This window comes from Brevundimonas vesicularis (assembly GCF_014204545.1).
In the GTDB taxonomy this organism is placed as follows: domain Bacteria; phylum Pseudomonadota; class Alphaproteobacteria; order Caulobacterales; family Caulobacteraceae; genus Brevundimonas; species Brevundimonas vesicularis_B.
Genome location: NZ_JACHLJ010000002.1, coordinates 171997 through 227322, shown reverse-complemented (window position 1 = coordinate 227322; position 55326 = coordinate 171997). Strand labels below are relative to the sequence as shown.

At 66.5% G+C, this 55326-nt stretch carries 56 protein-coding genes, 1 other RNA gene and 1 pseudogene (2 of these 58 cut by a window edge); 22 read left to right on the top strand and 36 right to left on the bottom strand.

Annotated elements, in window-relative coordinates; genetic code table 11:
• Positions 1-957, top strand: partial view of an L-aspartate oxidase gene (locus tag HNP47_RS09205; RefSeq protein ID WP_184279319.1) — the 3' portion only. Its footprint begins 558 nt before the window's first position; 957 of the gene's 1515 nt are visible here — the last part of the coding sequence; its start codon lies off the left edge, out of view; the stop codon is at positions 955-957.
• The gene (gene nadC, locus HNP47_RS09200; RefSeq protein ID WP_184279318.1) at positions 954-1814 is read left to right on the top strand and encodes a carboxylating nicotinate-nucleotide diphosphorylase; all 861 of its coding nucleotides are present in this window, start codon (positions 954-956) and stop codon (positions 1812-1814) included. The genes HNP47_RS09205 and nadC overlap by 4 nt, the downstream gene beginning before the upstream one ends.
• A 21-nt stretch (positions 1815-1835) precedes the next feature.
• Here nadC and HNP47_RS09195 read toward each other — a convergent pair whose 3' ends face one another.
• Positions 1836-2960 carry a cell wall hydrolase gene (locus HNP47_RS09195; protein ID WP_260394763.1) on the bottom strand — a complete coding sequence of 375 codons (1125 nt, stop codon included), beginning with the start codon at positions 2958-2960 and terminating at the stop codon, positions 1836-1838.
• 448 nt (positions 2961-3408) lie between these two features.
• On the opposite strand from HNP47_RS09195, the gene HNP47_RS09190 reads away from it, so the two are divergent.
• Positions 3409-3594, top strand: a complete 186-nt coding sequence (locus tag HNP47_RS09190; RefSeq protein WP_184279317.1) for a hypothetical protein — start codon at positions 3409-3411, stop codon at positions 3592-3594.
• A gap of 246 nt (positions 3595-3840) precedes the next feature.
• Positions 3841-4197, top strand: a complete 357-nt coding sequence (locus tag HNP47_RS09185) for a DUF6481 family protein (RefSeq protein WP_055752926.1) — start codon at positions 3841-3843, stop codon at positions 4195-4197.
• Positions 4198-4276: 79 nt separating this feature from the next.
• On the opposite strand, the gene HNP47_RS09180 is transcribed toward HNP47_RS09185, so the two are convergent.
• Positions 4277-7552 (bottom strand): PAS domain S-box protein, encoded by a 3276-nt coding sequence (locus HNP47_RS09180; protein ID WP_184279316.1) that lies wholly within the window; start codon positions 7550-7552, stop codon positions 4277-4279.
• 200 nt (positions 7553-7752) lie between these two features.
• Between HNP47_RS09180 and HNP47_RS09175 the strand changes: the two genes are divergently transcribed.
• The 4 genes and pseudogenes from HNP47_RS09175 to HNP47_RS09160 all read left to right on the top strand — a co-directional run bounded on the left by HNP47_RS09175 (position 7753) and on the right by HNP47_RS09160 (position 12452).
• On the top strand, positions 7753-8934 hold the full coding sequence (locus HNP47_RS09175; protein WP_184279315.1) for a cell wall hydrolase: 1182 nt from the start codon (positions 7753-7755) through the stop codon (positions 8932-8934).
• Between the two features lie 79 nt (positions 8935-9013).
• Positions 9014-10951, top strand: coding sequence for a PAS domain-containing protein (locus HNP47_RS09170; RefSeq protein WP_260394762.1), 1938 nt, complete (start codon positions 9014-9016; stop codon positions 10949-10951).
• A 48-nt stretch (positions 10952-10999) separates the two neighbouring features.
• Positions 11000-11422: pseudogene (locus HNP47_RS09165) on the top strand (response regulator); the annotation flags it as partial.
• A gap of 70 nt (positions 11423-11492) precedes the next feature.
• The gene (locus HNP47_RS09160) at positions 11493-12452 is read left to right on the top strand and encodes an aldo/keto reductase (RefSeq protein WP_184279313.1); all 960 of its coding nucleotides are present in this window, start codon (positions 11493-11495) and stop codon (positions 12450-12452) included.
• Positions 12453-12468: 16 nt separating this feature from the next.
• Here the strand turns inward: HNP47_RS09160 and trxB are convergent, their stop codons facing one another.
• Positions 12469-13476, bottom strand: coding sequence for a thioredoxin-disulfide reductase (gene trxB, locus HNP47_RS09155; RefSeq protein ID WP_184279312.1), 1008 nt, complete (start codon positions 13474-13476; stop codon positions 12469-12471).
• A gap of 69 nt (positions 13477-13545) precedes the next feature.
• Here trxB and HNP47_RS09150 point away from each other — a divergent pair, with 69 nt between their 5' ends.
• Positions 13546-13836 (top strand): hypothetical protein, encoded by a 291-nt coding sequence (locus HNP47_RS09150; RefSeq protein WP_221415062.1) that lies wholly within the window; start codon positions 13546-13548, stop codon positions 13834-13836.
• 54 nt (positions 13837-13890) lie between these two features.
• Here the strand turns inward: HNP47_RS09150 and HNP47_RS09145 are convergent, their stop codons facing one another.
• The 5 genes from HNP47_RS09145 to HNP47_RS09125 form a co-directional block, all read right to left on the bottom strand.
• The gene (locus tag HNP47_RS09145; protein WP_184279310.1) at positions 13891-14886 is read right to left on the bottom strand and encodes a mitochondrial fission ELM1 family protein; all 996 of its coding nucleotides are present in this window, start codon (positions 14884-14886) and stop codon (positions 13891-13893) included.
• Positions 14887-14891: 5 nt separating this feature from the next.
• Positions 14892-15365, bottom strand: a complete 474-nt coding sequence (gene greA / locus HNP47_RS09140) for a transcription elongation factor GreA (RefSeq protein WP_184279309.1) — start codon at positions 15363-15365, stop codon at positions 14892-14894.
• Positions 15366-15512: 147 nt separating this feature from the next.
• Positions 15513-15713: a hypothetical protein gene (locus HNP47_RS09135; protein ID WP_055806048.1), complete on the bottom strand. Its 201-nt coding sequence runs from the start codon at positions 15711-15713 to the stop codon at positions 15513-15515.
• A 54-nt stretch (positions 15714-15767) separates the two neighbouring features.
• On the bottom strand, positions 15768-16433 hold the full coding sequence (locus HNP47_RS09130) for a glutathione S-transferase family protein (protein ID WP_184279308.1): 666 nt from the start codon (positions 16431-16433) through the stop codon (positions 15768-15770).
• A gap of 70 nt (positions 16434-16503) precedes the next feature.
• A complete protein-coding gene (locus tag HNP47_RS09125) occupies positions 16504-16704 on the bottom strand; it encodes a hypothetical protein (RefSeq protein WP_055752936.1) in 201 nt (66 codons plus the stop codon).
• 128 nt (positions 16705-16832) lie between these two features.
• Here HNP47_RS09125 and HNP47_RS09120 point away from each other — a divergent pair, with 128 nt between their 5' ends.
• Positions 16833-18131: a dicarboxylate/amino acid:cation symporter gene (locus HNP47_RS09120; protein ID WP_184279307.1), complete on the top strand. Its 1299-nt coding sequence runs from the start codon at positions 16833-16835 to the stop codon at positions 18129-18131.
• Here the strand turns inward: HNP47_RS09120 and HNP47_RS09115 are convergent.
• The 5 genes from HNP47_RS09115 to HNP47_RS09095 form a co-directional block, all read right to left on the bottom strand.
• On the bottom strand, positions 18121-18399 hold the full coding sequence (locus tag HNP47_RS09115) for a DUF1294 domain-containing protein (RefSeq protein WP_184279306.1): 279 nt from the start codon (positions 18397-18399) through the stop codon (positions 18121-18123). The two genes, HNP47_RS09120 and HNP47_RS09115, sit on opposite strands and share 11 nt — an antisense overlap.
• A gap of 70 nt (positions 18400-18469) precedes the next feature.
• Positions 18470-21769 carry a carbamoyl-phosphate synthase large subunit gene (gene carB, locus HNP47_RS09110; protein ID WP_184279305.1) on the bottom strand — a complete coding sequence of 1100 codons (3300 nt, stop codon included), beginning with the start codon at positions 21767-21769 and terminating at the stop codon, positions 18470-18472.
• A gap of 25 nt (positions 21770-21794) precedes the next feature.
• Positions 21795-22109: a ribonuclease E inhibitor RraB gene (locus HNP47_RS09105; RefSeq protein ID WP_038293704.1), complete on the bottom strand. Its 315-nt coding sequence runs from the start codon at positions 22107-22109 to the stop codon at positions 21795-21797.
• 240 nt (positions 22110-22349) lie between these two features.
• Positions 22350-25670 (bottom strand): TonB-dependent receptor domain-containing protein, encoded by a 3321-nt coding sequence (locus HNP47_RS09100; RefSeq protein ID WP_184279304.1) that lies wholly within the window; start codon positions 25668-25670, stop codon positions 22350-22352.
• 275 nt (positions 25671-25945) lie between these two features.
• Positions 25946-26644 carry an HAD family hydrolase gene (locus tag HNP47_RS09095; RefSeq protein WP_184279303.1) on the bottom strand — a complete coding sequence of 233 codons (699 nt, stop codon included), beginning with the start codon at positions 26642-26644 and terminating at the stop codon, positions 25946-25948.
• A 41-nt stretch (positions 26645-26685) separates the two neighbouring features.
• Here HNP47_RS09095 and HNP47_RS09090 point away from each other — a divergent pair, with 41 nt between their 5' ends.
• Entirely contained in the window at positions 26686-27396 is a 711-nt protein-coding gene (locus tag HNP47_RS09090; protein WP_184279302.1) for an SDR family NAD(P)-dependent oxidoreductase, read from the top strand.
• Positions 27397-27454: 58 nt separating this feature from the next.
• Positions 27455-28708: a S41 family peptidase gene (locus tag HNP47_RS09085; protein WP_409360151.1), complete on the top strand. Its 1254-nt coding sequence runs from the start codon at positions 27455-27457 to the stop codon at positions 28706-28708.
• A gap of 1 nt (position 28709) precedes the next feature.
• Here HNP47_RS09085 and HNP47_RS09080 read toward each other — a convergent pair whose 3' ends face one another.
• The 5 genes from HNP47_RS09080 to tkt all read right to left on the bottom strand — a co-directional run bounded on the left by HNP47_RS09080 (position 28710) and on the right by tkt (position 34889).
• Positions 28710-28952, bottom strand: coding sequence for a YbdD/YjiX family protein (locus tag HNP47_RS09080; protein WP_260394759.1), 243 nt, complete (start codon positions 28950-28952; stop codon positions 28710-28712).
• A complete protein-coding gene (locus tag HNP47_RS09075) occupies positions 28936-31023 on the bottom strand; it encodes a carbon starvation CstA family protein (protein WP_184279300.1) in 2088 nt (695 codons plus the stop codon). The genes HNP47_RS09080 and HNP47_RS09075 overlap by 17 nt, the downstream gene beginning before the upstream one ends.
• Positions 31024-31243: 220 nt before the next feature.
• Entirely contained in the window at positions 31244-32440 is a 1197-nt protein-coding gene (purT, locus tag HNP47_RS09070; protein ID WP_184279299.1) for a formate-dependent phosphoribosylglycinamide formyltransferase, read from the bottom strand.
• 5 nt (positions 32441-32445) lie between these two features.
• Positions 32446-32838, bottom strand: coding sequence for a VOC family protein (locus tag HNP47_RS09065; RefSeq protein WP_184279298.1), 393 nt, complete (start codon positions 32836-32838; stop codon positions 32446-32448).
• 59 nt (positions 32839-32897) lie between these two features.
• On the bottom strand, positions 32898-34889 hold the full coding sequence (gene tkt, locus HNP47_RS09060; RefSeq protein WP_184279297.1) for a transketolase: 1992 nt from the start codon (positions 34887-34889) through the stop codon (positions 32898-32900).
• A gap of 94 nt (positions 34890-34983) precedes the next feature.
• Between tkt and HNP47_RS09055 the strand changes: the two genes are divergently transcribed.
• The 5 genes from HNP47_RS09055 (at position 34984) to HNP47_RS09035 (ending at position 37242) form a co-directional block, all read left to right on the top strand.
• Positions 34984-35232 (top strand): hypothetical protein, encoded by a 249-nt coding sequence (locus HNP47_RS09055; protein ID WP_184279296.1) that lies wholly within the window; start codon positions 34984-34986, stop codon positions 35230-35232.
• Positions 35232-35561, top strand: coding sequence for a cell division protein ZapA (locus HNP47_RS09050; RefSeq protein WP_184279295.1), 330 nt, complete (start codon positions 35232-35234; stop codon positions 35559-35561). Before HNP47_RS09055 ends, HNP47_RS09050 begins: the two co-directional genes overlap by 1 nt.
• A 63-nt stretch (positions 35562-35624) precedes the next feature.
• A non-coding RNA gene (gene ssrS / locus HNP47_RS09045) (6S RNA) lies at positions 35625-35785 on the top strand.
• Positions 35786-35837: 52 nt separating this feature from the next.
• Positions 35838-36410, top strand: a complete 573-nt coding sequence (locus HNP47_RS09040; RefSeq protein ID WP_260394758.1) for a 5-formyltetrahydrofolate cyclo-ligase — start codon at positions 35838-35840, stop codon at positions 36408-36410.
• A 10-nt stretch (positions 36411-36420) separates the two neighbouring features.
• The gene (locus HNP47_RS09035) at positions 36421-37242 is read left to right on the top strand and encodes a TIGR00282 family metallophosphoesterase (RefSeq protein ID WP_184279294.1); all 822 of its coding nucleotides are present in this window, start codon (positions 36421-36423) and stop codon (positions 37240-37242) included.
• A 4-nt stretch (positions 37243-37246) separates the two neighbouring features.
• On the opposite strand, the gene HNP47_RS09030 is transcribed toward HNP47_RS09035, so the two are convergent.
• The 6 genes from HNP47_RS09030 to purL form a co-directional block, all read right to left on the bottom strand.
• A complete protein-coding gene (locus tag HNP47_RS09030; RefSeq protein ID WP_184279293.1) occupies positions 37247-38812 on the bottom strand; it encodes an alkaline phosphatase in 1566 nt (521 codons plus the stop codon).
• Between the two features lie 102 nt (positions 38813-38914).
• Entirely contained in the window at positions 38915-39994 is a 1080-nt protein-coding gene (locus HNP47_RS09025) for a glycosyltransferase family 4 protein (RefSeq protein WP_260394757.1), read from the bottom strand.
• 72 nt (positions 39995-40066) lie between these two features.
• Positions 40067-41470 carry a cytochrome P450 gene (locus HNP47_RS09020; RefSeq protein WP_184279292.1) on the bottom strand — a complete coding sequence of 468 codons (1404 nt, stop codon included), beginning with the start codon at positions 41468-41470 and terminating at the stop codon, positions 40067-40069.
• A 94-nt stretch (positions 41471-41564) separates the two neighbouring features.
• A complete protein-coding gene (locus HNP47_RS09015; RefSeq protein WP_184279291.1) occupies positions 41565-42026 on the bottom strand; it encodes a hypothetical protein in 462 nt (153 codons plus the stop codon).
• A gap of 2 nt (positions 42027-42028) precedes the next feature.
• Complete coding sequence (locus tag HNP47_RS09010) at positions 42029-42466, bottom strand: DUF305 domain-containing protein (protein ID WP_184279290.1); 438 nt, start codon at positions 42464-42466, stop codon at positions 42029-42031.
• The gene (gene purL / locus HNP47_RS09005; RefSeq protein WP_184279289.1) at positions 42463-44679 is read right to left on the bottom strand and encodes a phosphoribosylformylglycinamidine synthase subunit PurL; all 2217 of its coding nucleotides are present in this window, start codon (positions 44677-44679) and stop codon (positions 42463-42465) included. The genes HNP47_RS09010 and purL overlap by 4 nt, the downstream gene beginning before the upstream one ends.
• A gap of 110 nt (positions 44680-44789) precedes the next feature.
• On the opposite strand from purL, the gene HNP47_RS09000 reads away from it, so the two are divergent.
• A complete protein-coding gene (locus HNP47_RS09000; protein WP_153922446.1) occupies positions 44790-44930 on the top strand; it encodes a hypothetical protein in 141 nt (46 codons plus the stop codon).
• Complete coding sequence (locus tag HNP47_RS08995) at positions 44927-45172, top strand: Tat pathway signal protein (RefSeq protein WP_184279288.1); 246 nt, start codon at positions 44927-44929, stop codon at positions 45170-45172. Before HNP47_RS09000 ends, HNP47_RS08995 begins: the two co-directional genes overlap by 4 nt.
• A 3-nt stretch (positions 45173-45175) precedes the next feature.
• On the opposite strand, the gene HNP47_RS08990 is transcribed toward HNP47_RS08995, so the two are convergent.
• Positions 45176-45973: a hypothetical protein gene (locus HNP47_RS08990; RefSeq protein ID WP_184279287.1), complete on the bottom strand. Its 798-nt coding sequence runs from the start codon at positions 45971-45973 to the stop codon at positions 45176-45178.
• Positions 45974-46048: 75 nt separating this feature from the next.
• On the opposite strand from HNP47_RS08990, the gene HNP47_RS08985 reads away from it, so the two are divergent.
• Both HNP47_RS08985 and HNP47_RS08980 read left to right on the top strand, forming a co-directional pair.
• On the top strand, positions 46049-46468 hold the full coding sequence (locus tag HNP47_RS08985; RefSeq protein ID WP_311770062.1) for a hypothetical protein: 420 nt from the start codon (positions 46049-46051) through the stop codon (positions 46466-46468).
• Positions 46469-46524: 56 nt separating this feature from the next.
• Positions 46525-46692, top strand: a complete 168-nt coding sequence (locus tag HNP47_RS08980; protein WP_184279286.1) for a hypothetical protein — start codon at positions 46525-46527, stop codon at positions 46690-46692.
• Between the two features lie 3 nt (positions 46693-46695).
• On the opposite strand, the gene HNP47_RS08975 is transcribed toward HNP47_RS08980, so the two are convergent.
• The 7 genes from HNP47_RS08975 to purC form a co-directional block, all read right to left on the bottom strand.
• Positions 46696-47349 carry a MalM family protein gene (locus tag HNP47_RS08975; RefSeq protein ID WP_184279285.1) on the bottom strand — a complete coding sequence of 218 codons (654 nt, stop codon included), beginning with the start codon at positions 47347-47349 and terminating at the stop codon, positions 46696-46698.
• 7 nt (positions 47350-47356) lie between these two features.
• Entirely contained in the window at positions 47357-48067 is a 711-nt protein-coding gene (locus tag HNP47_RS08970) for a hypothetical protein (RefSeq protein WP_184279284.1), read from the bottom strand.
• Positions 48068-48170: 103 nt separating this feature from the next.
• Entirely contained in the window at positions 48171-48833 is a 663-nt protein-coding gene (gene purQ / locus HNP47_RS08965; RefSeq protein WP_184279283.1) for a phosphoribosylformylglycinamidine synthase subunit PurQ, read from the bottom strand.
• A gap of 33 nt (positions 48834-48866) precedes the next feature.
• Positions 48867-50069 carry an MFS transporter gene (locus HNP47_RS08960; RefSeq protein ID WP_184279282.1) on the bottom strand — a complete coding sequence of 401 codons (1203 nt, stop codon included), beginning with the start codon at positions 50067-50069 and terminating at the stop codon, positions 48867-48869.
• A 60-nt stretch (positions 50070-50129) separates the two neighbouring features.
• Positions 50130-50609 carry a YbhB/YbcL family Raf kinase inhibitor-like protein gene (locus HNP47_RS08955; protein ID WP_184279281.1) on the bottom strand — a complete coding sequence of 160 codons (480 nt, stop codon included), beginning with the start codon at positions 50607-50609 and terminating at the stop codon, positions 50130-50132.
• A 96-nt stretch (positions 50610-50705) separates the two neighbouring features.
• On the bottom strand, positions 50706-50957 hold the full coding sequence (gene purS / locus HNP47_RS08950; RefSeq protein WP_184279280.1) for a phosphoribosylformylglycinamidine synthase subunit PurS: 252 nt from the start codon (positions 50955-50957) through the stop codon (positions 50706-50708).
• Positions 50957-51715 carry a phosphoribosylaminoimidazolesuccinocarboxamide synthase gene (gene purC, locus HNP47_RS08945; protein WP_055752965.1) on the bottom strand — a complete coding sequence of 253 codons (759 nt, stop codon included), beginning with the start codon at positions 51713-51715 and terminating at the stop codon, positions 50957-50959. Before purC ends, purS begins: the two co-directional genes overlap by 1 nt.
• A gap of 289 nt (positions 51716-52004) precedes the next feature.
• Here purC and HNP47_RS08940 point away from each other — a divergent pair, with 289 nt between their 5' ends.
• Positions 52005-52328: a DUF1476 domain-containing protein gene (locus tag HNP47_RS08940; RefSeq protein ID WP_039244540.1), complete on the top strand. Its 324-nt coding sequence runs from the start codon at positions 52005-52007 to the stop codon at positions 52326-52328.
• Between the two features lie 184 nt (positions 52329-52512).
• Here the strand turns inward: HNP47_RS08940 and HNP47_RS08935 are convergent, their stop codons facing one another.
• From HNP47_RS08935 to purB, 4 genes are all read right to left on the bottom strand, one after another.
• Positions 52513-53145, bottom strand: a complete 633-nt coding sequence (locus tag HNP47_RS08935) for a fasciclin domain-containing protein (protein WP_055752966.1) — start codon at positions 53143-53145, stop codon at positions 52513-52515.
• A gap of 148 nt (positions 53146-53293) precedes the next feature.
• Positions 53294-53803 carry a DNA-deoxyinosine glycosylase gene (locus tag HNP47_RS08930; protein WP_184279279.1) on the bottom strand — a complete coding sequence of 170 codons (510 nt, stop codon included), beginning with the start codon at positions 53801-53803 and terminating at the stop codon, positions 53294-53296.
• Positions 53800-54531 carry a 2OG-Fe(II) oxygenase family protein gene (locus tag HNP47_RS08925; protein ID WP_184279278.1) on the bottom strand — a complete coding sequence of 244 codons (732 nt, stop codon included), beginning with the start codon at positions 54529-54531 and terminating at the stop codon, positions 53800-53802. The genes HNP47_RS08930 and HNP47_RS08925 overlap by 4 nt, the downstream gene beginning before the upstream one ends.
• 3 nt (positions 54532-54534) lie before the next feature.
• Positions 54535-55326 carry the 3' portion of an adenylosuccinate lyase gene (gene purB, locus HNP47_RS08920; RefSeq protein WP_184279277.1) on the bottom strand. 507 nt of this gene lie beyond the right edge of the window, so only the last 792 of its 1299 coding nucleotides appear in the window; the start codon falls outside the window, past its right edge; the stop codon is at positions 54535-54537.

Genomic DNA, 55326 nt, shown 5'->3' with positions numbered 1-55326 from the left:
ACGGCGTTGGTGCTGGCCACTGGCGGGGCGGGCGGTCTGTTCGCGGCGACCACGACCCCGGCGGCGCTGAAGGGCGAGGGGATGGCCCTGGCCGCGCGAGCCGGCGCGGAAATGCTCGATCCGGAGTTCGTGCAATTCCACCCCACCACCATCGACGTGGGACTGGACCCCGCGCCGCTGGCGACCGAGGCTTTGCGGGGCGAGGGCGCGCGACTGATCGATGGTGAAGGGCGCTTTCTGTTGGGCGAGGCGGACGACGCCGATCTGAAGCCGCGCGACGTGGTGGCGCGAGCGGTCCATGCGGCGCGCACCGGCGGGCGAGGGGCCTTTCTGGATGCGCGGGCAGCAATCGGGATCGAGTTTCCCCACGCATTTCCCGCCGTCTTCGCCGCCTGCATGCGCGCCGGGCTGGACCCACGTATAAGCCCGATCCCGGTGATGGCGGCCTGTCACTATCACATGGGCGGGATCGCCGCTGATGCCGACGGCCGCACGACGGTTGCGGGCCTTTATGCGGTCGGCGAATGCGCAGCGACCGGCGTGCACGGCGCCAATCGGCTGGCGTCAAACTCTTTGCTGGAAGCGGCGGCCTTCGGTCGGCGCGCGGGCCGGTCGGCTGCCCAGGACGTCGGCGGCGGCCGCCCCTTGACGGCTGATATCTTGCCCGACCTGCCGGATGCGGCGATGGCCGAACTGCGGACCGCCATGACGGCTCATGCGGGTGTGGTGCGTGATGCGGAGGGACTACAGACTCTCATCTCCCTGATCGACCGGCTGCAGAGCCAGCACGGGTCGGCGGCTGTTCTTCTGGCGGCCCGGCTGATCGCCCAGGCGGCTCTGAACCGGCGCGAGAGCCGGGGCGGGCACTACCGGTCGGACTATTCGCAAACGGATGGGGCGGCGGTGCATACGCGGGTTCGGATTCCCCATCCGGCGGCGCTGGAGGCGGCGGAATGAGCCGATCTCTGCCCAATGTCCTGATCGACCCCGTCGTGCGATTGGCTCTGGCCGAAGATCTGGGTCGGGCCGGCGATGTGACCGCCATGGCCTGCATCCCAGAGGATGCGCGGATGAAGGCGGCCTTTGCAGCCAGGAAGCCTGGCGTGCTGGCGGGTATCGACTGCGTGCGGCTGGCCGTGCTGGCCATGGACGCGAAGGCCTCGGTCGATTTGAGGTTAAGAGACGGCGACGCCTTTGGCGCGGGCGCCGTGCTGGCGGTGGTCGAGGCCGACGCGCGCGCCTTCCTCTCGGCCGAGCGGACGGCGCTCAATCTGATCGGACAGCTCAGCGGCGTGGCGACTCTAACGCGCACCTATGTCGAAGCCGTCGCCGGGACCAAGGCGCGGATCGCGGATACGCGCAAGACCACGCCGGGGCTGCGCGCGCTTGAGAAGCACGCCGTGGCCTGCGGCGGCGGGATCAACCATCGCTTCGGTCTGGATGACGCCATCCTGATCAAGGACAACCACGTCGCCGTCTGCGGCGGAGTCGCCGAGGCGGTACGGCGGGCCAAAGCCTTCGCCCCGCATTTGATGAAGGTCGAGGTCGAGGTCGACGGGCTGGATCAGCTGGACGCCGTATTGGCCCTGATCGACGAGGGCGCGGCGCCCGACGTCATCATGCTGGACAACTTCAGCCTGGACGACCTGCGCGCCGCCATGGCGCGCGTCGCTGGGCGGATCGTGCTTGAGGCCTCCGGTGGGGTCGATCTGACGACGGTGCGCGGCATCGCAGAGACCGGCGTGGACGTCATCTCGGTCGGCGCGCTGACCCATTCGGCGCCGGTTCTCGATATCGGCCTGGACGCGCTCTGACGGCTTGTAGTCCTCCGCCGATCAGGCGGGGCTGGTGGCCGTTTCGGCGACTTCGGTCTTGGCCGAGGTCTCGTTCGCCCGCGCAGGGCGGGAAGCCGGTTGGACCGCGGCGGCGCGCGTGGCGGCAGGCGAAGACGTCGTCGACTGAGCCGCCGGCGCGGGCAGGGCGCGACCCTCCTGCGCCAGCACCATCGAATAGGCGACCGCCTGTCCGGCCTGACGTGCGGTCTCGACCGGGTTGAGGCCGGCCTGTATCAGTCGCGGCTGGTCCGCCGGCGCCGCGCGGCGTGCGGCGTAGGTGAAGGTCCCGCCGGTGCTCGAACGGCCGCCGAAGCGATAGAACAGATGGCTGCCGACCTGGCTGACCTGCACCAGCGACGAACGCCAGCCCGGCGTCACGGCGGTGGTGTGGAAATGGGTCGCATTGCCGACACGAGAGAAGACCGACCCCGACATGGCGTTCGAGGCCACGGTCCTGGCGCGGTTCCAGGCGGCCTGGTTGACGCGGCCGCGCATCGCGCCCGAGCAGGTGAAGGAGAACTGGCAACCGGTGCTGCGCGCCGCCCCTTGGAAGACGACGCCGCACACGGTCTTGGGGAAGGCGGGGTGGCGCACGCGGTTCAGGACGACCTGGGCCACGGCCTTCATGCCGTCGGCGCCTTCGCCACGGGCTTCATAATAGACGGCCTGGGTCAGGCAATCGAGGTCGCGGCTGGCGTCCAGGGCGTTGGCCACGCGGAAGGCGGGCGCGGCGGTCGGTGCGGTCAGGCTGGCGCGGCGAAGGTTGGGATCTCCGGGCGCACGGAGTTGTTCGAGACGGGCGGCCAGCAGTTCGGCCTGGCGATCGCGCTGGGCCGAGCCCGCGCTGGTGTAGGGATCATGACGTCGCGCAATGGTCAGGGCGCTGGCGTCGAGGCCGCCGGCGGCGGCGGCGAGGGCTTCTTCAGTGAAACCGGCGGCGGTGGCGCCTTGAATCCGTTCGGCCTGGGCGCGCAGCGTCGTCGCGCGCGCCGTTGTGCCGCCCAGATAGGCGCATCCGATCGCCAGTCCCAACAGACCGCCAAAGGCTGCAGCAGCCGTCATGGGCTTGATCTTGGCCACACGATCGGCGCGCAAAATGGCGCGCGTCTGCGAGGAATGCGACAACGAGGTAGTCCTGTTCAGCAGGGCGAGAAACGCGGCCCCCGGGGTAGTCTTGCCGGCGAGGCGACCCATTGCGGTCGCGGTCCAGCCTGCAGATTCCGGCGCTCGGCTCAGTGGCCCGGGCGTCGAGGACGGGCCTTTAGCCAGCCTTTTATGGCCCTAATGTGTTCGATTTGCAATCCGATGGTTAACGTATCGGATTCGGTAGGTATTTTTCAGTAGCGGCGGCCCGTGTGGCTGCAAAACGGCAAGCCTGGATAAATCTATTGGCCGAATACTGTATCCAGCTACAGTTGTACCTGTTATTTTTAGATATGCTGCGACGCAACAAACTAACCGGAATGGTCAAAGCTGTTTAGAATTGTGGCGAGGGCCGTCGGCGCAACTAGAGCCCGAGCCAGGAACCGCTGTGCCGCGTTCGCGTTCAAGCGTGGCCCTTGGAGAGACGCCCATGACGAAAAACATCACCCTGATCGCGGCCGCTGCGGCGGCGGTCTCCCTGTCCGCCTGCGGCGCGACCATCGAGCAGAAGGCCGCCAGCGGCGCCATCGCCGGCGCGGTCGTCGGCGGGCCGGTCGGCGCTGCCGTCGGCGGCGCAGCTGGAACGGCTGTCGGTCAGGCGCAAAGGCCGAACTAGGACCGCCTCGGTCGACGCACGTTCTTATCGCCGCGCTTGCGGTCAGGGCCGCGTCGCCTATCTGATTGAAGTGTTGCGGTCACGCCGCCGCGACGCTCCAAATGACGCATCAGTCCGATTTGCGGGCTGCGAACCTTGATTTTCGCGCGCTTATCGGCTTTGTGCGCCCCGCTTCGGGCCGTGCGTGGCGCAGCCTGACCCCCGACGACCGCCCTGGTCGCTCACAAGGAACCCTGACGCTTTCGCATGAAAGATCTGAAGACCGGATTCTCCGACCGCATTACCGCCCAGCAAGAGGCCAAGAAGGCCCTGCTCGCCAAATTCAAGCCCAAGGCCGCCGCACCCGATCCCGAGTTCGAGCGTCTGGCTGAAAAGCGCGCCGCCGAAAAGGAAGCCCTGCGTCAGCAGCATGAGCTGGCCAAGGCCGAGCAGCGCCGTGAAAAGGCTGAAAAGGAGGCCGCGCGTCTGGCCGCCGAACTCGCCGCCCAGGAAGAGATCGACGCCGAAAAGCGCGCCGACCGCAAGGCGCGCAAGCAGCTAACCAAGGAAGAGCAGAAGGCCAAGCGCGACGCGCGTTACGCCGCCCGCAAGGCCCGCCGCTAGGTCCAACTGCGGCTCCAAACAGATCGACGCGTCGCATCGCTGCGGCGCGTTTTTCTTTGGCCGTCGGGTCCCCGGTTCGCTAGTTCGTCGGCGCGGCGCTGAGGCGTTCCAGCAGGGCGCGCAACTGGTCCGACGAATAGGGTTTGCGCAGCAGAGGCCAGACCGTGTCGGCCAGCACCGCGTCTACGTCCTCGCCGACGTAGCCCGAGGTCAGGGCGATCCGCAGATCCGGCCAACGCCCCGCCGCCTCGCGCGCTAAATCGATGCCGCTCATGCCGCCGGGCATCACCACGTCGGTCAGCATCAGATCGAAGTCGTCGGCCTGAAGGAACTTCAGCGCATCGTCGCCCGTCTCGGCCCAGTCGACCTCCAGCCCGAAGCCTTCCAAAATTTCGAGCGCGATGGCGGCGACGCCGGCGTCGTCCTCCACCAGCAACATCCGCCCACCCTCAACCAAGGGGGCGCCGTCGGCGGCGACCAGACTCGAGGTCATCGCGGCGTCTTCCGCCGACAGGGGCGGCAGGAAGATGCAGATCTCGGCCCCACGGCCCGGCTCGGAGATGATCTGGACACCGCCGCCTGACTGGCGCGCGAACCCATAGACCTGGCTCAGCCCCAGGCCCGTCCCCTTGCCGACGCCCTTGGTGGTGAAGAAGGGTTCGAACACCCGGTCGCGGATGTCCGGCGACATGCCTTCGCCGTTGTCGGCGACGCTGACGCAGACATAGTCGCCGGCCGCCAACTCGGCGATCTGTCCCGCCTCGACTGTGCAGGCCCGCGTCTGAACGGTGATGCGGGCCTGGCGGCCCTTGGCTCCGGTCACATCGCCCAGGGCGTCGCGCGCATTGACGATCAGGTTCAGCAGCGCGGCTTCGAACTGGGCCGGATCGACATTGGCGGGCGCGCCGCCACGCTTCAGCTTGACCTTGAAGTCCACCGCCTCGCCGACGGCCCGACGCAGCAGCGGTTCGCTCTCGCGGATCAGGGCGTTTAGATCGATCGGCTCGGGCCGCAGAGCCTGACGACGCGAGAAGGCCAGCAACTGATGCGTCAGGCTCTCGCCCCGTCGCGCCGCCGCCAGCGCCGCCTCGCCCAGCTTCTTGCGCTTGGCGGCATCCTCGCTGCGCAGGATGATGTCCAACGCCCCGATCACGACGGTCAGCAGATTGTTGAAGTCATGCGCGACCCCGCCGGTCAGCCGCCCGACCGCCTCCATCCGCTGGGCATGGACCAGTTGCGCCTCGGCCTGAGCCTTTTCAATCAGGGCCTCGTCGACCCGCTCCTCAAGCAATTCGTTGATGCGTTTCAGATCGTCTTCGGCCCGCTTGGCGTCGGTCACATCTAAACAGGCGCCGACATAGCCTTGGAAAAGGCCCGAGGCGTCAAAGCGCGGCACGCCTTCGGTTCGCAGCCAGCGCGGGCCGAGCGTCGGATGGTTGATCCGCGTCAGCGCCTCGAACCGATCCCGGGCCTCGAAAGCGCGCATGAAGGCGGCGGCGAACACCCCTTCGTCATCCGGGTGGATCAGGCGCCTCCAACTGTCGGGCAGATGCGCGTCCGCTTCCACGCCGAAGAAGGTTCGATAGCGCCTGTTGGCGAACACCATCTGGGCGGCGTCGTCACTCATCCAGATCAGGGCGGGCGCGCTGTCGGCGACGGTGCGGAAGCGGTTCTCGGATTCCTCAAGTCGCGCCTGGGCCGTACGCATGTCCGTCACGTCGAACGCCACGCCCACGAAACCGACAACCTCCTGACCGGCCAGACGGGGGCGGGAGAAGGACTTTAGCCAGCGCCATTCGCCGTCGTGGCGGCGATAGCGCGCCTCCATCGAAAACGGCTCGCGCGTCGCTTCGCCGCTCAGCGATTCCGCCAGGATGCGCACCTGATCCTCGGGATGCAGCGCGGTGCTCCAATCCAGGTTCAGGACAGTCTGATAGTCCGAGCCGTGGAAATCGACATAGGCACGGTTCACGAAGGCGCGCGTGCGATCCTGTTTGGTGACCCAGATCAGCACCGGCGCAGTGTCGGCGATGGTGCGGAACCGCTGCTCGCTCTCGCGGGTCTCGTTTTCCGCGCGGGCGCGTTCGACCTCAGCCCAGGTACGCGCAGCGACTTCCTCGACCAGGCTGACCTCGGCCTCGGTCCAGTCGCGCGGCGTCGCCGAATGGACATACAGAAACGCGCGGAAACGTCCGGTGCGGATCAGCGGCGCGCGCACCAGGGCGCGGGTCTGGATGGCGTCGAAGGCGTCGGCGACCGCCGCCGTGCGAGCGTCATCGCGCACATCTGAAATCTGGATGGTGCGGCCTTCATTCAGGTCCGAGATCAGACCTGCGCCAAAGGCGTTCAGGCTGAACTGACCCTGAGCACTTTCGACGCCGGCGGTCCAGTCGCGGCTCATGGAAACGACGCCCGCCGCCTGATCCACCTCGCCATAGCCCACTCGCTCGACATCCAGCAGTGCCCCGAGCGTGCTCTCCACGTCGGCCATGATGTCTTCGGGATCGGTCAGGTCGCGGAGCCGGTCGCTGAGGTCCAGCAGGAACGCCTGACGTCGCGCGGCGCGCGCCGCCGCATCCAGCGCCTCACGGGTTTCGGTCACGTCGAAAGAAATGCCGGCATATCCCACGAAGACGCCTTGGCCGTCGAAGCGCGGACGCACGACGGCCCGCATCCAGCGCCAGGCGCCGTCCTGTCCTTGAACGCGCGCCTCCACCTGGAACGGCTTGCGATCAGCGGCGCCGGCCTTCTCGGCCGCCTCTACGGTTTCCAGATCGTCGGGGTGCACGGCCGTCTTCCAGCCGCCCTCGCGCAACGCCTCGATGTCCAGCCCGTGCAGGGTGAAGACGGCGGCGTTGACGAACTCGAACTCGCCCTTGGCGTCCAGCAGCCAGATCGGCGAGGGGGCGGTATCGGCCAGTTCGCGAAATCGGGTCTCGCTTTCACTCAGCCGCGACAGGGCCTTGCGCAGCGACGCCCCCACCGCCGCGATGAACAGGCCGACGAGAACGAAATTCCAGGTCGCCGCACCGCCGATGGCGTCAAGCACGCCATCCCGACCGGTGGCCGTCAGCGCGACGATCACCCAGCCGCCGGCGGTGCACACCGCCAGCGCCGTCACGGCTCCGGTCCAGCCGGCCGCCAAAGCCGCCAGGGTTACCGCCGGCAACAGGATGGTGAAGCCGGTCACCTCGCCGTACAGCGGCGCCGCCGCCGCCCGGATCGCTAGGCCCGCGACGGCGATGCCGATACCGATTAAAAGGCGATGCGTCGGCGAGGCCGTCGACAGGCGCGCTAGGCCGATCAGCCAGTGATCCATGACCGCGATCCACCGTTTCGATCCGCCTGCGCTCATATCGTCGGTTCGCCCCACCAGCGACGCGTTTGCCCCGCTGGAACATAGTTTTACACCTTGCGTTTGGGGCGACCACCCCTGACGCGCGGAGGGGTTTGATAACGGCGGTCGTCGTGACGCCGGAAAATGGCCTATAAGTCGGACTAGACGCGCGATCTCAGCGAAAGGCCATTGCGCCGATCGCGGCTGTTGGACCCTGAATGACTCGGTTGCCCTGGAAGACGATGTGGAAGGCGCTGCGGCGTTCGGCCGCGGCCTTGCCTGCAGCCGGCGCGGTGCTGGGCGTCGCCATGGCGGCGGGGTCCAGCGTGCGGCCCGACATGGATCGGACGGCCGAGGCGGTCTCGCGCATCACCGGCGGCGACCTGGGCGCGGGCGGGTTGGCTGCGATCAAGGGGCGACTGACGCCCTCACAGCTGGCCGTCGCCATGCGGCATGATCCCAACCTTCTGCAGCCCGCTCTCTATGGGCTGACGCCGGGCTGGGAGAGCTTGACGCTGGCCGGAAAGCCGGGTCTGGAACCCGGCAAGAGCGGCCTTGAGGCCCAGCGTCTGAACGCGGCCATGGCGCCCGCGTCCGGCGCCCTGCGTCCCGCCTTGCCGTTCGTGTTCAAGGGCAGCGCCGAGGATCGCAGGCGGGCTTTGCGCTGCCTGACCCAGGCGGTCTATTACGAAGCGGCGCTGGAGCCGGACAACGGCCAGGCGGGCGTGGCTCAGGTGGTCCTGAACCGCGTGCGCGATCCGAACTACGCCAACACCGTCTGCGGCGTGGTGTTCGAGGGCGCCGAGCGCGTCACGGGCTGTCAGTTCAGCTTCACCTGCGACGGCTCGCTGGGCCAGGCGCCGGTCGCCTGGGCGTGGGAGCGGGCGCGCAAGGCGGCGGAGCGCGCGCTGAACGGCGCCGTAGCTCAGGAAGTCGGGACGGCCACCCACTATCACGCCGACTATGTGCATCCCTGGTGGGCGCCGACGGTGGCCAAGGTGACGCAGATCGGCGCGCACATCTTCTATCGTTGGAAGGGCGTCTATGGCGAAACAGCCGCCTTCCGCAAAACCTACAATGGGCGCGAGCCGGCGATCGACGAGGCGCGCTTCTCGCGTCCGCGCATGACGATTGCCGCCGGCTCTGCAACCGGCGGCTCCGATCCCGATGCGCCGGTCAATGACGCGCCTCTGAAGACGGTCGAGATCGATGGCCAACAGCGGGTCGTCGGCGTGGTCAGCCTGGGCGGTCGTCGCCTGCCCACGCGTGACGAAGTCGCCGCCATCAACGCGCGCCTGAACGCTTTGGAGCGGCCAACATCGTCGACCAAACCCACCGCCCCGGCGCCCACAGGCGTCACGACGATGGATGTGGAGGAAGTCGGTCGCCCCGCGAACTGACATCCTGCATTGCAACGCTTCGCCACTCCGAGCATTGATGTCGATGGCCGGACCTGACCGGCCCAGCGAGGACGCCTGCTTGACCCACCCCGAAGTCGATTGTCCGAGGTGGGACGAAGCCGACCGTCTGAAGGCCCTGACGAGCTACGGCGTGCTGGACACAACGCCTGAAGGATCGTTTGACGATCTGGCGTCGCTCGCCGCGCGCATCTGTGAAGCGCCGATGGCCGCCGTCAGTCTGGTCGATGCCCAGCGTCAGTGGTTCAAGTCCGAGGTCGGGCTGGGCGTGCGTGAGACGCCGCGGCCCCTGTCGTTCTGCGCCCACGCCATGCTGGGCGACGACGTTATGGTCATCCCCGACGCGATGCAGGATGACCGCTTCATCGACAATCATCTGGTGACGGGCGCGCCGCACATCCGCTTCTATGCCGGTTATCCGCTGAGGACGCCCGACGGCGTTCCGCTGGGCGCCCTGTGCGTGCTGGACGACACGCCGCGCCCGCAAGGTCTGACCGAGCTTCAGCTGATGGCGCTCAAGACCCTGGCGCAACAGGTGATGACGCAACTGGAGCTGCGTCGCGCCATGTTGGACCGGGACCTCAGCGACCGCACGGCGCGGTTGGCGATGGAGGCCTCGGCCTATGTCGGGGCTTGGGACTGGGACATTACTGAGAACCGCGTGATCGCCGACGAACGCTTTGCGCGGATGTACGGGGTGGAGCCCGAAGCGGCGCGCGAGGGCGCGGCCATCGAGGTTTTCACCTCCAGCGTTCATCCCGACGACGCCCAACGCGTCACCGACGAGATCGGTGGTGCCATGACGGGCGACGGCGCTTTCGTCAGCGAGTATCGTTTGGGCCAAGGCGATGACGTGCGTTGGGTTCTGGCGCGCGGTCAGGTCTATTTCGACGCAGAGGGCAAGCCGATCCGCTTCCCCGGCGTCGCGGTGGACATCACCGAACGCAAGACCATCGAGACGGACCTTGCCGAAACCGCCGTGGCCCTGAGCGAAAGCGAGAGCCGGTTTCGTGTGTTGGCTGACGCCATGCCGCAGATGGTGTGGTCCACCCTGCCGGACGGTTTTCACGACTACTACAATGCGCGCTGGTATGAGTTCACGGGCGTGCCCCTGGGCTCGACGGATGGCGAGGGCTGGAACGACATGTTCCATGCCGACGACCGCGAACGAGCGTGGACCGTATGGCGCAACTCGCTGGAAACCGGCGAGCCCTATGAAATCGAATACCGGTTGAAGCATCACAGCGGCGTCTATCGCTGGACCCTGGGCCGTGCAGTGGCGATCCGCGATGAGGCCGGTGAGATCACCCGCTGGTTCGGCACCCTGACCGATATCGATGAGTTGAAGCGATTGGAGCAAGGCCGAGAGCTGGTCAGCCAGGAGCTGAGCCACCGGATCAAGAACATCTTCGCCGTGGTCACCGCCCTGGTCGCCCTGTCGGCGCGCCAATATCCGGAAGCCAAGGCCTTTTCGGCCTCGCTGCGTACGCGTATCGCCGCATTGGCCCGGGCGCATGAGTTCGTTAGGCCGCACACCGAAACGTCCAAGCCCACAATCGGCGCAACGACCCTGCATTCTTTCCTGTCTGACCTGTTCCAGGCCTATGTGGACGAAACCGGCAGAGCACGCGTAGTCATTCGGGGCGAGGACGCAGTCTTTGATGATCAGGCGGCGACCTCCGTGGCGCTTCTGTTCCATGAGCTGGCGACCAACGCCGCCAAATACGGCGCGCTATCCGAGCGCGGCGGCGTGGTGACCCTGACAACGGAACGGCAAGAAGATCGCTTCGTCCTGGCTTGGTCGGAAACGGGGGGGCCGGTTATCCAGGGACTGCCGCAACGCACAGGGTTCGGCTCATCCTTGGCCAGTCTGTCGGTCGAGGGGCAGTTGGGCGGGCGGCTTTCGCGCGAATGGCGGCCAGAGGGGCTTGAGGTCATTGTGGATCTGCCGGCGACGGCCTTATCGAGGCGACGCGCGGCGGGCGGATACTCAAATTAGTCCTCTATTGAAACCTATCCCGCACACTGACGTTACGTACGTTCCCGAACCCCCGATCGAGTCATGACTGCGCGTATCCTCATCATCGAAGACGAAGCTCTCGTTGCGATGGAGCTTCGGTTCGTCCTGGAGGACCTCGGTCACGAGGTCCTGGGCGTCGCCGCGACCGCGCAGGCCGCGCGCGATCTGGTGCGCGAGAACGACGTCGATCTGGCGCTGGTCGATATCCACCTTTCCGATGGCCCGACAGGGATAAACCTGGGTCGCGAACTGGGCCAGGACATGGGCGTCTCCGTCCTATTCATGACGGCCAATCCAGGCATGGTGCGCGAGGGCGTGGCTGGCACCATCGGCGTCCTGTCCAAGCCGACAGACGAGCATGCCGTCCAGACCGCCGTGGACTACGCCCTGCGTCGTCGCCAGGGGCAGCCGGTCGATTACGCGCCGCCAGGTCTTCAACTGTTCGCCTGACCGCCGCTGAGGCGGTTGCGGTCGCAGCGATGCGGCATATGTCGAGGGCTCCCCAAAAGGAGATCCCCGCATGACGACCCTTTCCAAATGCAAGCTCGGCTCCAGCGGCCTGGACATCGCCCCTCTGGTGTTCGGCGGCAACGTCTTTGGCTGGACCGCGGATGAGGCGACGTCATTCGCCTTGCTGGACGCCTTCGTCGAGGCCGGGTTCGACGCCATCGACACCGCCGACGCCTATTCGCGCTGGGTCCCAGGCCATTCCGGCGGCGAAAGCGAGACGATCATCGGCAAGTGGCTGAAGGCGCGCGGCCGGCGGGACGACGTCAAGATCCTGACCAAGGTCGGATCGGATATGGGGCAGGGCCACAACGACCTGTCGCCGGCCTGGATCGAGGCGGCGGTCGAGGCGTCGCTGCGCCGGCTCCAGACTGACTATATCGACCTGTATCAGACCCACTGGCCCGATCCGAAGACACCGCAGGAGGAGACGCTGCGCGCGCTGGACAAGCTGGTTCAGGCCGGCAAGGTGCGCGCCATAGGCACCTCCAATCATTCGGCCGAACAGGTGTCCGAAGCTCTGGATATTTCGCAGCGCGAGGGCCTGGCCGCCTATGCGACGATCCAGCCGCACTACAACCTCTACAGCCGCGACACCTTCGAGGGCGGGTTGCAGGACCTGGCCGTCGAGAAGGACCTCGGCGTCATCACCTATTTCAGCCTGGAGAGCGGCTTCCTGACCGGCAAATACAAGACCGTCGATCAGATCGCCGGGACCAAGCGCGAGGGAATGCTGAAGGACAAGTTCGACGAGCGTGGCGTGCGCATTCTGGCGGCCCTGGAGGCCGTGGCGCAGAAGAACGAGGCCACGTCCGCCCAGGCCGCTTTGGCCTGGCTGCTGGCCCAGCCGGGCGTCACGGCCCCGATCGTCAGCGCCACCTCGACCGAACAACTGGCCGACACGCTGAAGGCGGCGACGCTTAAGCTATCCGATGAGGATCTGGCGGAACTGACAGAGGCCTCTGCCTACTGATCGCGCAGGATCGGGGTCACCAGACCCCGATCTTCTCCGCCTCGGCGTGGCTGATGGGGTGGTGGGCCTTGGCGTGGTCCTCTTCGGCGAGGAAGCGGCTGACTTCCAAGGCGGCCATGCAGCCCATGCCGGCGGCGGTGACGGCCTGGCGATAGACGTCGTCGGTCACGTCGCCGGCGGCCCAGACGCCCTCGATCTCGGTCGAGGCCGTGCCGGGCTTGACCCGCAGATACCCGCCGGCGTTCGTCTCCAGCTGACCCTTGAACAGTTCCGACGACGGGGCGTGTCCGATAGCGATGAAGACGCCATCGGCGGGGATTTCGCGGGTCGAGCCGTCCTGGACGTTCTTGAGCCGAACGCCGGTGACGTTCTTGGCCATGCCGTCCACGACGCCGACGATTTCCTCGATCGCCGAGTTCCAGACCACCTCCACCTTGGGGTGGGCGAACAGCCGGTCCTGCAGGATCTTCTCGGCGCGGAACTCGTCGCGTCGGTGAATGACCGTGACCTTGGAGGCGAAGTTGGTCAGGAAAAGCGCCTCTTCGACGGCGGTGTTGCCGCCGCCGACGACCACGACCTCCTTGCCGCGATAGAAGAAACCGTCGCAGGTCGCGCAGGCCGAGACGCCAAAGCCCTGATAGGCGGCCTCGCTCTCAAGCCCCAGCCATTTGGCCTGGGCGCCGGTGGAGATGATGATGGTCTCGGCCAGGATCTCGTCGCCGCCGTCCAGCTTCAGCCGGAAAGGGCGCTGCGACAGGTCGGCGGAGACGACGATGTCGTGGATGACTTCCGTGCCGACGTGCAGGGCCTGGGCCTGCATCTGTTCCATCAGCCAGGGGCCCTGGATAGTGTCGGCGAAGCCGGGATAGTTCTCGACATCGGTGGTTATGGTCAGCTGACCGCCGGGCTGGACGCCGGCGATGACGACGGGGTTCAGCGAGGCGCGGGCGGCATAGATGGAGGCGGTCCAGCCGGCGGGACCGGAACCGATGATGGCGACGCGAACGGTACGAGCTTGGGTCATGGCCCCTATTTAGGCGGTGATTCCCGTTTGCGCGATGCTAGTCTCGCTCGACATGCAGGGGAGATGGGGATGACGAACAAGAACGCGGCCTTCCTGCCGATCGGGATCGGCATGGGCCTGTCGATCGGCGTGGCGCTGGGCGTGGCCCTGGACAACGTCGGCCTGGGTCTCGCCCTGGGCACGGCCATCGGATCGGGCTTTGGAGTGGCCCTGATGAGCGCGGCGAATGCCAACGCCAAGAAGGGCGGCGGGTCGGATGGCGGCGCGGTGATGCCTTCATCGGATACGTCACAGCACAGCGGCTCAGACTGCAGCGGGGACAGCGGCTGTGACGGCGGCGGCGGGGGTGGCGGCGACTGAAAAGGAGAGGGGCGCCACCATCGGGCATTGCGACGTCAAGAACGGATGTTCGCGCTATCGCGTCCGCATCGCTTCCAGAACGGCGCGCGCGGCGCGGTCTGTTTCGGCCAGCGGCTCGTAGGTCCAGCCGTCCAGCGCGCCGTCGAACGGGCGGGTTGCGCCGCGCGATTGCAGGTCGTCGTGCAGGCGAGCGAACTTGTCGCCGGCCTTCAGCGGGATCATCGGCAGGGTGTGGACCGGCTTGCCGGTCGAGGCGGCTTCGGCCGCCATGTTGGCGCTGTCCTCGGTGACCAGGATGTGGTCGGCGAAATGCAGGAAGCCGAACAGGGGATTGTCGCCTGTCCCATCCCAGATCCAACCCGGCAGGTCCGAAAGGCGAGCGGTCAGGACGGCCTTCGCCGCATTGGGCGTCCGCCGCGAGAAGGTCAGCATCAGCGCGCCGCCTGACGCCCGCACGGCGTGCGCGATCCGGTCGGCTAGGTCCGCTGCATGGGCCTCGGTCAGGTCGAAAGCCTTGGACTTGCCGCCGATCAGCACGGCGATGCGCGGATGGGGCAGGGGGGCGATCCGGTCGGCGAAGGCGGGCGCGGCCTCGGCGATCCGCTGCGGCGTGATGCGATGGGGCGAGCCGGTGATTTCGAAGACATTGTCGCCCGACAGACCGTCATGGGCGGGGGCGACGATCATGTCGTAGCGGTCATTGGCCCAGCGGGGATCCTGGGTCTGGACGACGAAGGTCTTTCCGCCGCTCCAGGCCTTGGCGCGGGTCGACAGCGGCAGGGTCGCACGACCCGTAGCGATCCACAGATCGGGCCAGGGGGCGGTCAGCGGCGCGGACGCCAGCATGGCCGGGGTCTTTAACGCCGACGGCAGGCGGTCGAAGATCGGCCGCCAGCGGATATGTTTGATCGTAATCTCGGCAGGGGTCAGGCGCTGTACGGCCTCGGCGAGACCCAACGCCTGATTCTCGATGCCGGCACGGCCGTCGGAGACGACCCAGATGGCCAAGGGATTGGGAGAGAGGGGGCGAGCAGACGCTGCCCCCGCCATCGCTGTTACTTCCACTCGACCCTGAGGATTTCGTAGGCCTTCACGCCGCCGGGGGTGTTTACCTCCACCACGTCGCCGACTTCCTTGGAAATCATGGCGCGCGCGATCGGCGAGGCGATCGAGATCTTGCCCTTCTTCACGTCCGCTTCGTGTTCGCCGACGATCTGATAGGTGGCCTCTTCCTCGGTGTCCTCGTCCACCACAGTGACCGTGGCGCCGAACTTGACCTGGCTGCCCGACAGTTTGGACACGTCGATGACCTGAGCCCGGCTGATCTTGTCCTCGATCTCGGCGATCTGGCCTTCGATCCAGCCCTGACGCTCCTTGGCGGCATGGTATTCTGCGTTTTCGGACAGGTCGCCGTGCTCACGCGCCTCGGAAATGGCGGCGATCACGCTCGGCCTTTCGACCGACTTCAATTGCTTCAGTTGATCGTCGAGGGCACGGTAGCCCTCGCCCGTCATCGGCACTTTTTCCATTTGTGTCGTGATTTTTCTGGTTCGCCCGGAGACTGGAAAGACGCGAGGTAAGCACACAAAAGGCCGCGGGGCGGGCGCGGCCGGGCATCAAGACTAGGGTTTCTCGCTCAAGAATTCAAGAGCGGGATGCCCGCGCCGGTTGACCGCTCATGCGCGGGCCGGCGGTTCGGGCTTGTGATCGCGGCGAAGGACACCCTTTATGAGGCTGTAAGCCAGCCAACCGACTGCGGCGAGGCCGGCGAGCATGAAGAGGCCGGAAATCAGGGCGGCTCCCGCCGCCATGAAGGCGAGGACGAAGGCGACGGCCGCAGCTAGTCCGGCGACGATCTGAATGGTTTGAAGGCGCATGAGACCTTAACGCCCTCGACCACGGCGGGTTGCGCCGCCGCGATCACGATCCGATCACGCGTAGCTGTAGGGACCGCCGCGTTCGAGCGCGCGTTGATAGGCGGGCCGTGCGTGGATGCGGTTCAAGAAGGCTTTCAGGCGGGGCTTGGTCTCGGCATTGAAGGCGCGGTCGGCGCCGGCCTCGACCGGAAAGCTCATCATGATGTCGGCGGCGGTGAACTGATCGCCCGCGAACCATTCCGAGCGGCCCAGTTCGTCCTCCCAGAAGCCGACATGGGTGCGCAGCAGCGGATCGACGAAACTGGTGATCGCCTTGTTGGCGACGCCATTGACGATGGGCTTCAGGAGGGCCGGCGCACGGCGTGGGAGCATGCTGAAGACCAGCTTCAGCAGCAAAGGGGGCATGGCCGACCCCTCGGCATAGTGCAGCCAATAGGTGAACCGACGGCTGTCCTCGGTTCCCGCCGCCGGACGCAGCCGACCCTGGCCATAGGTATCGAGCAGATATTCGACGATGGCTCCGGTCTCTGCGACCTTGACCGCGCCGTCTTCGATGACCGGCGACTTGCCCAGCGGGTGGATCGCCAGCAGTTCGGGCGGCGCCAGCCGATTGCCAGCGTTTCGTTCGTAGCGCACGACCTCATAGTCCCGGCCCAACTCTTCGAGCAGCCACAGGACGCGTTGCGAGCGGCTGTCGTTCAGATGGTGGACTTTGATCATGGGTCGGCTCCGGGCGGCGAGGCGTGACTATTCGCAACGCCGCCCGAGAAGTCGAGCGGCGATTGCGGACTCAGCGCGGGCGGCGGCCGCTCCAGCGTCCGCGCGGTTGCGGCGCGACCTTGGGCTTGGCGCCTTCGCGGCGGTTGCGCCACACCTCATAGGCCAGGGTCGCCAGGGCCAGTTTGCCGGCGTGACGACCGGCGACGCGACGGCCGCCCTTGGAGAGCAGCAGGCTGCCGATCAGCGGGACGAGTTTGTTCAGACGGGACATGATTGAGTTCCTTTCGTCGTCCCAACGCGCCGTGCGCGATCAGGGTTCGCCCTGCGACGACATGAACTGTCAGCGACCGGCAGAAGGTTTGGCGCGCGCGACGCGCCGAGCGGTGCTAGCGCTAGGGCATGAGCCAATCCCGCATCGCCGCCTTCTTCACCTCCTTGAGCTTTTTCGTCATCGCGGCCCTGGTCGCCGGCGTCGTCGTCGGCGCCCTGGCGCAAGGGTCGCAGGCCTCCTGGCTGACCGGCGCCTTGGGCGTGGTCGAGAGCCTGGGCCAGGTGTGGCTGAACGCCTTGCGCATGACCGTCATTCCCCTGGTGTTCAGCCTGCTGGTGACCGGCATCGTCTCCATCGCCGATGCGGCGGCGACGGGCCGGATCGCGGTGCGGTCGTTGGCGGTGTTCGCGGTGCTGCTGGTCGGGGCGACGATCTATGCGATCCTGGCGGGCCTGGGCCTTCTGGCGGTCTGGCCGATCGATCCGGAGGCGGGGCGTGGGCTGCTGGCGGGCGTCAGCGCCGAATCGCTGGCGACCGTGGGCGAGGCGGCGCGCACCGACGGCCTGCGCGCCTTCCTGGCCAGTCTTGCGCCGGCCAACGTCATCAAGGCGGCGTCCGACGACGGGGTGCTGGCGGTGGTGGTCTTCGCCGTCGCCTTCGGCTTCGCCGCGACGCGGATCAAGGCCGAGCTGCGGCGGCCCCTGGCCGGCTTCTTCGAGGCGGTGGCCGAGACCATGGTGGTCATCGTGCACTGGGTGCTGCTGGCCGCGCCGTTCGGCGTGTTCGCCCTGGCGCTGGGCGTGGGTTTGCGCGCGGGCCTGGGGGTGGCGGGGACGCTGGCCCACTATGTCGCCATCGTCTGCCTCAGCCAGATCGGCCTGATCCTAATCATCTATGCCGTGGCGATCGTGTGGGGTCGGATTTCGCTGGCCCGTTTCGCGCGCGCCGTGGCCCCGGCCCAGGTCGTCGCCGTCTCGACCCAGTCGTCGCTGGCCAGCCTGCCGGTTATGATCGAGCGCGCTAGAGACTGGCTGGGCGTGCCGCAGACCTCCGCCGGCCTCGTTCTGCCGCTAGCGGTGGCGGTGTTTCGCATCACGAGCCCTGTCGCGAACCTGGCGGTCTGCCTCTATGTGGCGCAGTTGCACGGGGTGGAGTTGGGGCTCGGCGTGCTGATCGCCGGCGGTCTGACGGCCATCGCCGTGTCCATCGCCTCGGTCGGTCTGCCGGGCCAGGTCAGCTTCTTCGCCGCCATCGGCCCCATCTGCCTGGCCATGGGCCTGCCGCTGGGCGTGCTGCCGCTGCTGCTGGCGGTCGAGGTCATTCCCGACATCTTCCGCACCGTCGGCAATGTCACCGCCGACCTTGCCGCGACCCGGATCGTGGCCGGTGAGGATGGGGCGGGCGAAGACGGTCGCGCTACAGAATGACCCAGGCGGCGCCGCCCGCCAGCAGGATCAGGTGGAGGAGGACGACCAGGCCGAACTGCGTCCTGAACGGCTCCTTGCGAGTCTTGTGGCGCAGGATGTGCTGACCCATCCAGGCGCCCAGCCCGCCGATCAGGCCGAACAGCAGCAGTGTCGATTCGGGCGTGCGCCACAGGCCGGCTCTGGCGCGCTGCTTGTCCGTGGCGAAGGCGAGAAATCCCAAGACTTCGCCGCACAGAATGGCGATCAGGGCGAGGTCGAGATTGGACATTGGCGTGCCTCCGGCGTTCGGCCGCTACAGCCTTGCAGCGTGCGGCCGAAAACCGGAGATTTCGTCGACGTCAGGCGTAGTCCTGGATCGCCCGCACATCCAGGTCGCCGGCTTTGATGGCGCCGATGGCCTGGGCCGCCGCCAGGGCGCCGGCGGTGGTGGTGTAGTAGGGCATCTTCATCATCAGGGCGGTGCGGCGCAGCGAGAAGCTGTCCTGCAGCGACTGCTTGCCCGATGTGGTGTTGAAGACCAGCTGGACCTCGCCGTTCTTCATCGCGTCCACGATGTGCGGGCGGCCTTCCAGCACCTTCTTGACCAGTTTCACCTCCAGCCCCTGTTCGACGAGATAGGCGTGGGTGCCGCCGGTGGCCATCAGGCTGAAGCCCTCGGCCAGCAGCGTTTTGGCGGCGTCGACGATGAAGGGCTTGTCCTCATCCTTGACCGAAATGAAGGCGTAGCCCGAGGTCGGCAGGGTCGTGCCGCCGCCGATCTGGGACTTGGCGAAGGCGCGGGCGAAGGCGGGGGCCATGTCGGCCTCTCCCGGCCGCTTGAAGTCCAGCCCCATGACCTCGCCGGTCGAGCGCATTTCCGGGCCCAGGACGGTGTCCACCCCGGCGAAACGGGCGAACGGGAAGACCGCTTCCTTGACCGCAATATGGTCGTAGGGCTTGTCCGTCAGGCCGAAGGATTTCAGCGGCACGCCGGCCATGACCTTGGCGGCGATCGCGGCGATGGGCTGGCCGATGGTCTTGGCCACGAAGGGGGCCGTGCGACTGGCGCGCGGATTGACCTCCAGCACGAAGATGCGCGGGTTTTCGCTGTGCGGCTCCTCGATGGCGAACTGCACGTTCATCAGGCCGCGCACTTTCAGGGCCTTGGCCATTTCGGTCGTCTGGCGCTTCAACTCGTCCACGATCTCGGCCCGCAGCGAGAAAGGCGGCATGGAGCAGGCGCTGTCGCCCGAGTGGACGCCGGCTTCCTCGATATGTTCCAGAACGCCGGCGACGAAGACCGTCTCGTCGTCGCAAAGGGCGTCCACGTCCACCTCGGTGGCGCGGTTCAGATAGTGGTCGATCAGGACGGGATCGTCGCCTGAGACGCGCATGGCCTCGTGGACGTAGCGGTCCAGCTGCTCGCGGTCGTGGACGATCATCATGCCGCGACCGCCCAGGACGTAGGAGGGGCGCAGGACGACGGGATAGCCAACCTCTTCAGCCTTCTGCGCCGCCTCCTCAGCCGAACGGGCCAGGCCGTTGGGCGGCTGGCGCAGGCCGATGCCTTCCAGCATCTGCTGGAAGCGTTCGCGATCCTCGGCCAGGTCGATGGAGTCGACGCTGGTGCCCAGGACCGGAATGTCATCCTCTTGCAGGGCGTGGGCCAGTTTCAGCGGGGTCTGGCCCCCGAACTGGACCACGCAGCCGATCAGCTCGCCGTTAGAACGCTCGACCTCGATCAGCTCCAGCACGTCCTCGGCCGTCAGCGGCTCGAAATACAGGCGGTCGGAGGTGTCGTAGTCGGTCGAGACGGTTTCGGGGTTGCAGTTGACCATGATCGACTCGACGCCGATGTGGTCGAAGGCGAAAGCTGCGTGGCAGCAGCAGTAGTCGAACTCGATCCCCTGGCCGATCCGGTTCGGACCGCCGCCCAGAATGATGGCCTTCTTCTTGTTTGTCGGCTCGGCCTCACACTCGGGGATCTGCCCAAGAGCGCCGGTCTCATACGTCGAATACATATAGGCGGTGGCGCTGGCGAATTCGGCGGCGCAGGTGTCGATCCGCTTGAACACCGGGCGGACGTTCAGGCCGCGACGGGCGGTGCGGACGTCCTTTTCGGTCGTGCCGGTCAACTGGGCCAGTCGGGCGTCGGCGAAGCCCTTGGCCTTCAGGCGGCGGAACTCGGTCGGATCGGTCGGCAGGCCCTTGACCCGCACATGGCCTTCCTCGCGCACGATGTCGGCGATCTGGCGCAGGAACCAGGGCTCGTAGGAACAGGCGGCGTTGACCTCCTCGACCGTCAAGCCGTGGCGGAAGGCCTGGGCGATGACGCGGATACGGTCGGGGGTGGGGACGCCTAGGGCGCGCACGACGGCTCCACGGGCCGTGGCGTCGTCTTCGGCGCCGGCTACCCCTTCGATCTCGATCTCGTCGAAGCCCGACAGGCCGGTCTCCAGCCCGCGCAGCGCCTTCTGCATCGACTCCTGGAAGGTGCGGCCGATGGCCATGACCTCGCCGACCGACTTCATCGAGGTGCCCAGCAGGGGCTCCGAACCCGGATATTTCTCGAAGGCGAAGCGCGGGATCTTGGTGACCACATAGTCGATCGACGGCTCGAACGAGGCCGGCGTGACCTGGGTGATGTCGTTGGTCAGTTCGTCCAGGGTGTAGCCGACCGCCAGACGCGCCGCGACCTTGGCGATGGGGAAGCCGGTGGCCTTGGACGCCAGGGCGGACGAGCGCGACACGCGCGGGTTCATCTCGATCACGACCATGCGGCCGTCGGCAGGGTTGATCGCCCACTGCACGTTCGACCCGCCCGTCTCGACGCCGATCTCGCGCAGCACATTGATCGAGCCCGTCCGCATCCGCTGATACTCCTTGTCGGTCAGCGTCAGGGCAGGGGCGACGGTGATGGAGTCGCCGGTGTGCACCCCCATCGGATCAACGTTCTCGATCGAGCAGATGATGATGCAGTTGTCCGCCGTGTCGCGGACGACCTCCATCTCATATTCCTTCCAGCCCAGGACCGACTCTTCGATCAGGACCTCGGTGGTCGGCGACAGGTCGAGGCCGCGAAGGACGATCTCCTCGAACTCCTCGCGGTTGAAGGCGATGCCGCCGCCGGTGCCGGCGAGCGTAAAGGACGGGCGGATGACGGCGGGCAGGCCGACGAACTCCAGCCCCTCCAGCGCCTCTTCCATCGAATGGGCGGCCTTGGAGCGGGGCGATTCCAGACCCAGCTTGTCCATGGCGTCGCGGAACTTCTGGCGATCCTCGGCCTTGTCGATCACCTCGGCCTTGGCGCCGATCATTTCGACCCCGTGCTTGGCCAGCGCGCCGGATTCATGCAGGGCCAGGGCGGTGTTCAGCGCGGTCTGGCCGCCCATGGTCGGCAGCAGGGCGTCGGGCTTTTCCTTGACGATGATCTTCTCGACCATCTCCGGCGTGATCGGCTCGATATAGGTGGCGTCGGCCACCTCCGGGTCCGTCATGATAGTGGCGGGGTTCGAGTTGACCAGGATGACCCGATAGCCTTCCGCCTTCAGCGCCTTGCAGGCCTGAACACCGGAATAGTCGAACTCGCACGCCTGGCCGATGACGATCGGGCCGGCGCCGATGATGAGGATGGACTTGATGTCTGTGCGCTTGGGCATCGCCAGCTCTTCTTTTTATTGAACGCTAGTGGGTCACGACCGCGCATTCCCAGCCGTCATACTCCAGCTGGAAGGCCGCGGCCCAGGTCTGCATCATGGCCGAGGTCGCCGCAAACGACGCTTCGTCCACCGCCATGGTCGTTTCGAGCACCGTCATGTCGTCGGCGCCGCGGGTCAAGAACCCGGCGCGTCGGGCGACCTCGTTCAGGTCCCCGTGGTCGCCCTCGCCATAGAAGTAGAACAACGTATGGCGCGGCGTCACGCCGCTGTCGCCCTGTTCGGCCAGCGCCGCGCGCACCATGGCGTCGCGTTCGTCATGACGGATGTCCGAGGCGTCCAAGGGAGTGCGTCGTCCTTCGTTCTCTGTCGTTCTCTGGGCGCGCGAGAAGTCCCCGCAGAGCCTGGCCCTGCGACGCTCACGTCTGCTTGTCGGTTAAGCGGCCCGTTTAGAGAGGGAGGGGCGAGGGGGCAAGATGGAAAGCGGAATTCCGAGTGCTCGGGCGTCACTTGCATTGGGCAAAAAGAAAGGGGCGACCGTCGCCGGTCGCCCCTCGTTTCAAGATCGTAGGACCTGTGAGTCTTAGAACACCTTGTAGTTCAGGCCGATGAAGAAGCGGCGGCCGTAAGGATCGAAGTTCGAATACAGCGTCGTGCCGAGGTACGGCGCTTGTTCCGAGTCGAAGGCGTTCACGACGCCGGCGCGCAGCGTCAGGTCTTGGTTGACGTTGTAGCGGACGGTGAAGTCGTTGCGCACGAAGTTGCCCGTGTCCAGCTGATCGGCCGAACGGCCATCCGCATTGTTCACGTAGTCGCGGCGGAAGACGATGTTCTGAGCCGACTGCCAGTCCGCCGTCCAGTTCACGCTCCAGGTTTCGTTGGGGGTCCAGGTCAACGAGGAGGTGAAGCGAACGCGCGGGTATGCCAGCGTGCTGGCCAGTTCATCGAAGTCGCCGGGATCGGCTTCGTTCAGGAACTGTTTCTGTTCGATCAGCCAGGAGCCGGCGAGCGAGTAATCGAACACACCCCAGTTACGGCCGAAGCTGTCGCTGGTGTCGAGGCGATAACGACCCGTGAAGTCCAGACCGCGGGTTTCCAGCGACGCATAGTTGAACGAACGCTCGATGAAGCCGCCGATCGGATCGCTAGCCGGCGCGCCAATGCCGAACGGAATGTTCGGATTGTTGCGGAAGATGGTCGAGCAGGCGTCGACGTTCAGTTCCGCACCGTTGACGCAGTTCGCCGCCGCCGTATCGGCGGTGACAGCCGCGATGACGCGGTCAATCTTGATCTCGTAGTAATCGAGCGCAAGGCTGAAGTTAGGCATGAACCGTGGACGCAGCACCGTCGAGAAGGTGAAGCTGTTCGACTCTTCCGGCTGCAGGTTCGGGTTGCCGCCGGAGACGCCCGAGATGCCCGAAGTGTAGGTCGGGTTGAAGTCGTCGGTATTTTGCGGTGTCGCGCCGGCGAAGTCGAACGTCAGACCTTGCTGCGCAGCCAGGGCCGTGCAGTTCCGGATGCGGTTGGCCTTCGTTTCATTGTCATTCACCGCAGCGATCGCAGCCGTGGTGCAGGGATCGGTGAACGAGTTGAGGAAGGTTTCGCTGTTCGGAGCGAAGTTTTCGGCCAAGTCGGGAACGCGAACCGACGTGTTGTAGCTGGTCTTGAAGGTGATGTCCTGGATCGGACGGTAGACCAAGTTCACGCCGTAGACGTCGACATTTCCGACCGTTGTATAGTCGGCGTAACGATACGAACCGCTAAGTTCGGCATATTCGCCGAGCATGCTGTCTCGGAAGAGCGGAAGCGAGACTTCCGTGAAGACTTCCTTGGACTCGTAGCTGGCTTCGGGGAAATCGGGCCCCGAGTTCAGGAACAGCAGACGCCCGTCAGTGTCGCGGTCGCGACCCGTGGCTTCTGTCGTTTCCTTGCGATACTCACCACCCAAGGCGACGCCGATGGGACCAGCGCCCCAGAAGTCCCACAGGCTGCCGGAAACCGAGGCGATCGCCTGCTGTTGCTCATTGCGCTCGGTGATGCCGATTTCAGCGCCGACATAGTCAAGCGCTGCGGCGCTCTGGTTGCCCTTGCCAAACACGTTCAGCGGGGCGCATTGCGCCACCGAGTCACGACCATACTGCGTGTCACGCAGATCGCCGCCGCGCTGATAGTCGTCCAGGGCGGCGCCCTGCTTCAGCAGCAGTTGCGAACGGCAGACAATCTCGCCAGCTCGGCCATTCACAACACCGAGGGTGTCGACAACCGCGTCCGCTGCAAGCGCGAAGCGTTGACCGTCCACCGCGCGTTCACGGTTTTCGATTTCGACCTTGCCGTAGGTATAGCCGATGTCCCAGCTGACGTCCTTGACGAACGAAATCTGGTCATGGTTGCCGCGGAGGCCCAAGACGTAACGCTGCAGTTCACGCGTGTTGTCTTGCGTCCGATCCGGGCCGAACAGGCTGTGGCGCGCATTCTGTAGCAAGACGCCCGTTTGCGCTGCGCCCGGGTTGGTCGCGGTCGGCGGCGCGTAGGGCGTGACGACGTTGGTGCGGATCGCATCCTTGATGTTCTGCGGCAGGAAGGCGTTGTCCGACCAGCGCAGGTCGAAGTTATTGACGGCATAGATCGGGTTTACGGCGTTCGCGCCGTAAGAGTTCACCAGATCGATGTCGAAGAAGGTCGGCTGACCGACGTCGAAGGTGTCTTCGGTGACGTACTTCGCTTCGGCGTACGCCTCGATCGAGTCGGTGACCTTGAAGGTGCTTCCGACCTGATAGCGTTGCGATTCCGAGCGCGGAACGCGCGAGCCGGTCGAGAAGTCAGCCGGGTTTTCGCCGTCGCCGCCGATGTTATACGGACGGTTGATACCCGTGTTGCCGACCCGCTGGCCAAAATCGGCCAAGCGCGCGGTCGTGCCGTCGTACCAGTAAGTCTTGCCAGGCGTCACGCCGAAGCAGTTGGCGCTGTAGCTGAAGTTTCCGGCGGCATTGCCGCCCGGGAAGCAGTTTGCGTACGGGACGTTCGGATTCGTCAGGTCGCTCGGTTGCTGCACATTGGCGAGCGTGGTCTGACCCCAGCGCGGGATGTCGAGACGACGAACGCCCGTGAACAGGAAGGCGTCCTGACGACCGTCAAACGGCGCCGAGGTCGGGTCGGCGTCGACGCCCAGACGAACCGGCGCACGTCGGATCCAGTCAATGTCCATCGACGTGACTTCGTCGACCTTCTCATACTCGGCATGAGCGTAAACGTTCAGGCGATTGTCGAAGAAGTTCTTGCCGATCAGCGCCGAGACACGCTGGTTGGCTTCGCCGTCCTGATTGATCTGGCCATAGTTGGCGTCGATTTCCAGGCCTTCGAAGTCCTTGCGCAGGATGAAGTTCAGCACGCCGGAGACGGCATCTGCGCCGTACACCGACGACGCGCCGCCCGTAACGATCTCAATGTTCTGGATCAGCAGGCGCGGAATGGTGTCGATATCGACCGAAAGCGAACCGCCCGACGAACCGACGTGGCGGCGCCCGTCGACCAAGGTCAGGGTGCGGTTGGAGCCCAGCGAACGCAGGTTCGGCAGCGACAGGCCGCCGTCTCCCAGGTTGGAGCCCGTCGTATCCGACGGAACGACCGAGTTCGAAAGAGCCGGAATGGTCGCCAGATAGTCGATGACCGTGGTTTGGCCGGTCGACAGCAGTTCGTCGCGCGACACCTGGATCAGGGGGGTGGGGGCGTTGGTCGCGTCGCGCCGGATACGCGACCCGGTCACCACGATTTCACCAAGCTCGGCAGCTTGTTGGCTGTCAGCAGCGGGTGCGGTGCTGATGGGTTGATCTGCAGTTTGGGCGAAGGCGCTAGACGCCGCCAAGGCGCCCGCAAGGACCGTCGAAGTCAGAAGGAAATTGCGCATTTACTCTCCAATGATCGCAGCAGGGGGGATCAGGAGTGCTAGTAGAGCCGTCGCTGAACTGCCGCAGGCGTGCCACAGACCGGACACATCTCAATCGGTCAAGCGTCGCCTTTGCGTTCATGTCAATATAACGTCGATATTGCGATAATGTGGTCTCAATGCAACGCCTAACTTGGCGCATTGATTTTCAGTCAAATACCGTTTGCTGGTCCAAAAATGAGCAGTGAAGCGTTGAAATATTGAGCTGATTTTGATCTGACCTGTGCCGAAATCTATTAAGTATGCCAACTATCGATTGCTTCATTTAAATCCGCGATGCTCGACAGGGAAGTATAACGCGGCTCGTTCACGGGGGCGTCGGCCAGTTCGTGGGCCCAGGTGACGTGGTAGGGGATGTGGACGCCGAAGGCGCCGGCGGCGATGGCGGGCAGGACGTCCGACTTCATGGAGTTGCCGGCCATGACGGCCTCGGCGGGGCCGGTGCCGTGGCGGTTGAAGACCCGCTCGTAGGTGGCGCGATCCTTTTCTGAGACGATCTCGACGGCGCTGAACAGGTCGCCCAGGCCTGAGGCGGCCAGTTTGCGCTCCTGATCCAGCAGGTCGCCCTTGGTGATCAGGACAAGTCGGTATTTTTCGGATAGTTCGGCGACGACCGCGTCCACGCCGGGCAGGGTCTCGACCGGGTGGGCCAGCATCTCGCGACCGGCGGCCAGGATCTCGCGCACGACATGGGGCGGAGCCTCGCCGTTCGTCAGCTCCATCGCCGTCTCGATCATCGATAGGGTGAAGCCCTTGATGCCGTAGCCATAGAGCCGCAGGTTGCGTTGCTCGGTTTCGGCCAGGCGCGCCTCGATGGTCGCCTCGTCGCCGTGGTCGGCCAGAAGATCGACGAACCGCGAATGGGTCAGGCGGAAGATCGTCTCGTTGTGCCAGAGGGTATCGTCGGCATCGAGGCCGACCGTGGTGATGCTCATGCCGCGCCCCTATCATGGGACGAACGAGGAAGGGAGACGCGATGAACGGATCAGCGGTGGTGATCGGAGCGACGGGCGGCATCGGCAGGGCGATGGTCGAGCGGATCGTGGCGGATGGCGCGTTTGAGACCGTGTGGGCGGTGTCGCGGTCAGGCGCGGATGTGGCGGGCGCGCTAGGGTTGGCCGCCGATCTGGAAGATGAGGCCAGTTTGACGTCCGCCGCCGAACGGATCGGCCAGGGACCGGCCCCGACGCTGATCGTCGTGGCGACCGGGGTGCTGCACGACGGGCTTCAGCCGGAACGGTCGTTTCGTCAGTTGGATGCGAAACACCTGTTGCGGGACTACCGCGTCAATGCGGTGGGGCCTGCGCTGGCGGCGAAACATCTGCTGCCGCTGATGCCGCGCGATCGGCGCGCGGTGTTCGCGGCCCTGTCGGCGCGGGTGGGGTCGATTGCCGACAACCGGCTGGGCGGCTGGCACGCCTATCGCGCATCCAAGGCTGCGCTGAACATGATCCTGCGCAATCTGTCGGTCGAGATGGCGCGCAGCCATCCGCAGGCGGTGATCGCCGGTCTGCATCCCGGCACGGTGGCGACGGACCTGAGCGCCCCGTTCCAGAAGGGGGTGGCGCAGGGCAAGCTGTTCGCGGCCGACCATTCCGCCGAGCGGCTGCTGTCCGTGCTGTCGAACCTGACCCCGGCCGACAGCGGCGGCGTCTTCGCCTGGGACGGGGCGCGGGTGTCGGAATAGCGCGCGCAGTCGTGACTTGAGCGAGACGGCCGACTGACGTCAGATGGTGGTCATGCGTGTGAGCGTTTCCGCCCGGCTTTTCAGCCTTCTGTTGCTCGGCCTGCCGTTGAGCGTTCCAGCCGTGGCCATGCCCACTATCGATCAGGCCGTCGTCGCAGCGCCCTCGCGTGACCGCGTGAGGCTGAACCAGCGGGTGTTCGACCGGGTGTGGAGGGAGGTCCGGCGGGACTATTACGATCCGACCCTGCACGGCGTGGATTGGAACGCCGCGCGGGCGACGTTTAGGCCCCAGGCCCTGGCGGCGAGTGATGAGCGGGGGCTGTACCGCGTCATCAATGCGATGCTGGATCTGCTGGACGACGGTCATGCGGCGGCCAGTCCGCCGGCGGCGGTGCGGCGTCAGGAGGCGCAGTTCGCCCGGCGCGCCGTGATGGGCCTGACCCTGATGCGGGGCGAGACGCCGGACGACTGGACCGTCGAGCGTGTCCGGCCAGGGTCACCGGCCGAGGCGGCGGGCGTGGAGATGGGCTGGGCCCTGAACTCGGTCGACGGGAAGCCCTGGGGACCGGATGTCGAGACCTATGACAGGGTTCCGGTGCAGTTGGTCCTGACCGACGAAGAGGGACAGAGGCGCGAGATCGCCCTGACGCCCCGCGTGATGGAGGCCATCGAGCCGTTCACCGCAGACAAGTCGCGACCGGGGGTGCTGGTGCTGCGCGTCGAGCAGTTCGACAAGGGGCTGGGCGCCTGGATGGGCAGCGAACTGGAAGGCCTGCCGCCGGATGTGGACGTGGTGTTGGACCTGCGTGGCAATCCCGGTGGGCGGCTGATGGAGGCGGAATCGGTCCTGACCTGTTTCCTGCCGCGCGATCAGGTCTGGGCGACGCGGACGGGACGCAGCGGTCGGCCGGTGGTGCTGAGGGCGGCTGGCGACTGCGGCGATCGGCGCGATCCCCTGGCCAATGATGTGGCGGTTCTGGTGGATCAAGGCAGCCGCAGCGCCGCCGAACTGACGCCGGCCGCCTTGCAGGAGGCGCGGCGTGGCATCGTGGTGGGCGAGAGGACCGGCGGATCGGTGCTGATCGCTCAGGAGACCAATCTGCCGGACGGCGGGCGGCTGACGCTGAGCCGGGCGGACTTCGTGACTTCGGGCGGGATTCGGCTGGAGAAGCGGGGGGTCACGCCCGACATCGCCGCGCCTCGCACCGTGGCCCAACGCCGCGCGGGCGACGATCCGACACTGGAGACGGCGATCGCCGCCCTTCAGGCCGAGGATCGCGCCAGGGCCGACACCCCCGCCAGCGGCCTCTAGATCAGCAGCATTTGAACCCGCCGGCGCCGCCGAAGCGGCGCTGCTCGTGCAGGCGGAAGAAGGCGGTCTTGTCCAGCGGCGGCTGGTCGGGATGGGTCGCCGCCGCGTGATCGACATAGGCCTGATAATCCGGCTGACCGATCATGGCGCCGGCCGTGCGCCTGACGCCGCGACCCCACCGCAGGGCGGTGTCGCGGCACAGGCACAGCAGGTCGTCTTGCGACGGGTTAGGCACGGGCCGCATCCGCCGCCTCGTCGGCCGCCGTCAGTTTGTTGCTTTCCGGATACTCGCGGACCGTCGGGCGGTTGTTCGCATAGGCCTTGCGGCACGCCAGGACGCCATAGACGACCATGGTGACGACCACGAACAGGAAGCCCGCCGTCAGGGTCGAGTTGACGTAGTCGTTGACCACGATGCGGTGCATGTCGCCGATGCTCTTGGCCGGGGCGATCAGTTCGCCGGCGCCCAGCGCCTCCTGATATTTGCGGGCGTGGGACAGGAAGCCGATACGGACGTCCGGGTGGAACAGCTTCTGGAAGCCGGCCGTCAGGGTGCAGATCAGCAGCCAGGTCGCGGGAACGACCATGACCCAGGCGAACTTCTCGCGCTTCATCTTGAACAGGACGACGGTGCCCAGGATCAGGGCGACGGCGGCCAGCATCTGGTTGGCGATGCCGAACAGGGGCCACAGGCTGTTGATGCCACCCAGCGGATCGACCACGCCGGTGTAGAGGAAATAGCCCCACAGCCCGACCGTCAGGGCCGTGGCGACGACGTTGGCGCCCCACGACTTCGTCTCGCGCATCTTGGGCACGGCGACGCCCAAAAGGTCCTGGATCATGAAGCGGCAGACGCGGGTGCCGGCGTCCACGGTCGTCAGGATGAACAGGGCCTCGAACAGGATGGCGAAGTGATACCAGAAGGCCATCATGGCCTTGCCGCCGATCACGCCTGACAGGATGTGCGCCATGCCGACCGCCAGGGTCGGGGCGCCGCCTGCGCGTGACAGGATGGAATGTTCGCCCACGTCGCGCGCCAGCTGTTCAAGCTCTCCAGGCGTGATGTGGAAGCCCCACTGGGCCACGGCGGCGGCGGCCGAGACCGCGTCGTTGCCGATGACGGCGACCGGGCTGTTCATGGCGAAATAGACGGCCGGGTCCAGAACCGTGGCGGCGATCAGGGCCATGACCGCGACGAAGCTTTCGCACAGCATGGCGCCGTAGCCGATCATCGGGATCTGGGCTTCATTCTCCAGCAGCTTGGGCGTGGTGCCCGACGAGATCAGGGCGTGGAAGCCCGACACCGCGCCGCAGGCGATGGTGATGAACAGGAATGGGAACAGGGCGCCGGCGAAGACAGGGCCGGTGCCATCGATGAAGGGGGTGATGGCGGGCATCTGCAGATGCGGACGCACGATCAGGATGCCGACGGCAAGGGCCACGATCGCGCCGATCTTCAGGAAGGTCGACAGATAGTCGCGCGGCGCCAAGAGCAGCCACACAGGAATGACCGAGGCGATGAAGCCATAGACCATCATCAGGATCGCCAGGGTCGGGCCGGTCAGAGTGAACGCCGGACCCCAGAACGGATCGGCCGCGATATGGCCGCCGCCGATGATGGCCAGGATCAGCAGGACGACGCCGATCACCGAAACCTCGCCCACGCGGCCTGGCCGCAGGAAGCGGGTGTACAGGCCCATGAAGATGGCGATGGGGATGGTGGCGGCGACGGTGAAGGTGCCCCACGGGCTTTCGGCCAGGGCCTTGACCACGACCAGGGCCAGGACGGCCAGGATGATGACCATGATCATCAGCACGCCCACCTGGGCGATGATGCCGGGGATATTGCCCATTTCGGTGCGGATCATGTCGCCCAGCGACTTGCCGTCGCGACGCGTGGACATGAACAGGACCATCATGTCCTGAACCGCGCCAGCCAAGACGGCGCCGACCAGGATCCACAGAACGCCCGGCAGATAGCCCATCTGGGCGGCCAGAACCGGCCCGACCAGCGGCCCTGCGCCGGCGATGGCGGCGAAGTGGTGGCCGAACAGGACGTTCTTGGGCGTCGGCACATAGTCCAGCCCGTCGTTGCGGCGAATGGCCGGGGTCAGGCGCGCCGGGTTCAGCTGCATGACCTTGTTGGCCAGGTAGCGGCTGTAGAACCGATAGGCGATCGCATAGGTGCAGACGGCGGCGACCACCATCCAGACCGCGCTAATGCTTTCGCCCTGATGCAGGGCGATGATGCCGAGGGCTGCCGCCCCCAGGATGGCGATGGCGCCGAAGATTATGGGTGTGCTGAGTTTGCCCACGACAGATCCCTCCCGGCCGGCTGACTGCGACCCTCGCCCTTGGTTTGCACCACAATCCGGGACAAGGCCAATCGACTAAGGTCGTAGAAATGAGGGATCAGACGTCTCCTCCCTGCGGAGCGAGGAGGTGGCGCGGCGCGACCTTGCGCCGTGACGGAGGGGTTTTTCCCCCTTCACCGCTTCGCGTTCCTCCTCCCCACAGGTGGGGAGGAGACGGAGGTCAGCCCCGAACGACCCTCACACAGTCTGCGGCTTCACGCGCGCGGTCGCGGGCCTGTTCGACGTCGGCCCCGCGGGCGACAGCCACGCCCATGCGGCGGCGCTCGAAGGCTTCGGGCTTTCCGAACAGACGCAGGTCGGCGGTCGGGACCGACAGGGCCTCCGGAACGCCCTCGAAGGCGATGCCTTGCGCGTCCATACCGCCATAGATGACCGCGCTTGCGGCGGGCTCGCGCTGGGTCACGTCGACGGGCAGGCCCAGGATGGCGCGGGCGTGCAGCGCGAACTCGCTCATGGTCTGGCTGGCCAGGGTGACCAGACCGGTGTCGTGCGGGCGGGGCGAGACCTCGGAGAACCAGACCTGGTCGCCCTTGACGAACAGTTCGACGCCGAAGACGCCGTAACCGCCCAGGGCCTCTGTGACCTTGGCGGCGATGGCCTGGGAGGCGGCCAGCGCAGCGGGCGTCATGGCCTGCGGCTGCCAGCTTTCGACATAGTCGCCCTTGACCTGGCGGTGGCCGATGGGCGCGCAGAAATCCGTGCGGGTCGAGCTGTCGGCGTCGCGCGAGCGGACGGTCAGCAGCGTGATCTCGAAGTCAAAGTCGATCCGGCCCTCGACGATGACGCGGGCGCCGGCAACCCGGCCGCTGTCCTGGGCGTAGGTCCAGGCGTCGGCGATTTCATCGGCGCCTTCGACGAAGGATTGCCCTTTGCCCGATGAGGACATGACCGGCTTGACGAAGTTGGGATAGCCGACGGCCTCGGCGCCGGCCGCCAGTTCCTCGGCCGAGCCGGCGAAGGCGTAGGGGCTGGTAGGCAGGCCCAGCGCTTCGGCGGCCAGTTTGCGGATGCCCTCGCGGTTCATCGTCAACTGCACCGCGCGAGCCGTCGGGATGACCGTCGCCATGCCGGCGGCCTCGATATCGGCCAGGACCTCGGTGGCGATGGCCTCGATCTCGGGCACTATGAAGTGCGGGGCCTCAGCCAAGATGACGCCGTTCAGCACCTGGGCGTCGGTCATGGGGATGACGTGGCTGCGATGCGCGACCTGCATGGCCGGCGCGTTGGGATAACGATCGACGGCGATGACCTCGACGCCGAGCCGCTGGAGCTCGATAGCGACCTCCTTGCCCAGTTCGCCCGAGCCCAGCAGCATGACGCGCACGGCGGTGTCGGAAAGCGGGGTGCCGAGTTTCATGGCCGTCAGGCTCCGGTAGCGGGTTCGATCAGGTCCCAGGCGTTGCCATAGAGGTCTTCGAAGACCACCACCTTGCCATAGGTCTCATGTCGCGGGGTTTCGCGGAAGTGGACGCCGGCGGCAAGCCAGGCGGCGTGGTCGCGCATCAGGTCGTCCGTCTCCAGAAACAGCCAGACCCGGCCGCCGGCCTGGTTTCCGATCTGGGCCTTTTGGGCGTCGGTCGTGGCGCGCGCTAGCAGCAGGCTGGTCTCGCCACCTTTGGGGGTGACGCGCACCCAGCGTTTGCCCCCGCCCATGTCGGTGTCTTCGCTGAGCGCGAAGCCCAGCTTCCCAACATAAAAGGCGATGGCCGCGTCATAGTCGTGAACAAGCAGGCTGATCGCGCCGATCCGGCTCATGGCTTCTGCTTTCAAAATACCTCCCCGTAGTGCGTCGCGCCACGGGGAGGACTTGGGCTTTACAAGCGAGCCTTGACCGCCGCGACGATGGCGTCCGAGGTGATGCGGAACTTCTCGTAGAGGACCTCGGCGGGGGCGGAGGCGCCGAAGCCGGTCATGCCGATGAAGGCGCCGTCTTCGCCGATGAAGCCTTCCCAGCCCTGCTTGATGGCGGCCTCGACGGCGACGCGGATCGTGCCGCGGCCGACGACCGAGGCCCGGTAGGCGGCGTCCTGTTGTTCGAACAGTTCGAAACAGGGGACGGAGACGACGCGGGTCGGGACGCCTTCGGCCTCGAGGGTTTCGGCGGCCTTCAGGGCCAAGGCCAGTTCCGTGCCGGTGCCGAACAGGGTGGCCTTGGCCTCGCCAGAGGCGGGCCTGATCTCATAGGCGCCCTTCGCCGACAGGTTTTCGGTCGCGGCGACGGTGCGGACGGCCGGGGTCTTTTGGCGCGACAGAGCCAGGGCCGACGGCGCGGTCTTTGTCTGCAGGGCGATCTGCCAGCATTCCATGGCCTCGATGGTGTCGGCGGGCCGGAAGACCAGCAGATTCGGAATGGCGCGCAGAGCCGCCAGATGTTCGACCGGCTGGTGCGTCGGGCCGTCTTCGCCCAGGCCGATCGAGTCGTGGGTCAGGACGTGGATGGCGCGCACGCCCATCAGGGCGCCCAGGCGGATGGCCGGGCGGCTGTAGTCCGAAAACACCATGAAGGTGCCGCCGTAAGGAATGACCCCGCCGTGCAAGGCCAGGCCGTTCATGGCCGCGGCCATGCCGAACTCGCGGATGCCCCAGTTGACGTAGCGCCCCTCATAGGTCGGCGCGTCCAGGATCGGCGTGCCCTTGACGAAGGTGTTGTTCGAGCCGGTCAGGTCGGCCGAGCCGCCGACCAGTTCGGGAATGGCGGCGAACAGTTCGTCCAGCGCCGCGCCCGAAGACTGGCGCGTCGCCTGGGCCGGCTGGGTCTCGACCAGTTCGGCGATCTTGGCGTTCAGGGCGTCGAAGGCGGCCTCGGGCAGATCGCCCTTCATGGCGCGGGTGAAGTCGGCGGCCTGGGCCGAGGCGGCGAGGCGAGCCTCCCACTTCTTGCGGTCCTTGGCGCCGCGACGGCCGACCTTCTTCCAGGCGTCGGCGATGGTCTGGGGCATTTCGAAGGGATCATGATCCCAGGCCAGGCCGAGGCGCGTGGCGGCGATCTCGGCGGCGCCCAAGGCCGCGCCGTGGGTCTTGTGGCTGCCTTCCATGGTGGCGGCGCCCCTGCCGATCTTGGTCTTGCAGGCGATCAGGGTGGGCTTGTCCTGACGCATGGCCCACTTCATCGCGCCCTTGATGGCGTTCATGTCGTGGCCGTCGATTGCCTTGACCGCCCAGCCGGCGGCCTTGAAGCGAGCCTTCTGGTCGGTTGTGTCCGACAGCGAGACCTTGCCGTCGATCGTGATCTCGTTGTCGTCCCACAGGACGTGCAGCTTGTTCAGTTTATAGCGGCCGGCAAGCGCGATGGCTTCCTGCGACACGCCTTCCATCAGGCAGCCGTCGCCGGCGATGACCCAGGTGCGGTGATCGACCAGATCATCGCCGTACTTCGCCGCCAGATGGCGCTCGGCCATGGCGAAACCGACCGAGGTGGCCAGACCTTGACCCAGCGGACCGGTCGTGACCTCGACGCCCGGCATGTGGCCGTACTCCGGGTGGCCCGCGGTCCTGGAGCCCCACTGACGGAAGTTGGACAGTTCTTCCTTCGTCGCGGCCTTATAGCCGGTCAGGTGCAGCAAGGCGTAGATCAGCATCGAGCCGTGGCCGGCCGACAGGATGAAGCGGTCGCGGTCGGCCCAGTCGGGGCGGGAGGCGTCGAACTTCAGGAAGCGAGAAAACAGCACCGTGGCGACGTCGGCCATGCCCATCGGCATGCCTGGGTGGCCGGATTTGGCCTTCTCGACGCCGTCCATGGCGAGGACGCGGATGGCGTTCGCCATCTGCTCGGGCGTGGCCTTTGGTGCGGTTTTGGCGTCGGTCACTGTGGAGACCTCGTTTGGAAAGGCGGAAAAAGGGGGCGCGCCCCTTTACCCCGGCGCGTCGTCGGCTTCTATACGGAATCTAAAGGAGCGACCGATGGCAGACGCCACCACGGCCGCACGGGCGCGTATCGACCGCGCCCTGGCCGAACTGGAACGCAAGATTATGGAGCTGAAGGCGCGGCCCGCCTCGGCGCCCCCGATCGCGGACGATGATCTGTTCGCACCGCGTGCCACCGACCAGCGCGTGGCCGAACTGGAGGCCGCCGGGCGTGAGGCGTCCGAGGCGCTGGGCCGCGCCGCCCAGGCCGTGCGCGAGGCACTGGCCGAAAGCGAGGCCAGCTGATGGCGACGGTGACGGTCGAGGTCAACGGACGCCCCTATGCGGTGGGTTGCGCCGACGGGCAGGAAGAGCGGGTCCGCATCCTGGCCAAACAGTTCGACAACCAAGTGCGTCAGGTCGCAGGCGACGTGGGCCACGTCGGCGATCTGCGGCTGTTTCTGATGTCCGCGCTGATCCTGGCCGACGAACTGCATGAGGCGCGGCTGAACGCCGGCAAGGCGAGCCCTTTGTCAGCGACAGCGACAGCGCCGGCGGCGGCTTCGACGGACGGGGTCGCCGAGGCGCTGAACGCCGTCGCCGCGCGGATCGAAAAGATCGCCCAAAACCTCTAGGCGATTATTCCGCTGCGGATGCTGGCGTCGGGGCCGGCGAAGGCCTATCTTGATCGACGGCGGGTCATGCTGCGGCTCACGTCGAAGACAACATATCCTTCTGACCTTAATTCACTCATAGGGATCTGTCCCTGTCCGGGCTCGAGGGCTTGGGCATACGGAGCCCACCTGGCTACCCAGGTCGAGAGGATTTAAACGTTCTTCACGGTTCGTGCGGCGCCGCCACCTTCCTCTCTTTGCGAGTGTGCTATCGCTCGCCGTGCGGCGGCTCTCTGCATGAGCACGCGTAGGGGCGGTTCGATGATCCAGGCCAAGCACAAACTTCGATCGGCCGCCCGCGCCTTGCGCAAGCGTCTGGCCGAGGCCGACCCGCTGGCAGCCAGCCGGGCGGCGGACCATGCCGATGCGCTTCCTGCCGCTCGGATCGTCGCGCTCTATCGCGCCATGGGGTCGGAGCTGGATACCGACGCCTTGGCTGCGGCGCTGGAGGCGGCGGGCCGCCGGTTGTGCCTGCCGGTCGTGGTCCAGCGCGACGCGCCGATGGAGTTCCGCGCCTGGTCGCCCGGCGAGCCGCTGGAGATGGACACCGCCGGATGCCCCGCGCCGCTGCCGCTGGCCGAGGTCGTCATGCCGGACCTGATCCTGACGCCGCTGCTGGCCTTCGACGATCAGGGCGGGCGCCTGGGGCAGGGCGGCGGCTATTATGACCGGACCTTCGCCGCGCGACCCGACGCCATCCGCGTCGGTTTCGCCTATGCCGACCAAAGGGTCGAACGGCTGTCGCTGGAGCCTCATGACATTCGACTGCATGGCGTTCTGACCGAGACCGGCTATACGGCTTTCGAATGAGACTTTTTGCATGAGACTGGCATTTTTCGGCGACGTCATCGGCAAGTCAGGCCGTGACGGTATCAGCGATCATCTCCCGGGCCTGAAGCGGGACCTGAAACTCGACTTCGTGGTTGTGAATGCGGAGAACGCCGCGGGCGGCTTCGGCATCACTGAGAACACGGCGCGCGAGCTGTTCATGGCGGGCGCCGATTGCCTGACGTTGGGCAACCACAGTTGGGACCAGCGCGAGGCTCTCACCTATATCGTGCGCGAGCCGCGCCTGATCCGGCCGGCCAACTATCCGCGCCTGATGGATGCGCCGGGCGCCGGAGCCAATCTGTTCGAGACCCATTCGGGCCGCACGGTCCTGGTCATGAATGTGCTGGGCCGGGTGCACATGGACCCGATGGACGATCCGTTCGGGGCGGTGGAACGCGAACTGGCGGCGGCGCCGCTGGGCGCGGTGGCCGATGCCGTCATCGTGGACATGCATGCCGAGGTCACGTCCGAGAAGATGGCCATGGGCCATTTCTGCGACGGGCGCGCGTCGCTGGTGGTCGGCACCCACACCCATGTGCCCACCGCCGACTGTCAGATTCTGCCCGGCGGCACGGCTTATCAAACCGATGCCGGGGGCTGTTGCGACTACGACAGCGTGATCGGCAACGAGAAGGAAGAGCCGCTGCGCCGCTTCACCACCCGAATTTCGGGTGGCCGCTACATGCCCGCGTCCGGGCCTGCGACCATCTGCGGCGTCTTCGTCGAGACCGACGACAAGACGGGCCTGGCCACGCGGGTCGAGCCGATCCGCGTCGGCGGTCGGCTGTCCCAGGCCGTGCCCGTCCTCTGAGCCGTCAGGCCAGGTTCAGCGTGTTCGACCCGGCCTCGACCACCATGGTCTGGCGGGTGGTCAGGACGCCGTCGCGGGTCGACACCTTGTCCAGCACCTTGAAGTGGGTGGTCCAGCGTTCCGGCGTCGCCTCGCACACCAGATAGCCGCGCTGGGTGTTGCGGAACTTCAGCTGAGGATTGGCGGCCATGAAGCGGTCGTAGTCGCCGCCGCGGTCCGAGCCATTTCCGCCCGAGCTGATCGAGGTGCCGACGAACTCCACCGCGATGGGCGCGCCCTCCGGCTGACTGCCGTCCAGCCAAAGGCCTCCGGCGTAGTTTTGATGCTCATCGCCGGTCAGGACCACGACATTGTCGATGCGGCGGTCGCGGATGTGGCCGAGGAGGCGGTTGCGCGGCACGCGATAGCCGGCCCAGCTGTCGGTGTTCACGCCCTGGCCGCCAGAGGTGTTTCGGTTCAGGTCCATCATCATGACCTGCTGGGCCAAGGCCTTCCAGCGGGCGGTGGAGCGGTCGAGATTTGTCAGCAGCCAGGCCTCCTGGGCGTCGCCCAGAACCTGAGCCTCCTTCGCATTGATGCCGGCGCAGGTGGCGTTGAAGCGATCGCCGCACGGCTGATCCGAGCGGAACTGGCGGGTGTCGAGGAAGGCGACGTCCAGCAGGTCGCCGTACTGGGCGCGGCGATAGGCCTGCATGGCGACGCCGCGCGGGAAGGCCGACTTCCGCATCGGCATGAATTCGTAGAAGGCCTGCATGGCGGCGGCGCGGCGCAGGTCGAAGATCTCGGGCGGGGTGTCGTCCTGATCGCGGTCGCCGACCCAGTTGTTGTCGATCTCGTGGTCGTCATAGGTGCAGAACCACGCCGCCGAGGCGCGCGAGGCCTGCAGATCCGTGTCGGCCGTATACTGGGAATAGCGGCGGCGGTAGTCGTCCAGGCTGTAGACCTCGCCGCCCAGGTGGACACGGGTGTTGTCCTGGGGGCCGGCGCCTGACTGATAGACGGGGTTGCCGCGCCCCTCATAGATGTAGTCGCCGTAGCAGAAGACGAAATCCAGATCCTCTTCCGCCATCTTGCGGTGGGCGGTGTAGAAGCCGCTCTCGTAGGCTTGGCAGCCGGCGACGCCGAACCGCACCGCGTCGAGCGACGACCCGACCACGGGCGCGGTCTTGGCGCGACCCACGCCGCTGCGCTCGTCGCCGCACTGGAAGCGATAGAAATAGGGACGGGCAGGCTCCAGACCCTCGACCTCGACGTGGACGGAGTGACCCAGCTCGGGGCGGGCGATCGCCTCGCCGGAGCGGACGACGGTGTTGAAGCCGCGGTCGGCCGCGACCTCCCACTTCACCGCCACGGGGGCGTTCGGCATGCCGGATCCATAGGCCAGGGGATCGGGGGCGAGGCGGGTCCAGATCACGAAGCCGTCGGGCAGCGGGTCGCCGGCCGTCACGCCCAGTCGGAAGGGGTTCACGTCGAACACGGCCTGGGCCAGCGCCGGGCCGCCGTTCGACAGGGCCAGGCCCCCGCCGAAAGCCGCCAGTATCGAACGGCGCGAAAGGACGAGGCTGGTCATGGATCACTTCCTGAGTTGAAGCTCGGCCTTATCCTCGCAATGCGACAGATTTGCTGGCGGTGGGGATGTCTTCGAACGCCGGGAAACTTCGAGGGCCGGACGTCAGGCCGCCACCCGCTGGCGGGCCTGCACCAGGATTCTGCGGACCTGCGCCAGTTCGGCGGCGCGTCGGGCCGGGGTGTGAGTCTCCATGACGTAGCGCTGGCCCTCGCGCGCCAGGGTCGCCCGTTCTTGCGGGTTGCGGATCAGTTGGTCCATGGCCTGGGTCAGGGTCTGCGGCGTGACCGCATCGACATAAAGGGCGTGCGGCCCGCTGGCTTCGCGCAGGCCCCCGCGCCCGGACGAGATCAAGGCCGCGCCTGCCGCATGGGCCTCGATCGCCGTCAGGCCGAACGGCTCGTCCCAGACCGACGGCGTCAGGGCGATGGCGGCCGTCTGCATCCGTCGCCGCACCTCGCCCAAAGGCGCGGACTTCACCACCTCGACCCGGTCGCCATACTCTTCTAGCGGCGCGACATGCCGGGCCGCCCAGCGCGCGTGGTCGTCCCAGTCGTTCAGCATCAGCACGGCGCGCCAGTCGGGGTGGGCGTCCAGAACGCTAGGCAGGGCGGCGCACAACACATCGACGCCCTTTTCTGGCATGGCGCGCCCGGCGAAGGCGATCACCGGCTCTCGATCCTCGGGCGACGCCAGCCAGGCGCCGGCGTCGATGGGGTTGGGCACCGCGAACGCACGGTCGTGCAGATCAGGGAAGGTGCGCACGAAGGCGTCGCGCTCCGCCACGCTGACGAAGACCAGGCCGTCCAGCCGCTCACAACGCGCCCGATAACGCCATCGGTCGATGAGGTGGCGCGGCGGGCGCAGGGCGTTGTGGCGATAGAGCAGATGCGGCGTCTCGGGCAGGGCCTGCTGCACCGCCAACGCCTGTTTTACCTGCTGATGATGTTCGATCACATCGGGCCGAAAGGCGCGCAGCCGATCGATCAAGGTCGGCATGCGGACGCGGCCCGGGGGCAAGGCGTCCACGCCCGGCGCGTGGCCGTCGTCCGCGCCCTGACAGCAGAAGATGCGCGTCTCGCCGCCCTGATCGACGCCCGCCATCGTCCGCACCACCGTCTCCATCGAGTTCGGCTGGGCTTCGGAAAACAGGCAGCCCGGAGGGAGCAGGATGGCGGTGCGCAAAGGTCGCCTCCAGTGGGAAGGTCGGCGCGACCTATAGACGGTTCGTGGCGGAACGGCGACGGCGCGGCTTGATTAACTTTTGCGTCGCGCCCTGAGCCGCAGTCGCATGGGGTCGCGGCTGCGCAGGGTGATCTGGTGTACCGGACGGGGTTCCACCGTGGTCAGAGCTTCGACATCGGCGACCCGAAGGATGGCGGCGAGCGCGATCATCGCCTCCTGCAGAGCGAAGGCGGCGCCGATGCAGACGCGGGGGCCGGCGCTGAAGGGGATGTAGGCGTAGCGACCGATGGCCTTGCGGTTCTTGGGCAGGAAGCGCTCAGGCTTGAAGGCGTCGGGGTCCTCCCACAGCAGCTGGTGACGCTGCAGGATCCACGGCGAGATGATGACGGTGGCGCCCGCCTTGATCGTCTGTCCGCCGATCTCGTCATCGGCCAGGGCCTTGCGGGCCATGGTCGGGGCGGGCGGAAACAGACGCATCGTCTCCTCCAGCACGGCGCGGGTCCAGGGCAGGGACTCGGCCCATTTCGGATCCGAGACGTCGAAGGCGTCGGCCTCGGTCTGGAGCCGGGCCAGATACTCCGGTTGGCGCGACAGCAGATGCAGGGTCCAGCCCAGGGCGCGGGCCGTCGTCTCGTGCCCCGCCAGGATGAAGGTCAGGATGTTGGCCGCGACCTCCTCGTCGGTCAGGCCGGGTCCGCCGTTCTCGTCGCGGGCCAGCAGAAGCGCGCTGAGCAGGTCGTCGGGCGGCGCCTCGCCCGTTCCGGCCCCATGCTCGATCCGGGCGCGGCGGGCTTCGACCAACTTGGTGACGCGCTGCTCGAAGAAGCGGGCCGAGCGGAAGCTGGCCAAGCGGCCCAGGCGCGGGGCCCAGTCCGGCGCGCCCAGCACGTCCAGCGGATCGATGCGCGCGCCATTGGCCAGGAACTGGTTCAGCGCCCGCTCGAACCCGCGCGCTTCGCCGCCGAGCTCGTCCGAGAACATGGTCGCCGACAGAATGTCGAAGGTCAGGCCCGACATTTCGCTGTCGATATCCAGCACCCGCCCGCGCGCCGACAGCGACCAGGCGGCCACGCGCGCGTGACAGACCTCGGCCATCCGGGCGTTCAGCGTGGCCATCTTGGCGGGGGTGAACAGGGGCGCGAGGATGCGCCGGGCGCGACGCCAGACCTCGCCCTCGGTCAGCAGCAGGCCCTCGGCCAGCATCGGCCCCAGCACACGCCGTTGCAGATCGCCCTTCACATAGTTGGCGGCGTTCTCGGTCAGGACATGACGCACCCCCTCGGGATGGCTGACCACCAGGATTTCGCCAAAGGCCGAAGATCCATGCAGTTGCGGCTCGGTGAAATGCCGCTCGGACCACATCTGGATCGGATCGCGCCAGCTGATCCACAGGAAGGGCAGCAGCGACAGCGGCTTGCCCGCGCGCCGGGGCGGTATGGCAGGGCGGAAGACGGTGTCGGCGGTCGTCGCGTCCATCAGACGCTCCCTGTTCAAATCGCCGGTTCAGCCAGGCGCATCGCTGCTGAAACGCGCCATCCGGCTCCTGCGTTCATGCGAGATCAATGCGACGTCAACGCGACGGGCGCGCCCTGCCGATCGCGGCGAGCAGCCGCGTCATATCTTCGGCGGCCAGGTCTTTAGCGCGCTGGCTGGAGACGACGGGTTTCGAAACCGTCGCTGCGGGGGCAGCGGCCTGAGCCGCTCTCTTCTTTTCGCGCCGTTCGAAAAGGAAGCGTTGAAGACCCCAGACGAGGTGAGGCGTCCATGGCTGGCCGCAGGCGGTGCTCTTGCCGGCCTTGTTCAGCAGGCCGGCGACCTCGTTAGGCCGCGTGAAGCCGCTCTTGAAACAGGCGCGGAGCAGGGGATCGAGCTCATCCAGAAATGCCTCTTTGGAGCGATCGCGAAAGGCGAAATGCTTCAGCTCGTCTCTGGTGATCTGCGAAGGCTTGGAAGACGGCCGCCCAGCCGACGCGGCCTTGGTGCGGGTGGCCCCCGCTGGCTTTCCGCCGCCGCGATAGGGTCCCTTAGCCAATCTCAGTTCGCCGGAGGGGCGGTCGGCGCCCAGGCCTTCATTTCGGCGATCTCGCGCGTCTGCGTGTCAACGACGCTCTGGGCCATGCGGCGGATTTCGGGATCGCGGCTGTCGCGCAGGGCGACCTTGGCCATGGCGACGGCGCCTTCGTGGTGGGCGATCATCTTGGCGACATAGGCCTGGTCGATCGTCTGACCCGAGGCGGCGGCCATCTTGCGGTGCATCTCGGCCTCGGAGGCGGCGAAGGCGCTGTCTCCTGGCGTGGCCCCGCCCATATCGTGACCGGCATGACTGGCGGCTTGCATCTGTTCAGTCGTGCGCGCCGCCCCGGCCTGGTTGGCGGCGGAGGTGTCGCGCAGCGCCTGCTCCACCGGATCACCGCCGCCGTCGCAGGCGCTCAGCAGACCGAGCAGGGCCAGGGGAGCGAGGGCACGGATCATGCGGCGTCGCCCAGCCAGCCGGGCATCCAGCCTTCGTGCCATTCGCGCAGGTGGGCGACGGGGATGCTGAACAATTCGCCCTTGTCGCCCTTGGAGGCGAAGGCGGCGCCGCCCGCATGGCCGACGACCGAAGCGTGCAGACCCGCCTCGCGCGCCTTGGCGATGATGGCGTCGGCGTCAGGCACGGCGACCAGGTAACGGGCCTGATCCTCGGCGAACAGGAAGATATGGGCGTGGGCGGCGCTGGAGGCGTCGAGCGTCACGCCGACGTCGGAGGCCAGCGCCAGATCGGCGGCGGCGCCGATCAGGCCGCCGTCCGACAGGTCGTGAACCACGGTCAGCTCGCCCGCCTCGATCCGGTCGCGCACGAAATCGCCGGTCTTCTTTTCCAGTTTCAGGTCGACGGGCGGCGGAGCGCCGTCCTCGCGGCCCAGAACCTCGCGCAGATAGATGGAGGCGCCCAGTTCGCCCTGGGTCTGGCCGATCAGGACCAGCGCATCGCCCTCGGCCATGGTCGAGAACCCGGTCACCACGTCATAGTTGGGCAGAAGGCCAACGGCGCCCACGGTCGGGGTCGGCGGAATGGCGACGCCGTTGGTCTCGTTATAGAGCGACACGTTTCCGCTCACGACCGGGAAGACCAGTTCGCGGCAGGCCTCGGCCATGCCGTCGATGGCGCGCACGATCTGGCCCATGATCTCCGGGCGCTGCGGGTTGCCGAAGTTCAGGTTGTCCGTGATCGCGATCGGACGCGAGCCCACGGCGGTCAGGTTGCGCCAGGCCTCGGCCACCGCCTGCTTGCCGCCCTCATAGGGGTCGTTCTGGACATAGCGGGGGGTGCAGTCCGAGGTGACGGCCAGACCCTTGTCCGTGCCGTGCACGCGCACCACGCCGGCGTCGGCGCCGGTCGAAGAATCCTGCAGCGTGTCGGCCATGACGTGGCGGTCGTACTGTTCCCAGATCCAGCGCTTGGAGGCCATGTCGGGGCAGGCGACGACCTTCATCACCGCATCAGCCCAGTTCTCGGGCGCAGCAATGTCCGAGTGGTTCAGCTTGGGCTGAAGCTCCGGCTGGACCCAGGGCCGATCATATAGGGGCGCGTCGTCAAACAGGGGCGCCAGGGGCACGTCGCAGACGGTCTCGCCGTGATGCTTCAGCACCAGATGGCCGGTGTCGGTGGTCACGCCGATGACGGCGAAGTCCAGGCCCCACTTCTGGAAGATGCGATAGCCGACATCTTCATAGCCGGGCTTCAGCACCGCCAGCATCCGCTCCTGGCTTTCCGACAGCATCATCTCATAGGCCGTCATGCCGGTTTCGCGCTGCGGCACCTTATCGAGGTTCAGTTCGATGCCGACGCCGCCCTTGCCCGCCATTTCGACGGAGGAGGAGGTCAGGCCTGCCGCGCCCATGTCCTGAATGGCGGCGACGGCGCCGGACGCCATCAGCTCCAGCGTCGCCTCGATCAGCAGCTTTTCGGCGAAGGGGTCTCCGACCTGAACCGTGGGGCGTTTGGCCTCCGACTCGTCGTCGAACTCGGTCGAGGACATGGTGGCGCCGTGGATGCCGTCGCGACCGGTCTTGGACCCGAAATAGACCACGTCATGGCCCGCCTCAGGCGCGGCCGAATAATAGATCTCGTCGGCCCGGGCCAGGCCGACGCACATGGCGTTGACCAGGATGTTGCCGTTGTAACCTTTGTGGAAGTTGGTCTCGCCGGCGACCGTGGGTACGCCGACGCAGTTGCCGTAGCCGCCGATGCCCGAGACCACGCCCTTGACCAGGCGTTTTGTTTTCTCGTGGCCGGGATCGCCGAAACGCAGGGCGTTCAGCAGGGCCACCGGGCGTGCGCCCATGGTGAAGACGTCGCGCATGATGCCGCCCACGCCCGTCGCCGCACCCTGGTAGGGTTCGATGTAGGAGGGGTGGTTGTGGCTCTCCATCTTGAAGATGCAGGCGTCGCCGTCGTCGATGTCGATCACGCCGGCGTTCTCGCCCGGCCCGCAGATGACGCGCTCGCCGGTCGTGGGGAACTTGCCCAGGTGAATCTTGGACGACTTGTAGGAGCAGTGCTCGGACCACATGACCGAGAAGACGCCCAGCTCGACATGGTTGGGCTCGCGCCCCAGCCGGTCGAGGACGACCTGATATTCATTGGGGGCCAGGCCGTATTCGGCGGCCAATTCAGCCATGGTCTTTTGCAGAGCGCTCATGGGCGGCGCTTCTAGCCGCAGATGGGCCGAATGTCAGCCCGCGCGGCGCAACATCGGGGAACATCGTCCATCGCAGGTGGTTGATTCCGTCGACAGCCAAAGGAGCCGCCATGACCGACACGCCCATCGACCCCGCCGCCACCCCCGAAGATGACGACCTGCCCGAGATCGCCGCCGACGACGCCGGCGCCTCCGCCCTGGCCGAACGGGCTCAGAAACAGGCCGATGACGCCGAGGAGGACGAGGCGTGAGCAAGCCCCACACCGACCGCATCGTCCCGGCCTCGGGCCAGCAGATGGATCGTTCCAATGATCCAGAAACAACCGCAGAGATGGACGCCGCAGCGCCTGAAGCGGCTCTGGCCAGCCGTCGTCAGCGGCTGACCGGTTCGGCCGTGGGGGTCGGCAGCGTCGGCTTCGATGAAACCGGCGCCTTCGACGTGGGCGCCGATGACCACGCGCCTCAGGACGACGCGGTCACCGACAAACCCTGAGATTTAGCGAGCGCGTTCGACGCCGGGTCGCAGGCGGAAGGTCAGCAGCAAGCCGCCGATCAGCAGGACGATCGCGCCGGCCAAGGCCGTGAAGGCGACGGTCGGCTTGTCCGCCTGTTCGGCGACGAACGCGCCCAGAAGGCCCCAGGCCGTCGGCAGCGGATAGGCGAGGGTGCGCAGCACCGCCGTCACCGCCAAGGCGACGACTGTGACTGCGACGATGGCGACGATGGCCCAAAGGTCGGGCGACAGGGCGGCGGGAAGAGCGTTGAACGCGGTCGCCGTCGTGATCAGGTTCAGCGGCGCAGCCACCGTCAGCCAGCCCGCCAAGCCCGCCAGCGGCCAGACCAGCAGGATGCGCTCGCGATCGAACATCCGCAGCGCGCGGATGTGGCCGGATACGGCCAGCATCGGCAGCAACAGCGCGATCAGCGAGGCGAAGATCACGCCCACGCTGGCGGCCTTCAGGTTCATAGCCGCGACAATGATCCAGAAGCCGATGCCGAAGAAGGCGACAGCGGACGGCAGGCCCATCCGGCCCAGCAGCGGGCTTTCACCCGTCTGGGGCAGGGCCTGACGGATCGCATAGGCCAGAATGCCGATATAGATCAGGCCCCAGATCGAGAAGGCGTAGCCCGCAACGCGAAGGGTGCTGGCGCCGTCGGCGGCGAACTCGGCCTGGTTCAAGCCCAGGCCAGCCAGGTTCTGAACCAGAGGCACGATGACGGCGAACAGCGCGGCGGCCAGGACGACCAGACGACGGGTGCGTTGGCGGGGCGTGGGACGGATTATGGAGGACATTCGATTTCCAGTGCGACGCTTGTTCCCGCCTTTACGCCTCGCCACGCCAGAAGGTTCACCGCGGCCGGCAGAAAAGTGAAGCTTGCATTGGCGGCCGGCGGCTTCATCCTGCCCGACATGACGCTCAAAGCCTCCCTGCCGGCTCTGTTGATCGCATTGGTAATGGTCGCGGGCCAGGCGTCCGCGCAGACGACCGGAGCGCCGCTGCCCATTTCGGTCCAGACTGCCTGGTCACGTGTTCGAGCAGCCCTAACGCCTCAGCAGCAGGCCAATGAGGTGCAGGGCTTCCTGTCGGCTCTCGCCAACGAGAACGGACGGCCTACGACGCCGGCGCTGGATGCGCGCGATATCGCCTCGGGCCGCGCCGTGTCGCTCGACGACCCTGCCTTGCTACAGCGCCCTCAGGCGCACGAGGTCACGGTGACGGTGGACGGTCAGTTCCTGATCTTCCGTCCGCTATCGCGCGCCAGCCTTGAGCCGTTTTTCGGCCGTTAGGAACAATCGGCCCGACCGCGTGGTTGTCAGATGCAATCCACACTTAGGAGCCCATCATGGCCGATACCGAAAACACCCAGCCCGCGCTCGAAGACGAAGTCGCCGCCAACCGCGCCATCGAACAGGGCCTCGGCGTCGGCGCCCGCGAGCTGGCCGCCCAGCGCGAACCGGGCGGCGTGATTACGCCGGACGAAGCGCCCGATACGGATGACGAGACCGCCTGACGCTCAGGGCCTGGGAGCGGCGGCCTCTTCCTTGGTGTCGGCGTCGTTCACCGTCACCTGGGCCAATCCGTCGTAGGAAAAGACCCGTGATTGCGCACTGTCAACGCCACTTACGATGGTCGCGGTCCCGTAGCCTGTGTAAGCCGTTGTCGCACTCGTTCCGATGCTGATGGAATCATATCGCTGGCCCACACGTGACGGATCGCTGGACACCATCACGAAGCGCTCGTTGGCGCGCGGTCTGAACAAGACCGAATAGTTCATGCCGCGGTACATGAACTCCTCGGAACCGAAACGGCGCGTCAAACGACCCTCGGCATCGAAAACCGTCACGGCCGGCGACAAAATGCGCAAAGGCTCCAGATAGGCTCCTACGGTCAGGGTCTTGTCTTCGGTGTCGGCTGGAATGGCGAACAGAACATAGGCCGAGGACGCACCGTCGAGAGCCGCGCAGGGCGCAGTCTGGTCGACGGGCGCCGAGACATAGTGGACCGCCTGTTCCTTCGGAGGGGTCAGGCTAATCGCCTTTGTCAGGTCCACTGCCATGCAGTCTGTGCGGTCGAACGTCAGCGTGGCGGGCGCGGGCGGCGCGACGGTCACGCAACCGGCCAACCCCACGACGCCCGAGGCGACAACGGATGCGAAGACGAAACGCATGGCGAGACTAGCGCAGCAGTTGGGCCGCGGTGTCGGCGACCTGATACAGTGCGTCCTGGATGCCAGCCGCGGTGCGCGCCGGGTCTTCCAGCAAGGCCTCGCGGTTCTTGAACTCATAGGCCGGGTTCGGCGACAGGGTGATGGCGCCAGAGCCTTCGGTGTTCATCATGTTGTAGACGATGCGGTTGTCCATCAAGATCTTGGTCGGGTCATTGGCGGCCACGAGGCGAACCTTGGCCCCCACGGATGGCCGGAAGGGTTGGAAAGCGCCCGCCGAAAGATAACCGTAGTGGGTGACGACGACGTCGATATAGGCGTCCACCGGCCCCTCCGGCGTCGGATAGCTGACCAGGAAATCACGCTTCCCGCGCGGCGCGTCCGTCTTCTGCACCTTGACCTGATAGCCTTGCGAGCCGAGTCTTTCGGCCAGTCGCGTCTCGAACAGGGTTTCGCCGTCGAAGGACGCCGTCTGCAGCGCGCGGTTCAGCGCCGCCCGGCGCTCGGCCTGGATGCCGGCGTCGACCAGCGCGCCGATCAGGCCGAAGTTCGAACCCATGGACGCGACTTCGTAGGCGATCGCCTGGTCTTCCGCTGAATCGTCCAAGACGGTGATGGTGCGCACGTTCGAGTCCGCGCGCTCATACGGCCTCGCAACGTAGGGCGTGGCGCATGCGGTGACGAGCATCGCGGATGCGACAACGACGAACTTCTTGATCATTTTGAACTCCCCCAATGCCAGTTGGATGGCGCGGCGCGGGGAGGTTGTCAACTTGGGCGAGCGACGATCATCGCTTAGCGTTCAGGCCTAGCGGAAGGGTGCGTCAAGCCGCCGCATATATGCTCTGGAACAGGGTCGCGCCGTCGGCGGAGCCGAGTTCCGCTTCGAAGGCGCGATCCGGGTGGGGCATCATGCCGAGCACATTACCGCGCGCGTTCTGGATGCCGGCGATGTCGTTGACCGAGCCGTTGGGGTTGTCGACGTAGCGGAAGACGACCTGACCCTCGCCCTCGATCCGGGCCAGGGTTTCGGCGTCGGCGAAGAAGTTTCCGTCGCCGTTGCCCTGGGTCATCGTCACTTCGCGCTGGCCCTGATAGCCGGCGGTGAAGCGGGTCTGGCCGTTGGCGACGGTCAATGCGATGGGCTTGCAGACGTATTTCAGACCCTTGTTGCGCAGCAGTGCGCCGGGCAGCATTCCGGCCTCGCACAGGATCTGGAAGCCGTTGCAGATGCCGACCACGGCGACGCCGTCGTCTGCAGCCTTCTTGACCGCCTGCATGACCGGCGACTGGGCCGCCATGGCGCCGCAGCGCAAATAGTCGCCGTAGGAGAAGCCGCCTGGGATGACGATCAGGTTCAAGCCCTGGGGCAGTTCGGTCTCGGCGTGCCACACCATCGAGACAGGCTCGCCAGTGGAGCGTTCGACGGCGACTTTGCAGTCGCGATCACAGTTGGAACCGGGGAAGACGATGACGGCTGCGCTCATGGCGCGGGCCTTTAGCAGGCTTCTTTCGCCTTGTCAGGCCGTCGCGCGCGCCCGGCCGGTCAGCCAGGCGATCAGGAAGATCACGAAGCCGCCCAGCGATAGGCCCATGCCGACCCAGCCGGTCGAGGCCCAGCCATAGCCCGCCGCGATCGCCATCCCGCCCAGCAGCGGGCCGATGGCGTTGGCCGTGTTGAACGCCGAGTGGTTGAGCGCCGCCGCCAGGGTCTGGGCGTCGCCGGCGACGTCCATCAGCCGCGTCTGCAGGATCGAACCCAAGCCGCCCCCGCCCCCGATCAGGAAAACCACGACCATCACGGCCCACAGGTGAGGCGCCGCCAACGGATACAGGGCCAGCGCCGCCGCGCTCCACAGCAACAGGCCGCCCGCCGCCTTGAACCCCAGATGGTCCGCCGCCCAGGCGCCCAGGATGTTGCCCAGGAACATGCCCACGCCGAAGACGGCGAAGACCCAGGGCATAACGCCGGGGCTGGCGCCCGTCACCGCCTGCAGGGTCGAGGCCAGATAGGCGTAGACCGCGAACATCCCGCCGAAACCGATGGCGCCGACGCCCAGCGTCAGCCAGACCTGACGGCGCTTCAGGGCGCCCAGTTCGCGCCAGGGGCTGGCGTCGGGATGGGCCGGATCGCGCGGTGCGAAAAGGGCGACCAGCGCCATGGTCAGAACCGCCAGCACGCCGACGATGGCGAAGGTCCAGCGCCAGCCGTGGGCGTGGCTGATGATGTTGACGACGGGTACGCCCAGGACGGTCCCGACTGTCAGCCCCATCAGGATGGTCGAGACCGCGCGCGTGCGGAAATGCAGCGGCACGATCGAGGCCGCGACCAAGGCCGCCACGCCGAAATAGGCCCCGTGCGGCAAGCCGCTGAGGAAGCGGAAGACCAGCATCCAGTGATAGGTCGGGGCCAAGGCGCTGGCCACATTGCCTATGGCGAACAGGGCCATGAAGGCGATCAATAGCAGCCAGCGCGGATATCGCGCGCCCAGAACCGCCAGGATCGGCGCGCCGACCACGACGCCGGCGGCATAGGCGCTGATGACGTGGCCGGCGGTCGGCGCATCGACGCCCAGCCCGGCGGCGAAGTCCGGCAGAATGCTCATGGCCGCGAACTCGGTCACGCCGATCGCGAACCCGCCCATGGCCAGGGCGATCAGCACGAGGGCGACCGCCCCGCGCGAGCGGACGGGAAGGGAGGTGTCGATGGCGGCGTCGGTCATGTTGCGCTGCAAACTAATCAGCGTTCATGACGCCACAAGGGCGACGCCGCCCCGCAACGATCACGCTTTGTTTTCGTAGGTCGCGGTGATCGACGCCTTGGCCAAGGTGTGGAAATGCAGGTTGAAGCCGAAGACGGCGCCGGAGTTGTCGGCCGTCACGTTCAGGCTCTCAACGTCCACAGCGAAGACGGTGAAGATGTACCGGTGCGGACCATGGCCGGGCGGCGGGGCGGCGCCACCGAAACCGGGCTGACCATAGTCGGTGCGGCCTTGGATGGCGCTGTGGGGCAGATGCCCGCCTGGCGAGCCGGCGCCGGCCGGCAGCTCGGTCACGTCCGCCGGGATATTGGCCACTGTCCAGTGCCAGAAGCCCGAGCCGGTCGGCGCATCGGGATCATAGCAGGTGATCGCATAGCTCGTGGTCCCCGCCGGCGCGCCTGACCAAGACAGTTGGGGCGATTGATTGCCCTTGGCGTGAACCTGGGCGTCCGGCAGCACGCCGCCGTCCTGGATATCGGTGGAGGTGAGGGTGAAGGTCATGGGCGCTCCGTCAATCAAGCCGTCTGCTAAACTGGCGTCGATGCCGAAGGATGCAACCGTCTCCTTCCCGCGACATGGGAAAGGAGACAGCAGAGTTTAAGCCGCCTCGATGCGGTAGCTTTCAATCACCGTATTGGCGAGCAGCTGCTCGCACATCTTCTTGGCTTCGCCTTGCGGATCTTCGACGCCGGCGAGGTCGAACTCGATCAGCTTGCCGACGCGGGCGTTGGAGACGCCCGACCAACCCAGACCCTGCAGGGCGCCTTCGACGGCCTTGCCTTGAACGTCCAGGACGCCCGGCTTGAGGAAGACGTGAACCTTGACCTTGCTTGAAGCGGTTGGGGCCATCAGTGCAGTCCTCCCTGAATCACCGTGGGCATGCCCTTCATGATGCCCAGGCGACGCGCGACTTCGGTATAGCTTTCAATCACATTGCCCAGGTCGCGGCGGAAACGGTCTTTGTCCAGCTTCTCGCCGGTCGAGGCGTCCCACAGGCGGCAGCTGTCGGGGCTGATCTCGTCGGCCAGCAGGACGCGGCTGAAGTCGTTTTCCCACACCCGACCGAACTCGATCTTGAAATCGACCAGGGTGATGCCGACGGCGCTGAACATGCCCGACAGATAGTCGTTCACCCGCACCGTCATCGCCAGCATGTCGTCCAGCTCCTGGGTCGAGGCCCAGTTGAAGGCGGTGATGTGCTCTTCGGTGACCATTGGGTCGTTGAGCTCATCCTTCTTGTAGTAGAATTCGATGATCGAACGGGGCAGGGGCGTGCCTTCTTCGATGCCCAGGCGCTGGCTCATCGAGCCGGCGACGATGTTGCGGCACACGACTTCCAGAGGAATGATCTCGACTTCGCGGATCAGCTGCTCGCGCAGATTCAGACGCTTGATGAAGTGGTTTGTCACGCCGATGCCGTTCAGGCGCGACATGATGAACTCGCTGATCTGGTTGTTCACCACGCCCTTGCCTTCGAGAACGGCCTTCTTCTGCGCGTTGAAGGCGGTGGCGTCGTCCTTGAAATACTGGATCAGGGTGCCGGGCTCGGGTCCTTCGTACAGGATCTTGGCCTTGCCTTCGTAGATCTTCTTGCGCTTGCTGTTCATGGTCCGGTCCCGGCTTACGGGCGCCCTCCAGAAACAAAAATCGCGCGGCCATATGTGGAGGGGGAAGACCCGGTCCTGGCGGCGCGTTTCGGAATCGTTCGGGCAGTCAATCTCGTTCGGGGTCTCCTTAGCCGAAGGCGGCCTTCGATACAAATGAGGATGGCCGGCGCCGCAATCATTGGGGACAGGATGTCCATGCGACGGAAGTCAGGTTGCGTTCGCGGGCGGGCGGTCTATAGACGGCGCTTGCCCCGACGTTAGCGGGGTGGACGGAGCTTTGCTGAGCGAAATGACGACCTTCGACGATCGGGAAAAGGCCTTCGAAGCCAAATACGCCCTCGATCAGGAGCAGGAGTTCAAGGCCATCGCCCGGCGTAACCGGATGCTGGGCCTTTGGGCTGCGGAAAAGATGGGCCTGTCGAGCGAAAGCGCGGACCAGTACGCCGCCGCCGTGGTGCGCGCCGATTTCGAACAGCCGGGAGACGAGGACGTGTTCCGCAAGGTCGCCGGCGACTTCAAGGCCTCGGGGCTGTCGGTTTCGGAGGGCGAGATTCGCTCTAAGATCGACGAACTGGCCTCGATCGCCCGCGAGCAGATCCGCGCCGGCGAGTAATCGCCTCGGTCTTCGAACTGATCTGATAATTCGAAAGGGCCGCACCCGGGGGAAAGTGCGGCCCTTTCTTCTTGCCGGGGACGTTGGGGGATGTCTCACCCGGCGTACTCTGCGTCTCGCGCCCCTGAAGAACACCAGGGCCGAGATTTGGTTTCAGGCGTCGCCGCCCGAAACCAAATATTTTTTACGGCATCAGAACCGTGTCGACGACGTGGACGACGCCATTGGATTGGCCCACGTCGGCCTGAGTGATCGTGGACTTGCCGCCCTTGGCGTCGGTGATGACCCAGGTGTTGTTCGGGCCGGCCGAAACCTTCAGTTCTTCACCCTGAACCGTCTTCAGCGTGGCGGTGCCGCCGTTGGCCTCGGCCTGGGCAGCGATATCGGCGGCCGTCAAGCGACCGGCGACCACGTGGTAGGTCAGGATCTTGGTCAGATCAGCCTTCATCGCTGGCTGCATCAGGCTGGTGCGCGTCGCCTCGGGGATTTTCTCGAAGGCGGCGTTGTCAGGGGCGAAGACCGTGAACGGCCCCGCGCCTTGCAGGGTGTCGACCAGGCCGGCGGCCTTCACGGCGGCGACCAGGGTGGTCAGGTTGGAGGCCTTGGAAGCGTTGGCGACGATGGTCTCGTTCGGGCTCATGGCCGCGCCGCCCACCATCGGGTCGGTTGCGGGCGCCATGGCGGCGCCGTCAGCCGGGGCCATTGCAGTCGATTCCGCCGGCGTCGTGGCGGCCGGCTCGTTGTTGCCGCAGGCGCCGAGCGCCATCAGCGCGCCGCCAGAGACGGCGACGAGCATAAGATTGCGAAGTTTGGTCATGTGTTTCGTTCCCTTTGGGCCGCTCTCAAGGCGGTAACGGGAACGTTACGCGCGACACCGCACAATGGATGCATGTCGCGCGACAAGACATCGCAGCTTCACCATTCAGTTTTCGCGCGCATTTCTATGCTGCTTCGCAACATGAAACCTATTGCTCAAACAGATCCGTCAACGAATTCCAAATGTTCGCCTTGCTCGTCAGTGGGATCGCATGAGCGGGGCTGGACGAAGGCAGGTCGATAAAGCAGACGCCTGCGACGTCGCCGATAATGCGCCGTCCCAACTTGGCCGCCAGCTTGCCATTGAAGGCGACTGCCTTCAACCGCGGCAAGCCGCCGATCAGTCCGCGCAGATCAGCGGCCTCCGGCGAGCGGATCGCCGCATCCAGACTGCCCGACCGTTCCGCCGAAGCAATCACATCCCACAGTCCCACGCCGCGCGCCGTCAATCGATCCAGCCGCTGCTGATAGCGGAGGGCTAGAAGGTCTTCGCCCAGCACGCCGCCGATCAGGGGCCAGAAGGCGTTGCGCGGATGGGCGTAGTACTGCGCCGCCTTCAGGGAGGCGTCGCCGGGCAAGCTGCCCAGGATCAACAATCGGGTTTCCGTATCGACGACGGGTGCAAACCCCAGCCTGCGATCGCCCGTATGGTCCGTCACTTGACCGGCGGATCGTCGCGCAGCCAGCCGGTGATCGAGCGGCGCTTGCCGCCTGCGTAGGCGGAGACTGGTGCGACAGAGTGCTGGCGGGGCGTCTTGAACACCGTCCAGACGTTGAAACCCGGCTTGAAGCCCCGCTCGATATCGCCATTGGCGTCGTGAAACAGCAACTGGCCGCCCCAATCCGGCCGCCAATCGCGCGAAAGACCCAGCGTATAGGCCGCCCGCCGCTCGCCGACGCCTGTGTCGTCGTGCTGGGTTAGGAAGTCGCCGGGCCGGAACCAGGTGGCTTGCGCGTCGATCTTGGTCACGCTCGCTTCGCCGGTTACCGTCTTGGCGAATGTGGTGAAGGGCGTGTCGTTGAAGAACTGCACCAGGGCGTGCGTCGCATGGCCTTCGTCCTTGCCGGTCAGCAAGGTCGTGATGATCGGATAGGCCAGATAAATGAACGAGAAACCGTCGCGACCCTCTGCCAACGCGCGCTGTATCTGAGCCCCGATCGCATCGCGGCCTATGGCCTGCATGTCTTGCGGCGACAGCAGCTTGCCGCCCTCCGGCGTTTTTAAAGACAGATGCCAAGCCGTGTCGTGTTCGAGGGCGAGCTCAAGCCACTCAGCGCTCGCCGCGTCCAGCAAATCGGGAACCTGCACCATGCCGTCGCGCGCATAGGCCGCCGCATAGTCGCGGGGATCGAGCCGGGGATTGAGCCGGATCGTGCGCTCGCTCATGCCTCAGTCTCCGAACACCCGCTTGAACACCACGTCCACGTTCTTGGTGTGGTAGCCGAGGTCGAATAGGGCCTCGAGCTGGTCGGCGGGCAGGGTGACGCGCTCGTCGGCCTTCAGGAAATCCAGGAAGGCGCCTTCGCCGCGCCAGACCTTCATGGCGTTCTCCTGCACGGCGGCATAGGCGTCTTCGCGCGACACGCCGGCCTGGGTCAGGGCCAGCATCACCCGCTGCGAATGCACCAGACCGCCCAGGCGGTCGATGTTCTTCTGCATATTCTCGGGATACACGTTCAGCCGCTCGACCACATTGGCCAGACGGTGCAGGGCGAAGTCCAGGTGGATGGTGGCATCCGGGCCGATGCCGCGCTCGACCGACGAGTGGCTGATGTCTCGCTCATGCCAAAGGGCGACGTTTTCCATCGCGGGCGTCACGGCCGAGCGGACCAGACGGGCCAAGCCGGTCAGGTTCTCGGTCAGGATCGGGTTGCGCTTGTGCGGCATGGCCGACGAGCCCTTTTGACCCTTGTCGAAGAACTCTTCGGCTTCAAGGACTTCGGTGCGCTGCAGGTGGCGGATCTCAACGGCGAGACGCTCGACCGATGAGGCGACGACGCCCAGGGCGGCGAAGAAGGCGGCGTGGCGGTCGCGCGGGATGACCTGGGTCGAAACCGGCTCGACGGTCAGGCCCATCTGGTCGGCGACATACTGTTCGACCGCCGGGTCGACATTGGCGAAGGTGCCGACGGCGCCCGAGATAGCGCAGGTGGCGATCTCGTCCTTGGCGGTGATCAGGCG

Coding starts and splice junctions, on each gene's coding strand:
- HNP47_RS09135 (WP_055806048.1), bottom strand. CDS start 15,713: ATGCGCCTTCAAACCATTCAGATCGTCGCCGGACTAGCTGCGGCCGTC.
- HNP47_RS09035 (WP_184279294.1), top strand. CDS start 36,421: ATGAGACTGGCATTTTTCGGCGACGTCATCGGCAAGTCAGGCCGTGAC.
- HNP47_RS09050 (WP_184279295.1), top strand. CDS start 35,232: ATGGCGACGGTGACGGTCGAGGTCAACGGACGCCCCTATGCGGTGGGT.
- purQ (WP_184279283.1), bottom strand. CDS start 48,833: ATGAGCGCAGCCGTCATCGTCTTCCCCGGTTCCAACTGTGATCGCGAC.
- HNP47_RS08990 (WP_184279287.1), bottom strand. CDS start 45,973: ATGTCCTCCATAATCCGTCCCACGCCCCGCCAACGCACCCGTCGTCTG.
- HNP47_RS08925 (WP_184279278.1), bottom strand. CDS start 54,531: ATGAGCGAGCGCACGATCCGGCTCAATCCCCGGCTCGATCCCCGCGAC.
- trxB (WP_184279312.1), bottom strand. CDS start 13,476: ATGACCCAAGCTCGTACCGTTCGCGTCGCCATCATCGGTTCCGGTCCC.
- HNP47_RS09180 (WP_184279316.1), bottom strand. CDS start 7,552: ATGAGCGCAGGCGGATCGAAACGGTGGATCGCGGTCATGGATCACTGG.
- HNP47_RS09030 (WP_184279293.1), bottom strand. CDS start 38,812: ATGACCAGCCTCGTCCTTTCGCGCCGTTCGATACTGGCGGCTTTCGGC.
- HNP47_RS09000 (WP_153922446.1), top strand. CDS start 44,790: ATGACCGACACGCCCATCGACCCCGCCGCCACCCCCGAAGATGACGAC.
- HNP47_RS09100 (WP_184279304.1), bottom strand. CDS start 25,670: ATGCGCAATTTCCTTCTGACTTCGACGGTCCTTGCGGGCGCCTTGGCG.
- HNP47_RS09010 (WP_184279290.1), bottom strand. CDS start 42,466: ATGATCCGTGCCCTCGCTCCCCTGGCCCTGCTCGGTCTGCTGAGCGCC.
- purS (WP_184279280.1), bottom strand. CDS start 50,957: ATGGCCCCAACCGCTTCAAGCAAGGTCAAGGTTCACGTCTTCCTCAAG.
- HNP47_RS09095 (WP_184279303.1), bottom strand. CDS start 26,644: ATGAGCATCACCACGGTCGGCCTCGATGCCGACGATACCCTCTGGCAC.
- HNP47_RS09120 (WP_184279307.1), top strand. CDS start 16,833: ATGAGCCAATCCCGCATCGCCGCCTTCTTCACCTCCTTGAGCTTTTTC.
- purL (WP_184279289.1), bottom strand. CDS start 44,679: ATGAGCGCTCTGCAAAAGACCATGGCTGAATTGGCCGCCGAATACGGC.
- greA (WP_184279309.1), bottom strand. CDS start 15,365: ATGGAAAAAGTGCCGATGACGGGCGAGGGCTACCGTGCCCTCGACGAT.
- HNP47_RS09080 (WP_260394759.1), bottom strand. CDS start 28,952: ATGCGGCCCGTGCCTAACCCGTCGCAAGACGACCTGCTGTGCCTGTGC.
- HNP47_RS09190 (WP_184279317.1), top strand. CDS start 3,409: ATGACGAAAAACATCACCCTGATCGCGGCCGCTGCGGCGGCGGTCTCC.
- HNP47_RS09160 (WP_184279313.1), top strand. CDS start 11,493: ATGACGACCCTTTCCAAATGCAAGCTCGGCTCCAGCGGCCTGGACATC.
- purT (WP_184279299.1), bottom strand. CDS start 32,440: ATGAAACTCGGCACCCCGCTTTCCGACACCGCCGTGCGCGTCATGCTG.
- HNP47_RS08980 (WP_184279286.1), top strand. CDS start 46,525: ATGGCCGATACCGAAAACACCCAGCCCGCGCTCGAAGACGAAGTCGCC.
- HNP47_RS09090 (WP_184279302.1), top strand. CDS start 26,686: ATGAACGGATCAGCGGTGGTGATCGGAGCGACGGGCGGCATCGGCAGG.
- HNP47_RS09055 (WP_184279296.1), top strand. CDS start 34,984: ATGGCAGACGCCACCACGGCCGCACGGGCGCGTATCGACCGCGCCCTG.
- carB (WP_184279305.1), bottom strand. CDS start 21,769: ATGCCCAAGCGCACAGACATCAAGTCCATCCTCATCATCGGCGCCGGC.
- HNP47_RS09130 (WP_184279308.1), bottom strand. CDS start 16,433: ATGATCAAAGTCCACCATCTGAACGACAGCCGCTCGCAACGCGTCCTG.
- HNP47_RS08940 (WP_039244540.1), top strand. CDS start 52,005: ATGACGACCTTCGACGATCGGGAAAAGGCCTTCGAAGCCAAATACGCC.
- HNP47_RS08975 (WP_184279285.1), bottom strand. CDS start 47,349: ATGCGTTTCGTCTTCGCATCCGTTGTCGCCTCGGGCGTCGTGGGGTTG.
- HNP47_RS09145 (WP_184279310.1), bottom strand. CDS start 14,886: ATGGCGGGGGCAGCGTCTGCTCGCCCCCTCTCTCCCAATCCCTTGGCC.
- HNP47_RS09115 (WP_184279306.1), bottom strand. CDS start 18,399: ATGTCCAATCTCGACCTCGCCCTGATCGCCATTCTGTGCGGCGAAGTC.
- HNP47_RS08935 (WP_055752966.1), bottom strand. CDS start 53,145: ATGACCAAACTTCGCAATCTTATGCTCGTCGCCGTCTCTGGCGGCGCG.
- HNP47_RS09175 (WP_184279315.1), top strand. CDS start 7,753: ATGACTCGGTTGCCCTGGAAGACGATGTGGAAGGCGCTGCGGCGTTCG.
- HNP47_RS09150 (WP_221415062.1), top strand. CDS start 13,546: ATGACGAACAAGAACGCGGCCTTCCTGCCGATCGGGATCGGCATGGGC.
- HNP47_RS09185 (WP_055752926.1), top strand. CDS start 3,841: ATGAAAGATCTGAAGACCGGATTCTCCGACCGCATTACCGCCCAGCAA.
- HNP47_RS09020 (WP_184279292.1), bottom strand. CDS start 41,470: ATGGACGCGACGACCGCCGACACCGTCTTCCGCCCTGCCATACCGCCC.
- HNP47_RS09065 (WP_184279298.1), bottom strand. CDS start 32,838: ATGAGCCGGATCGGCGCGATCAGCCTGCTTGTTCACGACTATGACGCG.
- nadC (WP_184279318.1), top strand. CDS start 954: ATGAGCCGATCTCTGCCCAATGTCCTGATCGACCCCGTCGTGCGATTG.
- purC (WP_055752965.1), bottom strand. CDS start 51,715: ATGAACAGCAAGCGCAAGAAGATCTACGAAGGCAAGGCCAAGATCCTG.
- HNP47_RS08960 (WP_184279282.1), bottom strand. CDS start 50,069: ATGACCGACGCCGCCATCGACACCTCCCTTCCCGTCCGCTCGCGCGGG.
- HNP47_RS09125 (WP_055752936.1), bottom strand. CDS start 16,704: ATGTCCCGTCTGAACAAACTCGTCCCGCTGATCGGCAGCCTGCTGCTC.
- HNP47_RS08955 (WP_184279281.1), bottom strand. CDS start 50,609: ATGACCTTCACCCTCACCTCCACCGATATCCAGGACGGCGGCGTGCTG.
- HNP47_RS09040 (WP_260394758.1), top strand. CDS start 35,838: ATGAGCACGCGTAGGGGCGGTTCGATGATCCAGGCCAAGCACAAACTT.
- HNP47_RS08970 (WP_184279284.1), bottom strand. CDS start 48,067: ATGATCAAGAAGTTCGTCGTTGTCGCATCCGCGATGCTCGTCACCGCA.